Annotated in this window: 57 protein-coding genes (2 of these 57 cut by a window edge); 23 read left to right on the plus strand and 34 right to left on the minus strand. The window is 65.3% G+C overall.

The features are described from left to right. Window positions 1-91 carry the beginning of a LysR family transcriptional regulator gene (locus tag NDN01_RS00845; protein ID WP_272625251.1) on the minus strand. It extends 806 nt beyond the left edge of the window, so only the first 91 of its 897 coding nucleotides appear in the window; the start codon lies at window positions 89-91; the stop codon falls past the left edge of the window. 117 nt (window positions 92-208) lie between these two features. Between NDN01_RS00845 and NDN01_RS00850 the strand changes: the two genes are divergently transcribed. Further along, window positions 209-1,129, plus strand: a complete 921-nt coding sequence (locus NDN01_RS00850) for an alpha/beta fold hydrolase (RefSeq protein WP_272625252.1) — start codon at window positions 209-211, stop codon at window positions 1,127-1,129. Further along, a complete protein-coding gene (locus NDN01_RS00855) occupies window positions 1,126-1,611 on the plus strand; it encodes a cupin domain-containing protein (protein ID WP_272625253.1) in 486 nt (161 codons plus the stop codon). Before NDN01_RS00850 ends, NDN01_RS00855 begins: the two co-directional genes overlap by 4 nt. Before the next feature lie 15 nt (window positions 1,612-1,626). Here the strand turns inward: NDN01_RS00855 and NDN01_RS00860 are convergent, their stop codons facing one another. After that, window positions 1,627-3,036, minus strand: coding sequence for a hypothetical protein (locus NDN01_RS00860; RefSeq protein WP_272625254.1), 1,410 nt, complete (start codon window positions 3,034-3,036; stop codon window positions 1,627-1,629). Beyond that, window positions 3,033-3,353 (minus strand): hypothetical protein, encoded by a 321-nt coding sequence (locus tag NDN01_RS00865; RefSeq protein WP_272625255.1) that lies wholly within the window; start codon window positions 3,351-3,353, stop codon window positions 3,033-3,035. The genes NDN01_RS00860 and NDN01_RS00865 overlap by 4 nt, the downstream gene beginning before the upstream one ends. 227 nt (window positions 3,354-3,580) lie before the next feature. Between NDN01_RS00865 and uvrA the strand changes: the two genes are divergently transcribed. Continuing rightward, window positions 3,581-6,631 carry an excinuclease ABC subunit UvrA gene (uvrA, locus tag NDN01_RS00870; protein WP_272625256.1) on the plus strand — a complete coding sequence of 1,017 codons (3,051 nt, stop codon included), beginning with the start codon at window positions 3,581-3,583 and terminating at the stop codon, window positions 6,629-6,631. A gap of 105 nt (window positions 6,632-6,736) precedes the next feature. On the opposite strand, the gene NDN01_RS00875 is transcribed toward uvrA, so the two are convergent. Next, window positions 6,737-7,786, minus strand: coding sequence for an NACHT domain-containing protein (locus tag NDN01_RS00875; protein ID WP_272625257.1), 1,050 nt, complete (start codon window positions 7,784-7,786; stop codon window positions 6,737-6,739). Between the two features lie 66 nt (window positions 7,787-7,852). Between NDN01_RS00875 and NDN01_RS00880 the strand changes: the two genes are divergently transcribed. After that, window positions 7,853-7,999, plus strand: coding sequence for a DUF6429 family protein (locus NDN01_RS00880; RefSeq protein ID WP_272625258.1), 147 nt, complete (start codon window positions 7,853-7,855; stop codon window positions 7,997-7,999). A gap of 109 nt (window positions 8,000-8,108) precedes the next feature. After that, window positions 8,109-8,717 (plus strand): hypothetical protein, encoded by a 609-nt coding sequence (locus NDN01_RS00885; RefSeq protein WP_272625259.1) that lies wholly within the window; start codon window positions 8,109-8,111, stop codon window positions 8,715-8,717. 213 nt (window positions 8,718-8,930) lie between these two features. On the opposite strand, the gene NDN01_RS00890 is transcribed toward NDN01_RS00885, so the two are convergent. After that, entirely contained in the window at window positions 8,931-9,683 is a 753-nt protein-coding gene (locus tag NDN01_RS00890; protein WP_272625260.1) for a sterol desaturase family protein, read from the minus strand. A gap of 367 nt (window positions 9,684-10,050) precedes the next feature. Between NDN01_RS00890 and NDN01_RS00895 the strand changes: the two genes are divergently transcribed. From NDN01_RS00895 to NDN01_RS00905, 3 genes are all read left to right on the plus strand, one after another. Continuing rightward, a complete protein-coding gene (locus NDN01_RS00895; RefSeq protein WP_272625261.1) occupies window positions 10,051-10,896 on the plus strand; it encodes an NYN domain-containing protein in 846 nt (281 codons plus the stop codon). A 524-nt stretch (window positions 10,897-11,420) separates the two neighbouring features. After that, the gene (locus NDN01_RS00900; RefSeq protein ID WP_272625262.1) at window positions 11,421-11,546 is read left to right on the plus strand and encodes a hypothetical protein; all 126 of its coding nucleotides are present in this window, start codon (window positions 11,421-11,423) and stop codon (window positions 11,544-11,546) included. A 335-nt stretch (window positions 11,547-11,881) separates the two neighbouring features. Then, a complete protein-coding gene (locus NDN01_RS00905; protein WP_272625263.1) occupies window positions 11,882-12,469 on the plus strand; it encodes a hypothetical protein in 588 nt (195 codons plus the stop codon). Window positions 12,470-12,540: 71 nt separating this feature from the next. On the opposite strand, the gene NDN01_RS00910 is transcribed toward NDN01_RS00905, so the two are convergent. The 8 genes from NDN01_RS00910 to yghU all read right to left on the minus strand — a co-directional run bounded on the left by NDN01_RS00910 (window position 12,541) and on the right by yghU (window position 17,723). Continuing rightward, on the minus strand, window positions 12,541-13,047 hold the full coding sequence (locus NDN01_RS00910; protein ID WP_272625264.1) for a hypothetical protein: 507 nt from the start codon (window positions 13,045-13,047) through the stop codon (window positions 12,541-12,543). 101 nt (window positions 13,048-13,148) lie between these two features. After that, window positions 13,149-14,513: an aminotransferase-like domain-containing protein gene (locus tag NDN01_RS00915; RefSeq protein ID WP_272625265.1), complete on the minus strand. Its 1,365-nt coding sequence runs from the start codon at window positions 14,511-14,513 to the stop codon at window positions 13,149-13,151. Continuing rightward, on the minus strand, window positions 14,506-14,946 hold the full coding sequence (locus NDN01_RS00920; protein WP_272625266.1) for a DUF983 domain-containing protein: 441 nt from the start codon (window positions 14,944-14,946) through the stop codon (window positions 14,506-14,508). Before NDN01_RS00920 ends, NDN01_RS00915 begins: the two co-directional genes overlap by 8 nt. An 87-nt stretch (window positions 14,947-15,033) precedes the next feature. After that, a complete protein-coding gene (locus NDN01_RS00925) occupies window positions 15,034-16,113 on the minus strand; it encodes a phosphatidylinositol-specific phospholipase C1-like protein (protein ID WP_272625267.1) in 1,080 nt (359 codons plus the stop codon). A 114-nt stretch (window positions 16,114-16,227) separates the two neighbouring features. Further along, a complete protein-coding gene (locus NDN01_RS00930; protein ID WP_272625268.1) occupies window positions 16,228-16,401 on the minus strand; it encodes a DUF5615 family PIN-like protein in 174 nt (57 codons plus the stop codon). Continuing rightward, on the minus strand, window positions 16,398-16,550 hold the full coding sequence (locus tag NDN01_RS00935) for a DUF5615 family PIN-like protein (protein ID WP_272625269.1): 153 nt from the start codon (window positions 16,548-16,550) through the stop codon (window positions 16,398-16,400). The genes NDN01_RS00930 and NDN01_RS00935 overlap by 4 nt, the downstream gene beginning before the upstream one ends. After that, window positions 16,547-16,780: a DUF433 domain-containing protein gene (locus NDN01_RS00940; RefSeq protein ID WP_272625270.1), complete on the minus strand. Its 234-nt coding sequence runs from the start codon at window positions 16,778-16,780 to the stop codon at window positions 16,547-16,549. Before NDN01_RS00940 ends, NDN01_RS00935 begins: the two co-directional genes overlap by 4 nt. A 67-nt stretch (window positions 16,781-16,847) precedes the next feature. Further along, on the minus strand, window positions 16,848-17,723 hold the full coding sequence (gene yghU / locus NDN01_RS00945; protein ID WP_272625271.1) for a glutathione-dependent disulfide-bond oxidoreductase: 876 nt from the start codon (window positions 17,721-17,723) through the stop codon (window positions 16,848-16,850). Between the two features lie 155 nt (window positions 17,724-17,878). Between yghU and NDN01_RS00950 the strand changes: the two genes are divergently transcribed. Next, window positions 17,879-18,364 (plus strand): cysteine hydrolase family protein, encoded by a 486-nt coding sequence (locus NDN01_RS00950; RefSeq protein ID WP_272625272.1) that lies wholly within the window; start codon window positions 17,879-17,881, stop codon window positions 18,362-18,364. Here the strand turns inward: NDN01_RS00950 and NDN01_RS00955 are convergent. Both NDN01_RS00955 and NDN01_RS00960 read right to left on the minus strand, forming a co-directional pair. After that, window positions 18,355-18,777 (minus strand): hypothetical protein, encoded by a 423-nt coding sequence (locus NDN01_RS00955; RefSeq protein WP_272625273.1) that lies wholly within the window; start codon window positions 18,775-18,777, stop codon window positions 18,355-18,357. The two genes, NDN01_RS00950 and NDN01_RS00955, sit on opposite strands and share 10 nt — an antisense overlap. A gap of 63 nt (window positions 18,778-18,840) precedes the next feature. Then, window positions 18,841-19,452, minus strand: a complete 612-nt coding sequence (locus NDN01_RS00960) for a DUF4126 domain-containing protein (protein ID WP_272628440.1) — start codon at window positions 19,450-19,452, stop codon at window positions 18,841-18,843. A gap of 140 nt (window positions 19,453-19,592) precedes the next feature. Here NDN01_RS00960 and NDN01_RS00965 point away from each other — a divergent pair, with 140 nt between their 5' ends. Continuing rightward, window positions 19,593-20,015: a hypothetical protein gene (locus NDN01_RS00965; protein ID WP_272625274.1), complete on the plus strand. Its 423-nt coding sequence runs from the start codon at window positions 19,593-19,595 to the stop codon at window positions 20,013-20,015. A gap of 65 nt (window positions 20,016-20,080) precedes the next feature. Here the strand turns inward: NDN01_RS00965 and NDN01_RS00970 are convergent, their stop codons facing one another. Continuing rightward, window positions 20,081-20,725 (minus strand): TMEM175 family protein, encoded by a 645-nt coding sequence (locus NDN01_RS00970; RefSeq protein ID WP_272625275.1) that lies wholly within the window; start codon window positions 20,723-20,725, stop codon window positions 20,081-20,083. A 108-nt stretch (window positions 20,726-20,833) separates the two neighbouring features. Here NDN01_RS00970 and hslV point away from each other — a divergent pair, with 108 nt between their 5' ends. Further along, window positions 20,834-21,388: an ATP-dependent protease subunit HslV gene (gene hslV / locus NDN01_RS00975; protein WP_272625276.1), complete on the plus strand. Its 555-nt coding sequence runs from the start codon at window positions 20,834-20,836 to the stop codon at window positions 21,386-21,388. A gap of 125 nt (window positions 21,389-21,513) precedes the next feature. Further along, the gene (gene hslU, locus NDN01_RS00980) at window positions 21,514-22,812 is read left to right on the plus strand and encodes an ATP-dependent protease ATPase subunit HslU (protein WP_272625277.1); all 1,299 of its coding nucleotides are present in this window, start codon (window positions 21,514-21,516) and stop codon (window positions 22,810-22,812) included. Between the two features lie 105 nt (window positions 22,813-22,917). Here hslU and NDN01_RS00985 read toward each other — a convergent pair whose 3' ends face one another. The 6 genes from NDN01_RS00985 to NDN01_RS01010 form a co-directional block, all read right to left on the minus strand. Beyond that, window positions 22,918-23,304, minus strand: a complete 387-nt coding sequence (locus NDN01_RS00985) for a hypothetical protein (protein ID WP_272625278.1) — start codon at window positions 23,302-23,304, stop codon at window positions 22,918-22,920. Between the two features lie 47 nt (window positions 23,305-23,351). Then, complete coding sequence (gene gloB / locus NDN01_RS00990) at window positions 23,352-24,086, minus strand: hydroxyacylglutathione hydrolase (RefSeq protein ID WP_272625279.1); 735 nt, start codon at window positions 24,084-24,086, stop codon at window positions 23,352-23,354. Further along, window positions 24,086-25,141 carry an NAD(P)H-dependent flavin oxidoreductase gene (locus NDN01_RS00995; protein ID WP_272625280.1) on the minus strand — a complete coding sequence of 352 codons (1,056 nt, stop codon included), beginning with the start codon at window positions 25,139-25,141 and terminating at the stop codon, window positions 24,086-24,088. The genes gloB and NDN01_RS00995 overlap by 1 nt, the downstream gene beginning before the upstream one ends. Before the next feature lies 1 nt (window position 25,142). Beyond that, window positions 25,143-25,559 carry a VOC family protein gene (locus NDN01_RS01000; RefSeq protein ID WP_272625281.1) on the minus strand — a complete coding sequence of 139 codons (417 nt, stop codon included), beginning with the start codon at window positions 25,557-25,559 and terminating at the stop codon, window positions 25,143-25,145. A 100-nt stretch (window positions 25,560-25,659) separates the two neighbouring features. Continuing rightward, a complete protein-coding gene (locus tag NDN01_RS01005) occupies window positions 25,660-26,451 on the minus strand; it encodes a tetratricopeptide repeat protein (RefSeq protein ID WP_272625282.1) in 792 nt (263 codons plus the stop codon). Further along, window positions 26,448-27,176, minus strand: a complete 729-nt coding sequence (locus NDN01_RS01010) for an alpha/beta hydrolase (protein WP_272625283.1) — start codon at window positions 27,174-27,176, stop codon at window positions 26,448-26,450. The genes NDN01_RS01005 and NDN01_RS01010 overlap by 4 nt, the downstream gene beginning before the upstream one ends. A 325-nt stretch (window positions 27,177-27,501) precedes the next feature. Between NDN01_RS01010 and NDN01_RS01015 the strand changes: the two genes are divergently transcribed. The 3 genes from NDN01_RS01015 to NDN01_RS01025 all read left to right on the plus strand — a co-directional run bounded on the left by NDN01_RS01015 (window position 27,502) and on the right by NDN01_RS01025 (window position 29,118). Then, window positions 27,502-27,882, plus strand: coding sequence for a nuclear transport factor 2 family protein (locus NDN01_RS01015; RefSeq protein WP_272625284.1), 381 nt, complete (start codon window positions 27,502-27,504; stop codon window positions 27,880-27,882). 187 nt (window positions 27,883-28,069) lie between these two features. Next, complete coding sequence (locus NDN01_RS01020; protein ID WP_272625285.1) at window positions 28,070-28,591, plus strand: GNAT family N-acetyltransferase; 522 nt, start codon at window positions 28,070-28,072, stop codon at window positions 28,589-28,591. Continuing rightward, window positions 28,585-29,118 (plus strand): GNAT family N-acetyltransferase, encoded by a 534-nt coding sequence (locus NDN01_RS01025; protein ID WP_272625286.1) that lies wholly within the window; start codon window positions 28,585-28,587, stop codon window positions 29,116-29,118. The genes NDN01_RS01020 and NDN01_RS01025 overlap by 7 nt, the downstream gene beginning before the upstream one ends. Before the next feature lie 40 nt (window positions 29,119-29,158). On the opposite strand, the gene NDN01_RS01030 is transcribed toward NDN01_RS01025, so the two are convergent. From NDN01_RS01030 to NDN01_RS01055, 6 genes are all read right to left on the minus strand, one after another. Continuing rightward, a complete protein-coding gene (locus tag NDN01_RS01030; RefSeq protein ID WP_272625287.1) occupies window positions 29,159-30,172 on the minus strand; it encodes a pyridoxamine 5'-phosphate oxidase family protein in 1,014 nt (337 codons plus the stop codon). Next, window positions 30,169-31,668, minus strand: coding sequence for a PepSY-associated TM helix domain-containing protein (locus NDN01_RS01035; RefSeq protein WP_272625288.1), 1,500 nt, complete (start codon window positions 31,666-31,668; stop codon window positions 30,169-30,171). Before NDN01_RS01035 ends, NDN01_RS01030 begins: the two co-directional genes overlap by 4 nt. Beyond that, the gene (locus tag NDN01_RS01040; protein ID WP_272625289.1) at window positions 31,665-32,243 is read right to left on the minus strand and encodes a hypothetical protein; all 579 of its coding nucleotides are present in this window, start codon (window positions 32,241-32,243) and stop codon (window positions 31,665-31,667) included. The genes NDN01_RS01035 and NDN01_RS01040 overlap by 4 nt, the downstream gene beginning before the upstream one ends. Further along, entirely contained in the window at window positions 32,237-34,507 is a 2,271-nt protein-coding gene (locus tag NDN01_RS01045; protein ID WP_272625290.1) for a TonB-dependent receptor, read from the minus strand. The genes NDN01_RS01040 and NDN01_RS01045 overlap by 7 nt, the downstream gene beginning before the upstream one ends. A 190-nt stretch (window positions 34,508-34,697) precedes the next feature. Then, window positions 34,698-34,952 carry a DUF6356 family protein gene (locus tag NDN01_RS01050; protein WP_272625291.1) on the minus strand — a complete coding sequence of 85 codons (255 nt, stop codon included), beginning with the start codon at window positions 34,950-34,952 and terminating at the stop codon, window positions 34,698-34,700. 35 nt (window positions 34,953-34,987) lie between these two features. After that, window positions 34,988-36,409 carry a UDP-N-acetylmuramate--L-alanine ligase gene (locus NDN01_RS01055; RefSeq protein WP_272625292.1) on the minus strand — a complete coding sequence of 474 codons (1,422 nt, stop codon included), beginning with the start codon at window positions 36,407-36,409 and terminating at the stop codon, window positions 34,988-34,990. A gap of 51 nt (window positions 36,410-36,460) precedes the next feature. On the opposite strand from NDN01_RS01055, the gene NDN01_RS01060 reads away from it, so the two are divergent. Then, complete coding sequence (locus tag NDN01_RS01060; protein WP_272625293.1) at window positions 36,461-37,279, plus strand: LD-carboxypeptidase; 819 nt, start codon at window positions 36,461-36,463, stop codon at window positions 37,277-37,279. A gap of 1,150 nt (window positions 37,280-38,429) precedes the next feature. On the opposite strand, the gene NDN01_RS01065 is transcribed toward NDN01_RS01060, so the two are convergent. Then, entirely contained in the window at window positions 38,430-38,750 is a 321-nt protein-coding gene (locus NDN01_RS01065; RefSeq protein WP_272625294.1) for a hypothetical protein, read from the minus strand. After that, a complete protein-coding gene (locus NDN01_RS01070) occupies window positions 38,747-39,115 on the minus strand; it encodes a VOC family protein (protein ID WP_272625295.1) in 369 nt (122 codons plus the stop codon). Before NDN01_RS01070 ends, NDN01_RS01065 begins: the two co-directional genes overlap by 4 nt. Window positions 39,116-39,157: 42 nt before the next feature. Here NDN01_RS01070 and NDN01_RS01075 point away from each other — a divergent pair, with 42 nt between their 5' ends. The 4 genes from NDN01_RS01075 to NDN01_RS01090 all read left to right on the plus strand — a co-directional run bounded on the left by NDN01_RS01075 (window position 39,158) and on the right by NDN01_RS01090 (window position 45,319). Then, complete coding sequence (locus NDN01_RS01075) at window positions 39,158-39,601, plus strand: MarR family winged helix-turn-helix transcriptional regulator (RefSeq protein WP_272625296.1); 444 nt, start codon at window positions 39,158-39,160, stop codon at window positions 39,599-39,601. A 70-nt stretch (window positions 39,602-39,671) separates the two neighbouring features. Then, complete coding sequence (gene thrS, locus NDN01_RS01080; RefSeq protein ID WP_272625297.1) at window positions 39,672-41,666, plus strand: threonine--tRNA ligase; 1,995 nt, start codon at window positions 39,672-39,674, stop codon at window positions 41,664-41,666. 111 nt (window positions 41,667-41,777) lie between these two features. Then, window positions 41,778-42,314 (plus strand): translation initiation factor IF-3, encoded by a 537-nt coding sequence (gene infC, locus NDN01_RS01085; protein ID WP_272625298.1) that lies wholly within the window; start codon window positions 41,778-41,780, stop codon window positions 42,312-42,314. A 254-nt stretch (window positions 42,315-42,568) separates the two neighbouring features. Further along, window positions 42,569-45,319 (plus strand): TonB-dependent receptor, encoded by a 2,751-nt coding sequence (locus tag NDN01_RS01090; RefSeq protein WP_272625299.1) that lies wholly within the window; start codon window positions 42,569-42,571, stop codon window positions 45,317-45,319. A 90-nt stretch (window positions 45,320-45,409) separates the two neighbouring features. Here NDN01_RS01090 and NDN01_RS01095 read toward each other — a convergent pair whose 3' ends face one another. The 3 genes from NDN01_RS01095 to mutS all read right to left on the minus strand — a co-directional run bounded on the left by NDN01_RS01095 (window position 45,410) and on the right by mutS (window position 51,430). After that, window positions 45,410-45,790: a VOC family protein gene (locus NDN01_RS01095; RefSeq protein WP_272625300.1), complete on the minus strand. Its 381-nt coding sequence runs from the start codon at window positions 45,788-45,790 to the stop codon at window positions 45,410-45,412. Between the two features lie 19 nt (window positions 45,791-45,809). Then, entirely contained in the window at window positions 45,810-48,557 is a 2,748-nt protein-coding gene (locus NDN01_RS01100; RefSeq protein ID WP_272625301.1) for a [protein-PII] uridylyltransferase, read from the minus strand. A gap of 293 nt (window positions 48,558-48,850) precedes the next feature. Next, the gene (gene mutS, locus NDN01_RS01105; protein WP_272628441.1) at window positions 48,851-51,430 is read right to left on the minus strand and encodes a DNA mismatch repair protein MutS; all 2,580 of its coding nucleotides are present in this window, start codon (window positions 51,428-51,430) and stop codon (window positions 48,851-48,853) included. A gap of 569 nt (window positions 51,431-51,999) precedes the next feature. Between mutS and NDN01_RS01110 the strand changes: the two genes are divergently transcribed. The 3 genes from NDN01_RS01110 (at window position 52,000) to NDN01_RS01120 (ending at window position 54,240) form a co-directional block, all read left to right on the plus strand. Next, on the plus strand, window positions 52,000-53,091 hold the full coding sequence (locus NDN01_RS01110; protein WP_272625302.1) for an agmatine deiminase family protein: 1,092 nt from the start codon (window positions 52,000-52,002) through the stop codon (window positions 53,089-53,091). A gap of 112 nt (window positions 53,092-53,203) precedes the next feature. Next, entirely contained in the window at window positions 53,204-53,503 is a 300-nt protein-coding gene (locus NDN01_RS01115; RefSeq protein WP_272625303.1) for a hypothetical protein, read from the plus strand. Window positions 53,504-53,691: 188 nt separating this feature from the next. Continuing rightward, a complete protein-coding gene (locus NDN01_RS01120) occupies window positions 53,692-54,240 on the plus strand; it encodes a hypothetical protein (RefSeq protein ID WP_272625304.1) in 549 nt (182 codons plus the stop codon). Window positions 54,241-54,255: 15 nt separating this feature from the next. Here NDN01_RS01120 and NDN01_RS01125 read toward each other — a convergent pair whose 3' ends face one another. Then, window positions 54,256-54,586, minus strand: the 3' portion of a protein-coding gene (locus NDN01_RS01125; protein WP_272625305.1) for a MarR family winged helix-turn-helix transcriptional regulator. It continues 131 nt past the right edge of the window; 331 of the gene's 462 nt are visible here — the last part of the coding sequence; its start codon lies off the right edge, out of view; its stop codon occupies window positions 54,256-54,258.

Raw genomic sequence — 54,586 nt, forward strand, 5'->3', positions numbered from 1 at the left:
ACTTGGCGAAACCAAGCCGCCGGGCGGCCCCGCTGATCGATCCTGCCTCGGTGATGGCGGTGAAGGCCGCAAGCCCGTCCATTTTGATCATTGTTCGGTTATTCCGGACACAAGTTTCAGAATAATCCTACTAGTCCGAACGGTGCATTACGATCATTTTCGATGGGCGGAGGGCGCCTGGGGGCACCTCGCAACTGGGGAAATATCCATGCTTCGTTCGTTGATGCTTGCCGGTGCCGCCCTGATGATGGCCGCGCCCGCCGCGGCGCAGGTGCCGCCTTATCCGGCCGCTTTTCACACGGAGGAGATCGCGACGAACGGCGCGACCATCCATGTCCGCGTCGGGGGCAAGGGGCCCGCGGTCGTCCTGCTCCATGGTTATGGCGAGACCGGCGACATGTGGGCGCCGATGGCGGCCGACCTGATGCGCGACCACACGGTGATCGTTCCCGATCTGCGTGGCCTCGGCCTCTCTTCAAAGCCAGCGGGCGGCTTTGACAAGAAAACCCAGGCCGGCGACGTGCTGGGCGTGCTCGACCGGCTGAAGATCGGCAAGGCCGACCTGGTCACCCATGATATCGGCAACATGGTCGGCTTCGCCTTCGCGGCGAATCATCCCGATCGGGTCAACCGTTTCGTGCTGATCGACGCGCCTATCCCGGGGGTAGGCCCGTGGGACGAGATCCTCAAAAGCCCGCTGCTCTGGCATTTCCGCTTCGGCGGGCCGGACATGGAGCGGCTGGTCGCCGGCCGGGAGCGAATCTATCTCGATCGCTTCTGGAACGAGTTTTCGGCTGACCCGAAGCATTTCAGCGAAGCCTCGCGGGAGCATTATGCGAAGCTCTACGCGATGCCCGGCGCGATGCATTCCGGCTTCGCCCAGTTCGCCGCCTTCGATCAGGACGTGATCGACGACCGCGCGGTGCTGGCGGCGAACGGCAAGCTCAAGATGCCGGTCCTCGCCCTCGGCGGCGAGAAGAGCTTCGGCCCGATGATGGCGGTGGTGATGCGCGCCGCGGCCGACAATGTCACCGAAGGCGTTGTCCCCGGTTCCGGCCACTGGATCATGGAGGAAAATCCGGACGCGACCGTGAAGATGGTCCGCGCTTTCCTGGTGCCCGCGCAATGAGCCGGCGCCTCTGGCTGGCGGCGGCCCTCCTGCCGCTCGCCGCGACAAGCGCGGCGCAGACGGGCGAGGGCGGTCGTCTCCGCCTTGCCCCGGCTGACGTCGCGGCGGTGCCGGCGCTCGGTGCGGGCGCCGGCACCTCTGGCGTCGCGGGTATCCGAACCCGAATCCTGTCGGGCGACCCGACCAGGGCCGGTCTCTACACCATCGCGCTCACCGTCCCCGCCAACACCCGTATCGCCGCCCATCGCCATCGTGACGATCGCACCGCGACCGTCGTCTCCGGCACCTGGTATTTCGGCTATGGCGACAAGGCGGCCGACGCGGCGTTCAAGGCACTGCCGCCCGGCAGCTTCTATGCGGAGCCGGCCGACGTCGCCCATTTCGCCCGGACCGGCGCCACGCCCGTGACGGTGTACATCACCGGCGTCGGGCCGACCGACACGCGCTACGTCGACGCGGCGGCCGATCCCGGCGGGCGGTGAGCAGGGGGCTTCACCTCAGTAGATGATACCAAGGCCGAATGTGAGTTTGTTCTCGTGCTCGAACGAGAGCTCGTTGGTCCCGTTGGCATAGGTGAAGCCGACGTCGATTCCGACATTGTAACTGGTCCAGAAACGCTGCTTGATCTGCGCCTCGAGGCGTTCGATCTTGTCGGGCGCGCCGTGAAGGACCGGAAGATACCGGTATTTGACGTTGCCGAGCAGTTCCGTCTTGTCGCTCATCGGCAGGAATGCCTCGAATTCGCCTCGGGCGCCCGCGGCAAGGAAGGTGTCGAACGATCCCAATTTGGTGGTGCCCCGTTTCGTCACCTCCGCTGCCTGGATCTCAAGCTGCACGCGGCACCGTGTCTTCAGGCCGATCTGCGGGATCAGCATGGTGGCCCGCTCGAAGTCGCAAAGGCCGATGCCGGTGCCCGGCGCGACGGGCCTCAGCAGGCCGCTCAGCTTCACGCGGCTGGCATCGTTGGCGAAGTCGAAGATCGCGCCGGCCTGCGTGTCGAGGAACAGTTTGAAATCGCTCGTCTCTCCGGTGAGCTGCGTGTGAAGCAGGATGCCGGTCTCAAGCGCATCCGTATCCCCGTCGCTCTGGGATGCGCCCGGGGCGAGCGCCGGCGCTGGGTGGGTGCGCGCATGGCTGAGGTCGTATCGGCCATAGAGATAGGAAATGCTTCTCGCCGATGTCGGCGACGTCAGCCGGATTCCGAGCGTGCCGCTGATCGCCAGGTTGGTGTCGGTCTTGCGGCTGCCGTCGTCCAGGGTCGAACGAGTCCGGTCGAAGGCGAGCGACACCGCGCCCGCGTCCCGCCTTTCATCGCCGAGCATCCCGAGTTCCTCGGGTGTCGCCCGCAGTGAAATGGCCGCCGGCGCGGTGAAATCCTCCCACCCGCTGATGAATGTGGTTCCGGATTGATCAGCCTTGCAGGCGAAGACCGCGCCGGAAAATGCCGGCTGGAACAGAAACGGCCTGGCGGCCGGCACTCCGCCCTCCAGGGTCAGCGATGAACCATCCCCCGGCCTGGCGCGCCGGATCTGCCCTTCGAGGCGATCCATCGTCGCTTGCAGGATATAGGCATCGCCGGCTGGCTCGGCCTCGGTCCCCGCCTGGATGGCGCCCAGCCGGCGCACCATGCGCGCATAGGTCTCGGCGAGCGTCAGCGAGAGGTCCGGTCCTTCTGGCGCCGGCCGTTCGACCGCCCAGTCGGTCGGGCTCTTGCCCGTCTCGGTCAGCACCGCCTTGGCCAGATCGACCTGGCCGATCTTCCCGCCGGCATGGCCGGCGCAGGCGCGGTCGAACACCGTCGAGGCAGAGGGGGTATCCCTTGCCTCGGCCTTTCCCGCCATGATGGCGACGGCCGCGGCCACCGCGAGGGCCGAGGCCCGCAGGCGCAGTCTGGCGGGGCCGGTCATGCCCGCATCTCCATCGGCCGGATGGTTGCCCTTGCGCCTGCCTCGTCGGCCTTGGCGGCCAGGTAGCGCTGGAACTCGATCAGCGGCTTGCTCAGGGCATTGCGCTTCGCCTGGACGGGTACCCTGATCTTGCCGCCGTCGGGCAGGCTGTCGTTGAACAGGTTGACGATCGCCGTCGCCGCGGCTTCCCACCCTTCCGACGTATAGCCGAGATCCGTGTCCGGAATCAGCTCCTGCCAGGCGTCGCTGCTGTCGCTGTGGTGCTCGGCGATAAAAGCCTCGATCGCATCATAGGCGCGCTGATAGTTGCTCGTCATCGCCTTCCTCCTCTATTGGTGGAGGAAATGATGCGCCCACCGGCTTTCCGGGGCGCGTGACGGCCGTCACGCCGCCGCAACGATTCCGCCGGCTTGCCCCGGCGCCGGTTCGACACCACATCGACGCTTCACGCGTTGACCTGCCGCGCGGCCTTCTTTATCTCAAGAACAAATCTGGAACAGAGTGGCTTTATGCTGACCCATATTCTGAAGCATCGGTGTTGCGCATGCTGACTCACATAAGCGTCCGCGGCGCGCGCGAGCACAACCTCAAGGACGTCTCGATCGACATCCCGCGTGACACGCTCACGGTGATCACCGGCCTGTCGGGATCGGGCAAGTCGAGCCTCGCCTTCGACACCATCTATGCCGAGGGGCAGCGGCGCTATGTCGAGTCGCTCTCGGCCTATGCGCGCCAGTTCCTCGAGCTGATGCAGAAGCCCGATGTGGATCATATCGAGGGCCTGAGCCCCGCCATCTCGATCGAGCAGAAGACCACCAGCCGCAACCCGCGCTCGACGGTCGCCACCGTCACTGAGGTCTATGATTATATGCGCCTGCTCTGGGCGCGCGTCGGCATCCCCTATTCGCCCGAGACCGGCCTGCCGATCGCGGCGCAGACCGTCAGCCAGATGGTCGACCGCGTCATGGCCCTGCCCGAGGGCACGCGCCTCTACCTGCTCGCCCCCGTCGTGCGCGGCCGCAAGGGCGAATATCGCAAGGAAATGGCCGAATGGCAGAAGGCCGGCTTCACCCGAGTCCGCATCGACGGCGAACTGTACGAGATCGACGAGGCCCCGGCGCTCGACAAGAAATACAAGCATGACATCGAAGTGGTGGTCGACCGCATGGTCGTCGGCCCGGACATGGCGACTCGCCTCGCCGACAGCTTCGAGACGGCGCTGAAGCTGGCCGAGGGACTGGCCTATATCGACTTGGTCGACACGACGGTGGCTCAGCTAAGCCCCTCCCCTTCAGGGGAGGGGTTGGGGTGGGGCAGTGCCTCAAACAACGTCGCGGATGGGGTAGAGTCCCCCACCCCCAACCCCTCCCCTGAAGGGGAGGGGCTTAAGAAGTCGCGCGTCAAGGAAATGCCTCAGACCTTCGTCCCAGAAGGAAAGATGAAGAACACCGGCATCCCCGCCAACCGAATCGTCTTCTCGGAAAAATTCGCCTGCCCCGTCTCCGGCTTCACCATCGCCGAGATCGAGCCGCGCCTCTTCTCCTTCAACGCGCCGCAGGGTGCGTGCCCGGCCTGCGACGGCCTTGGCGAGAAGCTGTTGTTCGACGAGGAACTGGTCGTCCCGAACCATGCGCTCAGCATCAAGAAGGGCGCCGTCGTCCCCTGGGCGAAGTCCAACCCGCCAAGTCCCTATTACATGCAGGTACTGGGCAGCCTCGCGCGCGAATTCGGCTTCAGCCTGGAAACCCCGTGGGAAGATCTGCCGGGCGAGGTGAAGCTGATCATCCTGCACGGCACCGGCGGAAAGCCGGTCACGCTTACCTTCGTCGACGGCAAGAAGTCGTATGACGTGAAGAAGCCGTTCGAGGGCGTCATCGGCAACCTCAACCGCCGCATGCTCCAGACCGAAAGCGCCTGGATGCGCGAGGAACTGAGCAAGTACCAGAGCAGTGCCGCGTGCGAGGTCTGCCATGGCGCCCGGCTCAAGCCAGAGGCGCTGGCGGTCAAGGTCGGCATGCGCGACATCTCCTCGGTCACCCGCCTGTCGGTGGTGGATTCGCTCGCCTGGTTCACCGCGATCCCGGCCGAGCTGACCGACCAGCAGAACGCCATCGCCGAGCGAATCCTGAAGGAGATCCTCGAACGGCTCGGCTTCCTCAACAATGTTGGGCTCGATTATCTCAACCTGGATCGCACCTCCGGCACGCTGTCGGGCGGCGAGAGCCAGCGCATTCGCCTCGCCTCGCAGATCGGCTCAGGATTATCAGGTGTCCTCTACGTGCTGGACGAGCCGAGCATCGGCCTTCACCAGCGCGACAACGACATGCTGCTCAAGACGCTGCGGCGGCTCCGCGATCTCGGCAACACCGTGCTGGTGGTCGAGCATGACGAGGATGCGATCCGCACCGCCGATTACGTCATCGACATGGGCCCCGGCGCCGGCGTGCATGGCGGGGAGATCGTCGCGCACGGCACGCTCGATCAGGTGCTGGCGAGCGAGGACAGCATCACCGCCGACTATCTCTCCGGCCGGCGCGAAGTGGCTGTCCCGGAAACGCGTCGCAAGGGCAACGGCAAGAAGATCACCGTCCACAACGCCACCGCCAACAACCTGCGCGGCATCACGGCCAGCCTGCCGCTCGGCACCTTCACCTGCATCACCGGGGTGTCGGGATCGGGCAAGTCGAGCTTCACCATCGACACGCTCTATGCCGCCGCCGCGCGCGCGCTCAACGGCGCGCGCGTGATCGCCGGCAAGCATGAGAAGATCAGCGGCCTGCAATATCTCGACAAGGTGATCGACATCGATCAGTCGCCGATCGGCCGCACCCCGCGCTCCAACCCGGCGACTTATACCGGCGCCTTCACCCAGATCCGCGACTGGTTCGCCGGCCTGCCGGAGGCGCAGGCGCGCGGCTACAAGCCCGGCCGGTTCAGCTTCAACGTGAAGGGCGGCCGGTGCGAGGCATGCCAGGGCGACGGCCTGCTCAAGATCGAAATGCACTTCCTGCCCGACGTCTATGTGACGTGCGACGTGTGCCACGGCGCCCGCTACAACCGCGAGACGCTCGAGGTGAAGTTCAAGGGCAAGAGCATCGCCGACGTGCTCGACATGACGGTCGAGGACGCGGTCGAGTTCTTCAAGGCAGTCCCCCCGATCCGCGACAAGATGGCGATGCTGGCTGAGGTCGGCCTCGGCTATGTCAAGGTCGGCCAGCAGGCGACGACCCTGTCGGGCGGCGAAGCGCAACGCGTGAAGCTGGCCAAGGAACTGTCACGCCGCGCGACCGGCCAGACGCTCTACATCCTCGACGAACCCACCACCGGCCTGCATTTCGAGGACGTGCGTAAACTGCTCGAAGTGCTCCACGCGCTGGTCGACCAGGGCAACACGGTGGTGGTGATCGAGCACAACCTCGACGTCATCAAGACCGCCGACTGGGTGCTGGACCTTGGCCCCGAGGGCGGCGTGAAGGGCGGCGAGATCGTCGCCGAGGGCACGCCGGAAAAGGTGGCGAAGGTGAAGGGGTCGTTCACCGGGCAATATCTGGCCCCGCTCCTCGAACGTGGGCGGCAGAGCGTAGCAGCGGAGTAATTTTCCCTCTCCCCTTGTGGGAGAGGGAGGGAGCCGCGAAGTAATTTAAGCGCAATTAAAACGTAATTTTGATTGTTGGCAATCGAGTTTGTACCATAGTTCTGTCTATGATAGAATGTCTATGCTCTCTCTTTCGGAGACGCGAGTTGAAATGTCGGCATTTAATTTCGATATCTCAAATCTTAGCTTCGGGATAACTGTAGATATTGAAGTTGTTTCGAGCCAGTCTTTCACTCCGTCGTCGCTTAAATTAACATTCCAAACGACTATTCGATGCTGGGTCATCGACTTCCTCTCACGATTTGCCTGATTCATTGCTTTTTCTTCATTTTCAAGCTGCTTTTTGAGAGAGTCTGGTGCGTATCTATCATTTCGTACAAAGTCACGGAAGTCTTGATAGTTGCTTGGAAAGGCTTTAATCCCATGGAAGCTCAGTTCGTCGATAGAAAATCGATCATTGCTATACAGTGTAGATAGGGCCGAGGTTCTGGATGATATGATTTGTTCCTTTCCTCGCACTGTTCCTATAAATTCTCCAGTAGAATCTTGTATCTGTATTCCTGACGCGATCCCTAAAATTGTATCTATAGGTGAGGATGCTTCATCAATTTGCTTTATCAGCGAATCAAGTGTCGGCAATACCCAGGCCTTTTCAATAAGCTGGTTGTTTAAGTCTTTCAGTAGAGATGGCACTCGCGATGCCAGAATGTCCGATAAAAGTTTATCAAATATCATAAACTGATTTGGACCGCGATAGTTAGCCAAAAAATTTGCTGCGAAAAACTCTTGGAAAGATCGATGGATAAAATGAACTTTTCCACCGTCTCTTTGCAGTAGGCATACGCTTTCTAGGCAATCTCTAATGAGCTCATCTATTTCAACATCTATTTCTTCGAGCTCGGCGGATCGTTTCAAATGATTATATAAATCGATATTATCAAATGATACAAGGTGTTCGGCCAGTGTTCTGAAGCAAAATAGTGAAAATGCGCGTTTAAATTGGTCCTTATGTAGGCCGCTTCGATGAATCCTTCTGAATGGGCCCTTTGAAGTGTCATGTCTGCTGTACAGCGTGTCAAAGGCTTGATCGTAGAAAAGTGCTGCGCGGGTGGGAATTTCGCCTGCATCAGCGTATGAATTACGGTGACAGTGCATTTTATTCGCGTACCAATTCCCGCATCAGCCCATTGGCCGGAGCCGCGATCCTGGTTTCAATCCCTCATGCCGATCGACCACGACAAGATCGATGAAGCCACGCTCGCGCTGCTCTATCTCGGGCTGCACGACGATTGTCGCGCCTGGAAGAGCTTCGACTGGGAAACCACCGAGCGGCTCCACGCGAGGGGAATTACGGTGCCAGTTTACTAATTAGCCCTGCATCGGCCACCCAGCGAGCATACTGCGCCGTACATCCCATTTCGGTGCCTTAGTGCTTCCTAAACGCTTCCTCTCGCATGCTCCGTCCATCGGAGGCCCCATGCGCATCATCATCCTCGCCGCGTCGGTTGCTGTCGCCACGGCATCTCCCGCCCAGATATCCTCCACCCCGGACCGGTCGCTCGTTCAGGCGGTCGTGGAGCTGAGCAGCACCACCTGCTACGGCATCCAGTCAGGCACCATCGCCCTGCCGGCGGACGGCGACCCGGACGCCCTCGGCAAGACCATGGCGGCCGTGAAGGCGATGGGCCTGAACTACGGCGTCGACAATCGCGTCTTCAAGGATCTCGGACGCGCCGGTACCGCGATGATCTCCCGCGCGACGATCGGTTCGCGGACGCTCCCGGCGGGCGACCTTGTCATCACCTTCGGCGGGCCGCAGCCGCTCTGCCGCGTGATTCTGCTCACCGCGCCGACCCCCGGCCTGACCGACGCGGTTGCCGCGCGCATCGTCGCGCAGGGATGGAAGGCGGCATCGGTGACTCAAGCGAGTCCGGCCGTCGAACGTCGCGCCTTCGTCCGCCGCGACGCCGCGGGTAATCCCTATCTGATGAACCTGATCGCCGCCGTTGACACGACCTCTCGGCTGCGCCTGTTCACCACCGTGGTCCGCATCCCGCCGGGTGTCGCGCTTCCGCCGGGTTTGTGATTGGCATTCCGGAATTGTGGCGCCACGCAACAGAGCTGGATGAAAGCGCACCGATCGCCGGTTCCGTCCGCGAAACGCGGCGAGGTTACGGGTGCGCCAGTGCGCCAACTAAGACGCGCACGCCGCAGGGCCGGCTCTCGAACCGAAGCGCAAAGCATACCGCAAGGCTGGAACTGCTACCCCCACACATCGCTCGGCGCCGGGAGCGGTGGTTCAGCGCACCAGCACGGCCTCGACCGTCCCATTCCGACGGTCGCGTCGAAATCGTACCGGCAAGTCGATCCAGTCCCGCAAACTCCGCGGCTGGTCGATCTCCGCCAGTCCGGTGTCGGGCCACTCGTTCCTGGCGGGGAACCAGGCCGTTCCGAACAGGCGATCCCACAGCGTGGTGAAGGCCCCGAAATTCTTGTCGAAATGCTTTTCTTCAAGCGAGTGGTGGATTCGATGAAATCTGTTGTCGCAGAAAAACAGGCGCAACGGTCCGAGATTGAGGCGGGTCGGCGAGTGAATGAAGGACGCCTGAAGGTGGATAATGATCAGCATCGCCGGAACAACAGGGCCGGTGTCGGTCACGATCAGGCTTACCGGCAGCAGCAGGAACACCGCCTGGAAGACCGGCTCGCTGACATGGTGGTAGGAACTGACAGCATTCAGTTCCCTGATCGAGTGATGCACCGCATGAAACCGCCAGGCGAAGGCATGCTGGGCACGGTGAAACCAGTAGAAGAAAAAATCATAGATCAGCGCTGCCGCGATCGGCGCCATGACAATCGCCGCGATTCCGGCCCAGTCGAAGGACAGCGGCATCGTTATCAGGGGCCTGATGCCGATCGATACCCACAGGGCATGGAACAGTTTGAAGATCACCATGCTGACAGGCACGTAGAGCGCCCATATCCCAAGCCCGGTCAATCTCTGGTGCAGTGACTGCTTTTCGCGCGGCAGCAGAAGCTCGACCGCCGTCATCAGCGAGAGGCTGAAAGCGCTCACGATAGCGACCGGCCCTGCTTCGGCCCATAGTTCAGCGAACACCGTCATCCGACCGCCTTATGCTGCCGCCGATACCAATCGGTTAATCGGCCCGCGCAACGGCTCCATCCGGCATTGCGGTTGTGAGTGGGGCATTCTCTGAACTTTGGGATGCTGACGTTCGTTTGCCCTATGCAATCTGGTACCTGCAGTCGCCGTAGCAACCGTGTCCGCCTGCTTTATGCTACCATCATCCTGGCCACGGCGGCTCAATCCACCGACGCCACACCCATCGCAACCAGCGCTGCTGTATCGATGCGCGGCGCATCGCAATCCGGGCCCGTCCCGTCAAGAAAGACCAACCATGGAAGACTACCAACCCGCAGCCCCGGCCCCAGATCGCCGCATCGCGCTGCTGATCGACGCCGACAATGTCTCGCACAGCAAGATCGCGCTGATCCTCGCCGAACTCTCCAAATATGGCACCGCCAATATCCGTCGTGCCTATGGCGACTGGGGCAGCGCCGGCCTGAAGGGCTGGCGGGAGAAACTGCACGCCTTCGCCATCCGCCCGATCCAGCAGTTCAGCTATTCCGCCGGCAAGAACGCGACTGACATCGCGCTCGTCATCGACGCGATGGAACTGCTCTACACCCAGAAGCTCGACGGCTTCTGCATCGCGTCGAGCGATGCTGATTTCACGCCGCTGGTCATGCAGCTCAAGGCCAATGGCCACGACGTCTATGGCTTTGGCGAGCGCAAGACGCCTGATCCGTTCGTCAACGCCTGCACGACCTTCCTCTATCTCGACAGCTTCGATGATCCTGCGGCGCCGGCTCCCGCCGCGCCGCCGACCGAAAAGCGCAAGAGCGAAGGCAAGGCGGCCGCCACCGGCGCGAAGGCGAAGACCAAGGCCGAGGCGTCCCCGCCGAAATCCCCGGGCAAGGTCCTTGCCCAGGACGCGACCCTCGTCACGATCCTGCGCGGCGCGGTCGAGGCGGCGGCCTGGGACGATGGCTGGGCCTCGATGCCGGCGGCGGGCAGCGCGGCGAAGCGCCAGGCCTCGATCGACCCGCGCAACTACGGCGTGCGCAACTTCCCCGACCTGTTCGAGGCGATCGGCCTGTTCGACATCTACAAGGGCGAGAACGGCCACAGCTTCGTCGCCGACAAGCGCAACAAGGACAAGGCGGCGCGCCCGTCGCGGTGATGGGCGATGCCGGCAATCCGGTTAACTGCCATAGCCGACGCTAAGCTGATCGCCTCTTCTCCCATGGTGGCTTTCGTGGAAGCGGGCCTATTTCCAGGGTGTTTGAATTGCCCTGCAGATTTTGGTGCCAGTACACTCAACCGCGCCGCCGACGACCCAATCGGTTGACGGCCCAGTTGACCAAAAGTCCAAAGGCAATAGCGATGGCTGCGGTAGGGAAAGCGACATGCATCCAAAAGCCCTTGCTACAGCGTGTATCGGGCGCGCAGTCGCCCAGGGCATCCACGATCGTCAACAGCATGAAGACTGGTGCGCCGAGCATGGCGGCTGCAGCACAGCCCCATTTGCTCCCCCGGGTGCTGCTGCCTTTGTAACCGCTATCGTCCATCGGGAGAGGCTACAGCTTTCGTCGTGAATGTTTAACGGCTTAAATGTTCGCATGGTTTCCCCAGGCAACGGCGTGAGCCTGGCCGGCATGATCGACCGGATGGTCAAAGACAATGTTGGCCCGTTGTGATGTGGAGATGAAGAAGGTCGTGGACGCGCGCCAGGAAAAGGCGTGCAGCTGTTATGTCCACGCAAGCCTGAAGGACGAGCCGAATGTCCGCACGATCGAGAAGCGCCGCTGGCGGGAGAAAGCGGGACCATGATGACGCCTTCGCCCTTCGGCGACACGAGTATTCACAATAAGTAATTGATAATATTTATTATAATAAATTGTGATGCCCGTGGAAATGTCAGTAACCCTCATGACATTTCCAACGCCACGGCCCGCGACCGGCAAGGCCCCGCGCTGGAAAGCCCTTGATTCAATCCGCCATCGGCTGCGGCTATGCCAACACCGTCCCAGCGCTCTTTGACATGGCCGGTGAAAGAAACAGTCGTTCCCGGCGGAGCGATCGGCGCAGGTGGTCATGTGCCGGATCGCATGACATTGGCGCCCGCCCGCCCTAAACGGTCGCGACCCCGCCATCGGAGACAGGCCATGATGACATCCGCCACCGCCGCCTTTCGGGCCATGACCCGGGCACTCCCGGGCGGACTCGCCGCGCTGGCCGCGGTGGTGATCGCGCACCCGGCCCTTGCCGCGACGCAGGAGCCGGAGCACGCGGCGCCCGACTTCTTCGATGCCGCCCTGTGCAAGCCGCCCTACACCTTCGCCTCGGCGCAGGCGCTGTACGAAGCGGCCGAGAAGGTCGCCAAGCCCGACATGTCGAAGCTGGGGGCGGCCATCTACGATCTGCCCGGGCCGATCGGGAAGGACGGGTTCGCCAGCAACCAGGTCGTCTTCGCCAATTCGACGGTTGGCGTGCTGGTCCAGGGGGCCGTCGCGACTGAGCTGGCTGCCCGCTACCAGCTTGCGCCGGAGACCTCGAACCTGCTCGGCGCTTCGTCAAAGGGCTATGCCCGCGCCCTGCCGAAGGATCAGCAGTCCATGCCCGACATGGGGGTGGTCTCCATCATCGCGCGCGAATCCCCCGGCTTGCCGGGCAAGACGCTCCTGGCCTGCGAATTCGCCTCGAACGAGGATATCCAGGCACTCAAGCGATTCGAGGCTGAGTCAAAGCCCTGACGGGCGTTTGATGCCGACGGTTCGCGTAGGAGGGCGCTCCTGTTTCCCGAGCCAGCCCGTGCGGCGCGCGCTTATCCGCGGCAGCCCCGAGCCTGCTGCAATCCGCGCAGGAAACCGCGCCGGGCGATGCCGGCATCGATCGCCGCGTTGAGCCGCCGCTCGGCCGGGGCGGCGCCGCTCACTTCGCGGACAAGGCCGCGGAACGGGATGAGCGAGTTCACCACCGCCGCGCCGCCCGCCTTGGCGACGTTGCGCTTATTCTTGGTCGGGGAGCTCGTATAGTCGGGGCCGAGATCCTTGTTGAGCGCGGCGATCGACGCGCCGATCTGGCGGCAGGTGCCCGTGCCGGCCGTGCCATAGGGGTCGTGGCTCACCTCTTCCAGCAGGGGCGGGATCTTGGTCTTTTCGATCCCGACATCGCGGACCGGCTGCGACACGATCTGCCCCGCTTCCTGCGTGGTCGATTTGGGCTTTTCCTGGCCCGCGCCGTTCTCCGCCGTCGCGGGCGCGGCGCCCGCCACTGCCATTACGGCCAGGGCGGCGGTCAGGGTCAATCGTGATCGGATCGTGATTGTCATGCTTGTTCCCCAGGGTCGCCGCCGCAAGAGAAGCAGGCCGGCAGTCTGAAGGTCAAACGAGCATCCACCGTTACGGTTCCGGAGCGGTCCGGCGGCCGCGATCAGATCAAGGGCGTCGCCTTGCCCACTGGCTGGGTCACATAGCCGTGCAGCACGCGAAGCACGCGGCCAAGCCGCTCGCGGTCGACCAGCCCGCCCAGCGACACCCGCACCGCCTGCAGGTCGTCGCGCGCTGCCGCGAAGCTGCCGGCGGCGATCACCGATAGGCCGTGTTGCCGCATCACCCCGGCCAGATCGTCGGCGGAGAGCGGGGCGGGCAAGGGCAGCCACAGATGATAGCCCTCGGGCGAGCGCTGGCGCTCCACCTCTCCCAGCACGCTGTCGGCCAGCGCCTGCCGCACGCCGATCTCGGTGCGCATCGCCGCGACGAGCCGGGCGAGCGTCCCGTCGCCGATCCAGCGGCTGGCCATCGCCGCGTTCAGCGGCGGCGCCATGATCGCCGTCTCATGGACGTCGGCGGCGAGGCGCAGCGCGCTGCCGACGCTCGGCGCGCGGACATAGGCGACGCGCAGCGCTGGCGTGACGATCTTGGACAGGCTCGCCACATACCAGCAATGTTCTGGGGCGAAGGCGGCGATCGGCCTGAGCGGGTCGCTGGCGAGCAGGCCATAGGCATCGTCCTCGATCACCTGCAGTTCGTGGCGCCGCGCGACAGCCGCGATCGCCTCGCGTTCAGCCTCGGTGATGGTCGCGGCGGTCGGATTGTCGTTGGTCGGCACGACATAGAGCGCGCGGACATTTTCCCTGCGGCATGCTGCGCCGAGCGCAGCAGCGTTCAACACCGGCAAGGCGAGCAGCCGAACGCCAAGCCTCGCCGTCAGCGCCTTCAGTCCCGGATAGACGAACCGGCCGCACGCGATCGTATCGCCCGCCTGCAGGGTGGAGGCCAGGATCGCGTGCAGCGCATTCTGCCCGCCCGCGGTGACGATCACCTGCTCTTCGGTCGAGGGCAGTCCGCGCCCGGACAACAGCCTGGCGCCAGCCGCACGGTCCTGTGGCGCGCCGCCAGCCGGCGCATATTGCAGCCACGCCATTTCCGATCCAGCGAGCAGCGCGGCGGACGTCTCGACGATCGCGCGACTCAGCAGGCCGCCCGGAATCTCCGGGGGCATGTTCATGCCGGTATCGACCGAGGGTGGCGGGGCGATCGGCGCGCGCGGCGTCGCCGTCACGAAACTGCCGGCGCGGCCCCGCGCCTCGATCAGCCCGCGCAGCCGGGCCGAGTCATAGGCTTTGGTCACCGTGGTCAGGTCGACCCCAAGTTTCGCCGCCACCTCGCGCTGCGGCGGAAGCCGGTCCCCCCTGCGCAATTGCCCGCGCGCGATCGCCGCATCGAGTGCGTCGGCGATCGCCTGGTATTTGCTGCCCGCGCTGGTCGCGAGATCGGGAAGCCAGGCATCAGTCATCGAAATTGCTGGCTCCCTCCTCCGGCGGCCGCTCGTGGAGCTTTGCCCACAGCTTGCCGGTCCCTGCTTCCTGCGCCCTGTTCACATATTGCGAGGCGACCAGCCATCCCTTGATCGGCCGCAACGGCAGCAGGCACCCCAGGATCATGATCGGAAAGGACGTGACCAGATGGATCCAGAGTGGCGGATTGTAGGCCACTTCGATCCATACAAGCAGGAAGGTCAGGGGGAAGGCGACGATGCACAGCGAGAAGAAAGCCGGCCCGTCGTCCGGCGCGGCGAAGCGATAGTCGAGCCCACAGACCTCGCACGTCTTCGTCACCTTCAGCCAGGAGGTGAACATATGTCCCTTGCCGCAGCGCGGGCAAAGACCCTTCCATCCCGCTTTCAGTATCCAGCGGAATTTCTCGCCGTCATTCTCCGGGCTGATCATCGTGCATGCCTTATGTATCCGTACAATAAGCCATACATAGTTTGCCGGGGCGCAGGAATCCAGTGGGAGAATCGGCCGTGAGTCGCGTCAGCGCCTGTCCAGGTCCGCGCGGGGGCAGTCCGCCCCGCGCCGCACCGGATTGCACCGCGCGACCGCCCCGCCAGGCAAGCGCACCTGATAGCCGCCCTGAAACCGCGCATCGGGCCACAGATAGTCGGTCGAGACATATTGCGCGCCGCTGGCGAGCGCCGCCTCGCGCCGTTTCGTATCATTGGCGCGCGCTTCCTCCGTATCGGCATCGGCCCGTGTCCGCACGATATACCCCGCCGCGACGTCGCGGCGGATGCGCGCGCCTTCCGCGATCGGATCGTTGAGCGTTAGATAGGCGGCGGCAGGCGAATCCTCGTCGGTGTTGATGAAGAATACCCGGCCCTCGAGCGACCGCCGCGCCCCGCGATACCCCGCCACTTTCTCCGGCCCCTCGTCGAGCGCGAAGAGGAAGCGCCCGCGCGCCTTCTCCAGTGTCGGCCAGTTGCCGGCACGCACCGCGTCGCGCAGCGTCGGGTAGCTGCCCTGCACCTCGTCCGGCACGATCAGCTTCTTCGCTGGCATCACCGACCTGATCTCGGCGTCAAGCGCATCCCAGGCCGCCGCATCGAACGGCAGCGCGTCGATCCCGCCGCGCCACGCGTTCTTCTCGTCCTTGGCGTTGAACATCAGCATGATCGGCACATGCCCGGGGTGCCGGTCCGACCAGCGCAGGATGAGGCGCAGGCACTCGGTCAGCAGCACGCAGCTGCTCGAATTGTCGATGCCCGGAATGTGCAACACCTTGAACCCGGGCCGCAACAGCGTGGGATCGTTCGATCCCTTCGCGTAATGGCCGCCCTTCGGGTCGTAGTTGACGTCGATCTCGATCTGCCGCGCGCCGGCATCGAGTTGTTCGGTCAGCGGCCGGTGCGCATAGTCGAGCATGTCAGCAATCGCCGGGCTGGCCGCACGGACCTTGGCCATCGTCTCGGCCGGCATCGCCAGCTTGTAGCTGTTGTGCGTGCCGACCACGCTGATGTCGTTCGACCGCAACGGGACTGGGGCCGGGGCCGGTTCGGCCGCGGCGGAGACCAATGCGATCAGCGGCAGGAACTTCAGGATGCGTTTGTCCGCCATTGTCGTTCTTTCCCCAATTCGTCGGTAGCCGTGCGGAGCTGCCCGCATCATTGCTCAGCCTCTTCGTGAATGTTGGCGTCATTCCGGTGACAGGGCGATGTGACGGTGCCGGCCTTACCGCACCTCGATGAAAGGTTCGCCTTTCGCGAAGAGGGCGCCAACCTCATCCCAGCGTTGGTCGAGCCACGCCGACAACGCCTGGTTCGTCGCGTTGCCGCAACGCAGCCAGATCAGGATGAAGCGATCGGGCAGGCGAAGGACGACGAAGTCTTCATCCTTGCTGATCATGCCATGCCATGCGTTTCGGCATAGGCTGCGATCGTTGCGTCGCTGGCGGCGACCAGCCCGATATCGGCGACGTGGACAGCCTGCTGCCCACGCGCGTCCAGCCACCGGCACAGGGCCGGCGGAAGCTGCGCGTCGACCAGAAATTTCATTCGGCGGCGAAGACGATCGGGTGGTCCGCGGCCGCCGCGGCATAGGAAAGGGCGGCTCGCACATCTTCAACGGACAGATAGGGAAAATCGGCGGCGATTTCCGCCGTGCTCGCTCCACCCGCCAGCATCGCCAATATGTCGGTCACACGCACCCGCGTACCGGCAACCACCGGGCGACCGCCACATATGGCCGGATCAACCGCGATGCGAGGGAAGCCCGATAGCGTCATTGCGCCAAAATGTAGGATCGCCCCGCCCTGGTCAAGCCGAGGCGCCTTGCAGCCACATCCGGCTCGATCACGTAGCCGGCACAAGCTTGTCCTGTGTCTTCGTCGCGAAATCGCTCGCATCATGGCGCTCGTGGAGCTGGCTCGCCGGATCGCCCATCACGCGATTGACCATCCGTCCGCGTGCCACGGCTGGCCGAGCCGCGATCATGTCGGTCCAGCGCTGGAGGTTCTTATACTCCTGCACCTGCAGGAACTCGCCCGCGTCATAGGCCAGGCCCTTGGCCAGCGCGCCGTACCAAGGCCAGGTCGCGATATCGGCGATGGTATAGGTGTCGCCCGCCAGATACTCGCTCTCCGCCAGGCGTCGGTCGAGCACGTCCAGTTGCCGCTTCACCTCCATCGCATAACGATCGATCGCGTATTCGATCTTGAAGGGCGCGTAGGCGTAGAAATGGCCGAAGCCGCCGCCGAGGAAGGGCGCGCTGCCCATCTGCCAGAACAGCCATGACAGGCATCCGGCACGGGCCGCCGTCTCAGTCGGCAGGAACGCCCCGAACTTCTCCGCCAGGTGCATCAGGATCGCGCCGGATTCGAAGATCCGGATCGGTTCAGGCCCGCTGCGATCGAGCAGCGCCGGGATCTTCGAATTCGGGTTCACCTCGACAAAGCCGCTGCCGAACTGGTCGCCCTGATTGATGCGGATCAGCCAGGCGTCATATTCCGCGCCCGCGTGGCTGAGCTCGAGCAACTCCTCGAGCATCACGGTCACCTTCACGCCATTGGGCGTGCCCAGTGAATAAAGCTGCAGGGGGTGCTTGCCGACCGGCAGTTCCTTGTCGTGAGTCGCCCCGGCGATCGGGCGGTTGATGTTCGCGAACTGGCCGCCATTGTCCTTGTTCCAGGTCCAGACTTTGGGCGGGACGTAGTCGGTCGTGTCGGTCATGGGGTGGCTCCAGCAGCGCGGTGATGGACGCGATGTAAGGAGCCGGGGGGCAACACCAAGGGCCGCGGCCGACCCGGCGACAAAAACAATCGCGCGTTGCGGCTCGCCCAACGAACGCGCCTTGCATTTGGCTGCTATGTCGGGTGCAAGCGGCCATGCGCCAGGCTTTGCTCGTGGTTGATGTCCAGCCCTGTTTCGATCCGCCGTCCTGGCTGATCGAGGAGGTCGGACAGCTCGCGGCCGCCATGCCTTCCGTCGCGACGGTCGAACGCCATGACGAGGCGATCACGCCGTTCGAGCGTCAGCTCGGCTGGAAGCCGGCGCCTGACGATGCGAGCCTCGTGCGGACCGATGCCCTGTTCGTGAAGCACGGCTATCTGCCGCCGCCCGAGGCGATCCGTCATCTTCGCGGCATCGGTGTCGACCGGGTGCTCGTCTGCGGCATTCAGGCCGATACGTGCGTCCTCGCGGCCGGTTTCGCGCTGTTCGACGCAGGGCTTCATCCGACCCTGTTGCGCTGGCTGACGGTCGGGTCGTCGCTCGACCGGTCAGGCGCGCTTGGCGAGCGATTGTGGCGCCATCATTTCGGCGCGGTTATCGGGTCGCGGAAGGAGCTGATGGCCGGGCCGGCTCACCAGTAATTCGCCGGATCGGGCGTCGGCGCATTACAGGCGCGGGTGCTGCCGTGCTTGCAGGCATAGACCTGGCGCCGCCAGTCGGCCATCGCGTCTGCGTAGGCGCGTTCCTTGTGCTCGGCGATCCGGGCGTCGAGCGCGACCTCGCGGTGATGCGCGCGAAGCGCGGCGCGATACGCATCCAGGTCGGCGGCATATTGGGCATCGGCTCCGGCCTGCGCCCCGGCATTGGCGTCGGTGACCGCGTTCTGCCGCGCAGCCGCCTGGGCCTCGACATCCCGGTTGGCGGCCGCCACGTCGGGGCTGTTCACATCGTTCTCCGAACCGGATGTCGCCGGGGCAGGCGGCGTGGTTTGGGCGGTTACAGTTGCCGTGCTGCCCAACAGGGTAAGCGCCAGCGCGATGCTCGTCATCTTCATGATCGCAACTCCATTCAGGAGTTCTGCCAACGAATGCACCCGGCCGCTGTTCCGTGCGATATCCTAGTCCGCACGCGGCCGCGCTGCGTTCCGGTCCCGTCGCATCGCCCAGCGAAGCAGGCGGCGCAGCGCCAGCAGCGCGGTGATGGCGCCCGCGAGCAGCAGGACCGCGACGCCGATCGCGATGAACGGATTGGCGAGCGCGAGCAGCAAGAGCCCGCCGGTCGCCACATCCTCCGTCGTGGAAACCAGCACGTTGCTGACTGGTTCGGGGCTGGCGTTCACCAGGGCGCGCGTGCCCGCCTTGGCGCTGTGAGTCAGCAGCGACGCCCCGCCGCCCAGGATCAGCGCGATCACCTGCCAGGCCGGATCGTTCGGATCGACGATCGCCAGCGCCAGCAGCGCACCGCCGACCGGCCGGATCAGCGTGTGGACCGCATCCCAGTCACTGTCGATCCACATTACCTTGTCGGCCAGGAACTCGGCCAGCGCCGCCACGCCGGCTACCCCGATCACCCACGGATTGGCCAATATGTCGAGCTGGTGGAAGTGAGCGGGAAGGGCGATCCAGCCTGTATGCATCGCGATGCCGGTGGCGAACACGCAGAGATAGAGTCGCCAGCCCGAAAGCAGGCTAACGCTCGCCGCCACGCCCAGGATCTCGGCCGCGCCCATGCCCCGAGGATCACACGGACCGAGCCAGCGCGCAACCTTGGGCGGCCCGCTGGTTACCAGTGGCGACATGCCACCACGTCGGTTGCAACCATATCGGTCCCGGCCGCGTTACGCAGGCACAACGAACGGGAGAGGATGACATGCGTACCATGACTCTCGGCCTGCTGGCCGTGGCAACCCTTGGAGCCGGTCTCGTCAGCGGGTGCAGTGATTATGGCGACGGCGGGATGGACCCGCGCTACCGTAACTATAGCCGGTACGATTATAACCGCCCGGATCCGCAATATAACGGCTATTATGCCGACCATTATTATCGCGATTCACCGCGCTATCGGGAACGCCGCCTGTCACGCAACGACCGGGTCTATCGTGGCCAGGACGGCCGCTATTATTGCCGCCGCTCGGACGGCACGACTGGCCTGCTTGTAGGCGCGGCGATCGGCGGCTTGCTCGGCAACATCATCGCACCGGGCGATTCCAAGACGTTCGGGACCTTGCTCGGCGGCGTCGCCGGAGGAGCCGCCGGCGCCTCGATCGACGCCAACAACACCCGCTGCCGCTGATCGCGGCCCCGGGCGCGGTATCCGCGCCCGGGAGCTCGGTGTGGCGTCACGGCGATCGGCGGCGCTTATGCGGCGGGGAAGCGCCGCCGTGTCCGGCGCTGGAGCAGGATGCGCCATAATGGAATGGTGATCAGCGCAACCTGGCTGTAGTGCGAATCGACGAAACCTATCGCAAGCGCACAGGCAGCGCCGAGCGTTACCGACCAGCCGCGCACCCTCGTCAGCGCGATCGTGAGCGGATCGGCCTGCTCGCTGACCACTGGCGGGCTGGTGACCATCCGGTTGAGCCGAAGATGGAGCAGCCCGCACACGATCAGCGTCAGATCGTAAAGGGCCTGTGGCACCAGCATGCCGGTATTGGCCGCCATGAAAGCGGTTGCAAAGGGGATGAAGACGATCCCGCAAAGAACGGCGAGATTGGGGGTGAGCAGCGAGTCGCGATAATGCGCCGCGAGGGAAAAGGCGCGGTGATGCACGGTCCAGAAGGCACCGATCACCCAGAAGCTGACGAAGAATCCGAAGAAGCTGGGGATCAAATGGGCGAGCGCGACGAAATAGTCTTGATTGGTCGAGCCGGGTGGTAGCCGAGGCACGTGAATCTCGATGACCAGCAACGTAATCGCAATCGCGAAGACCGCGTCGGAGAAGAAAACGAGCCGCTCAAGCGCGTGCTCCGGCCCCGAATGCTTCCCCGAATGCTCCGTTGCCATCGCTGCCCCCACGATCAGTAGCCGCTTTATCGGCAAGCCTGCCCTTGCATGCAATCGGGAAAAGATGCCCGGATTGCACACCCGCACATCCCATCCCATATGCGCCCCATGAGTGGGAACGACACAACGTGGCACGGCACGACAATTCTCTCCGTGCGCAAGAATGGACGAGTCATCGTCGCCGGAGACGGCCAGGTGACTCAGGGCCAGACCGTCATGAAGCCGAATGCGAAGAAGGTCCGCCGCCTCGGTGACGGGTCGGTGATCGGCGGCTTCGCCGGCGCGACGGCTGATGCTTTCACCCTGTTCGAACGGCTTGAGCGAAAGCTTGAGCAGCATCATGGACAGCTGCTGCGCGCGGCGGTCGAACTGGCCAAGGACTGGCGCACCGACAAATATCTCCGCAACCTGGAGGCGATGATGATCGTCGCGGACAAGGAGGTGACCCTGATCCTCACCGGCAATGGCGACGTGCTTGAGCCGGAGGCCGGAATCGCCGCGATCGGGTCGGGCGGCAATTATGCCCTCGCCGCCGCCAGGGCGCTGGTCGATTACGAGGAAGATGCCGAGAAGATCTGCCGTAAGGCGATGGCGATCGCGGCTGAAGTCTGCGTGTACACCAATGACCGGCTGACCGTGGAAGGCCTCGACAGCGCTTCTTAACTCCCCTCCCGCTTGCGGGAGGGGCCGGGGGTGGGCACCAGACCTCCATTTACGCCAACGCAGGTGGTGAGCGTGAGCCCACCCCCAGCCCCTCCCGCAAGCGGGAGGGGAGACAGAAGAGAAGAATGAACGACGCACTCACCCCCAAAGCCATCGTCGCTGCGCTCGACGAGCACATCATCGGCCAGCATGACGCGAAGAAGGCGGTCGCTGTCGCGATGCGCAACCGCTGGCGCCGCCAGCAGCTCGGCAGCGACCTGCGCGACGAGGTCACGCCAAAGAACATCCTGATGATCGGCCCGACCGGTTGCGGCAAGACCGAGATCAGCCGGCGACTGGCCAGGCTGGCCGACGCTCCCTTCGTGAAGGTCGAGGCGACCAAGTTCACCGAGGTCGGCTATGTCGGCCGCGACGTTGAGCAGATCGCCCGCGATCTGGTCGAGGAAGCGATCCGGCTGGAAAAGGAACGCCGCCGCGTGGCGGTGAAGGACAAGGCCGAAGAGGCAGCGCTTGCGCGCCTGCTCGACGCCCTGACCGGCAAGAGCGCGAGCGAGGCGACCCGCGAGGCGTTCCGCCAGCGTTTCCGCGAGGGCCATCTCGACCATACCGAGATCGAGATCGAGCTTGAGGCGCATGCCCAGATGCCATTCGAGATTCCCGGCGGCGGCGCGCAGATGATCAATCTCGGCGAGATGATGGGCAAGGCGTTCGGCGGGGGCGGACAGCTCAAGCGCCGCAAGCTGACCGTGCCAGCCGCCTGGGAGAAACTGGTTGAGGAAGAGGCCGACAAGCGCCTCGACCAGGATGAGGTCAGCCGCATCGCGCTTGCCGATGCTGAGGCGAACGGGATCGTCTTCCTCGACGAGATCGACAAGATCGCGGTCTCCGACGTGCGCGGCGGATCGGTCAGCCGCGAAGGCGTGCAGCGCGACCTGCTGCCGCTGATCGAGGGAACCACGGTGGCCACGAAATACGGGCCGATGAAGACCGACCATATCCTCTTCATTGCGTCGGGCGCGTTCCATGTGGCGAAGCCGAGCGACCTGCTGCCCGAGCTTCAGGGCCGCCTGCCGATCCGCGTCGAGCTAAAGGCGCTGACCGAGGATGATTTCGTCGCGATTCTGTCCGACACCAAGGCCTCGCTGACCCAGCAATATGTCGCGCTGATCGGCACCGAGGGCGTGACGGTCGAGTTCACCGCTGACGGCATCCGCGCGGTCGCGAAGATCGCGGCCGAGGTGAATGGCGAGATCGAGAATATCGGCGCTCGCCGCCTGCAGACGGTGATGGAAAAGCTGCTTGAGGAAGTCAGCTTCGACGCAGAGGATCGAGCCGGCCAGACGCTCGTGGTCGACGGCGCCTATGTCGACAAGCAACTCGCCGTGATCGCGCGCAACACCGATCTGTCGCGGTTCGTGCTGTAGTCTGAGCGTCTGTATCGACGGGCAGGTGTGACGCGTCCTACCTGCGCTTCGGTGCGGCGTCGCCTGCTCGATCGCTACTCGGCACGAACGGCTCCCGATTTCCGGTCAGCCCTTCGGCTTCCTGTAGGGCGTGAACCTGCCCAGCCGGCAGATCGGGCCGGGAATCACTGAACCGAGCTCCGCCGCGCGGAACATGTCATCGCGGCACATCTGGGTGCCGTGGGCCTCGATAATCAGGATCGAGGTCGGCCGCAGCGACGGGCATTGTGCCTCAAGGTCGTTGCGCCACACCTGCCGGCCGGATTGGTAGAGCAGGGTGCTGCCATCGATGATCTGCGGTCCGCTGGCAGAATTCCGGTCGATGCAATCCACCGGCGCGCCCGGCGTGCGTCCGGCAAGCGCCTTGTCCAGATCGCGGGTGGCGCCCTGCGTATCGCCGGTCGTCGCGCATCCGGACATCAACACGGCGAGCATGGGCAACAGGGCACGCATGGACAGGTCCTCCGTTCGACGCCGCAGCTTATCATGTCATAGCCTAATCAGCCGCGAAATTCATCCTTGGCCTTGCGCCGTTCGGCGAGCTGCGCCGCGGAGGTCGCCCGGAGGAACGGGTTGGTCGCCAGTTCGTCGGCGATGCTCGTCGGCACGGTCGGCTCGCCACGGGCTCGCACTGCATCGACTGTTGCCATGCGCTTGCTGGTGGCGGCGTTGTCCGGCTCGGCCGCCAGCGCGAAGCGACCGTTGGACTGGGTATATTCGTGCGCGCAATAAACGATCGTCTCGGGCGGCAGGGTGGCGAGGCGCTGCATGTTGGCGAACATCTGCGTGGCATCGCCTTCAAACAGCCGGCCGCAGCCCATCGCGAACAGCGTGTCGCCGGTGAAGACCACCGCGTCGCCGGGCAGGTGGAAAACGATATGCCCGGCGGTGTGGCCAGGCGTCTCACATACCGTCGCGACATGATCGCCAAGGCGGACGGTATCGCCTTCCGACAGTTCGACATCGAGCGTCGGGATACGCGCCGCCTCGGCCGCCGGACCTGAGACGACCGCGCCGGTCGCTTCCTTGATCGCCGCGTTGCCGCCGGTATGGTCGGGGTGCCAATGGGTGTTCCAGATCTGTCCGATCTTCCAGCCGCGCCTGTCGGCCTCGGCCAGCACCGGCGCTGCTTCGGCCGGGTCGACCACCATCGTCTCGTCCGACACGGGATCATGGACCAGCCAGATATAATTGTCGCTGAGTGCCGGGATTCGGACGATCTGGAGGTCGGTCATCAAAGGCTCCCGGAAGAGAGGGCGGCGTTGCCCAGGCGGTCGGTCAACGCGGCGGCGGAGTCGGCACTGGCGAGCGCCACGCCCTGGCCGCTCCACAAGGGCGAATAGTCCCCGCGCCCCTCGCTTTCAGCATGCGCGCGGAGCGGCGCCAGCGCGGCGCTGGCATAGGGAAAGGGCGGGGCGGTGTCGTTCACCGCGCCGAGTGTATCGGTCGCCCGGTTGCGCAGGCCGCGTGCGAGGCCCCCGCTGAACAGGTTGGTGAAGACGCTGTCGTCGGCCGTCGCTGTCTCCATCCGGTGGCGCAGCGCAGCGCTTGGCCTGGCCTCGGGTGTACGGAGATAGGCGGTGCCGACCTGCACGGCCGCGGCGCCGAGCGCCATTGCCGCGGCCACGCCACGCGCATCGGCGATGCCGCCGGCCGCGATCACCGGCACATGGACAGCGTCGACGATCTGCGGGACGAGGGCGATCAGCCCGACCGGCCTATGGCCCGCCAGGAAATAGCCAGCATGGCCGCCTGCCTCGAACCCCTGGGCGATCACGGCGTCGCAGCCGCGTTCGGCCAACCAGCGCGCCTCGGCGACATTGGTTGCGCAGCCGAAGACAAGCGCGCCGGTTGCCTTGACCCGCACGAGCAGATCCTCGTCAGGCAAGCCGAAATGAAAGCTGACGACCTCGGGCCGGACCGCTTCCACCACATCGCCCATTGCCGCGTCGAATGGACGGCGGAGCGGCGGGGCGTCGGTCGGCGCGGCAACGCCTTCATCGGCATAGAAGGGTGACAGTGTCGTGCGCCATGCCGTCTCGTCGGGCGCGGGACCAAGCTTGTGGCAGAAGAAGTTGAGGTTGAGCGGACCTTTCACGGCGGCGCGCACCGCCGCCACCTGCGTGACCACGACCCCCGCGTCGAGGACCGCACAAGGCAGCGAGCCGACGGCGCCTGCGCCCATCGCGGCGATGGCCAGATCCGTTCCGGCGAAATTGGCCATCGGCGCCTGTACCAAGGGCAGGCGCGCGCCGGTCATCGCCAGAAAGGCGCGGGTTGCCGCGCCCATCTTACCAGACGCCCGTGTTCGGCATCGATGCCCAGGGTTCGGCCGGTGGGAGGTGCCCGTCCTGCAGCAGCTCGATCGAGATATTGTCGGGGGTGCGCACGAACGCCATGTGGCCGTCGCGCGGGGGGCGGTTGATCGTCACGCCGGCATCCATCAGCCGCTGGCAGGTCTCGTAGATATTGTCGACGCGGTAAGCCAGGTGCCCGAAATTGCGGCCGCCCGAATAGTCCTCCGGGTCCCAATTATGGGTCAGCTCGACCTCGGCGATGCCTTCTTCGCCGGGGGCGGCAAGGAAAATCAGGGTGAAACGGCCCTGCTGGCTCTCCATCCGCCGCACTTCCTTCAGCCCGAGCAGGGTGAAGAAACGGATCGTCGCGTCAGGGTCGGTGACACGGATCATGGTGTGCAGATATTTCATCGGCGGGGCTCCTTGCTTGCGCGCGAGATAGGCGCGCGCGGCCAGGCTTGCCAGTGCCGAAGAGTGCAATTCCCCTCTTCCGCTGAGAGGGGAAGAAGGCTCAGGGCTTCGCCGGAACCGGCGGCGCTGCCGCCGCGGGCGTGGCGGCCGGCGCGTCGAACTGCTTCAGCGCGTTGCGGGCATTGCGGGCCGGCTCGCTCTCCGGCCTCTGCCTCACCGCCATATTCCATGCGGCCTTGGCACCGGCCTCGTCGCCAGCAGCGGCCGCGATGTTGCCGGCTTCGAGCTGGACCGAAGGATCGTCGCCGGCAAGCTTGATCGCCTCGGCAATGTCCTTCTTCGCGCGTGGCAGGTCGTTCGTGCGCCGCGCCAGCGTGGCCGACAACAGCCAGGCGAGCGGATCGGCCGCGGCGTCGACAAGGGCCCGGTCGAGATCGGGACGCGCGCTGGCCAGGTCGCCGCCCGCGACGAAGGCGCGGGCACGATCGAGGTTCGCCTCGCCACGCTGCATGCCCTCGAGCGTGCCCGCGGCCAGCGCTGCATTGAGCGCGCCGCGCGCCTTCATCGCCTCGCCGCCTGCCAGCCAGGCATTACCGGCCTGCGCCCAATAATTCGCCGCGCGCTTGTCCCGCGCGATCTCCCCGCCGCGCGCCGCCGCCTCGAACTCTGCCGCCGCAGCGGTCCAGCGGCCCTGGTTGGCGTAGGAGATGCCGAGGCATTGATGCGACAGGAAACCGCCGCCGTCGCGCTGCCAGCGTCCAGCCTCGTCTTCAGCGGCGTGCGGATCGTTTTCGGCGAGACCCACGCAGCGGTCGAAGCGTTGCTCCACCGGGTCCGGCGGGCCGGCGACCGGGGCGGCTTGAGCGGCGAGCAGCAACAGGGGCAGGATCATAGGCGTTGGATCACATCCTCGACCGCCCGGATGAGCAGCGCGATATCGGCATCGCGCGACAGGCGGTGGTCGCCGTCCTTGACGAGCAGAGTCTGCACATCGGCTGAACGCAGCAGTTCGGCAAGCCGGACGGTGCGATGCCACGGCACGTCGAGATCGGCCTGGCCCTGCAGCAGCCGCACCGGGCCATTGAAGGCAATCTCCCCCGACATCAGCCGATTCGCCTCGCCCGATTGCCAGAAGCGTGACGTATAGACGGTCGGCTGGTCGGCATAGATCGACGGCCGTTCGATCCGACCATTCTGCAGCAGCGCCAGCTTCTCGTCGGTCGTGAAGCCCCAGTCGGTGAAATCGGGAGCCGGCGCGATGCCGACCAGCCCCGCCACCCGATCAGGCCGGTCGCGCGCGACGAGCAGCATGAGCCAGCCGCCCATCGACGATCCGACCAGGACGACGGGCCCGGCAACTGTCCGGTCGACCATTTCGAGCACGTCGTCGCGCCAGCCGGCCAGCGTCTGCTCCTCGAACGCACCCTCGCTCTGCCCGCATCCGGCATAGTCGAACCGCAGGAATGAGCGCCCGGTCGCCTTCGCCCATGCCTCGAGCGCGGTGGCCTTGCTGCCCGTCATGTCGGAGGCATAGCCGGGCAGGAACATGACCGTCGGGCCGGTACCCTCGGTGAGGTGATAGGCGAGGGCGGGGCGGGTGGGCACGGGGTCAGTCATGGGCGGCCCATTACATCACCCCTCCCGTTTCGGGGAGGGGCTTGAGCGATCAGAAGCTGAAGAGCTTGTTATTGTTGTCGAGCCACTCCAGCGCTTGTTCCACAGGTGATCGACAGGCCAAGGCGAGCGACACCAGCAAGCGTGCGCCACAGAATAGGACCAGCCGAACGCGAAGGCCTGCGCAGTCGATCCGAATATCGAGCGAACGCTGCGGTCATTTGATGTCAAAGACCGGAAAGCTGAAACCTGTCATTATCGGGTGTGTCTTTTAGCGCTCGCGTGCCTGGGTATCGGGGATATGTCGGAGCGCATATGGGAGATCGAGATGGACGATCGAGCAGCACGCTCGGCGCTGAAGCGCCATTGGGATGCGTCGGACGCCAGCGATTTCGAGGCCGAGCACGAAATCTACCACGAGGATGCCGTCCTCGATTATCCGCAGTCGGGCGAGCGAATTCGCGGACGACGCAACATTCAGGAGAGTCGATGCGCCCAGCCAAACAAGAAGCGCTTCGCGGTGCGACGAATAGTGGGCAGCGGCGATCTCTGGGTAACGGAGTTCGTCCTGACATATGACGGCAAGCCCTCATATGTCGTGAGCATCATGGAGTTCCGCGAAAGACTGGTAGCGCATGAGACTCAGTATTTCGCCGATCGATTTGAACCGGGGCCAACGCGCGCGCACCTCGTCGAGCAACTTCCCTGACCTTGGTAAAATTGAAGCTGCGGGCAGCTCCCGGCGATGAGTCTAACCGCCGTCGCCGCCCGGGCAGAGCGATCGGGTTGCCTTGGCGGTTCTATTTCGCATCTGTGAAGGCCGTGAGCGCGGCGGGCGCGAGGCGCCAGTGGCAGCGCCGGTTGACCTCGCGCGATCCGGCGGTTCATCTCGCGCGATGATCGAGACACCCAACCTGATTCTACGCCCGCACCGGCTTGAGGATTTCGAGCCGTGGTTCGCCATGTATGGCGACGAAGAGCTGTTTCGCTTCATTGGCGCGCCGAAGCCGTCGCGAGAGGACGCGTGGAACCGGCTGCTGCGCTATGCTGGCCATTGGTCGCTGCTCGGCTATGGCCTGTTCGCGGTGTTCGACCGGACGACCGGCGCGTTCCTGGGCGAGGTGGGACTGGCTGATTTCCATCGCGGGCTCGGTGACCAGTTCGATCCCTTCCCCGAAGGCGCCTGGATCATGGCGCGCGCGACGCACGGACGCGGGCTTGCGCTCGATGCGGTGACGGCGGCGCATGAATGGATCGACCGGGTCCGCGCACCCGCCCGCACCGTGTGCATCATCAATCCGGAAAATGCAGCCTCGCTGCGGCTGGCCAGCAAGCTCGGTTACCACGAGTTCGACCGCGCTTCCTACAAGGACAGGGTCTGCGTGATGCTGGCGCGCACCGCATCGGCGCCGTGCTGATCGAGACGGCGCGCCTGACGATCCGTCCCTGGCTGCCGCGCGACCTGCCCGGCTGGGCCGCGATCAACGCCGATCCGGAGGTACGGCAATTCTATTATCCGGCACTGCTGACGCGGGAGGAATCGGACGCTGAAATCGACCAGTGCCTGAAGCACCTGCACGATCATGGATTCGCCTTTCTCGCGATCGAGCGGCGTGACGATAAGGCGCTCGTCGGCGGTGCGGGTCTTTCCTGGGCTGATGGCTTCCCCGGTGGCCCCGCTGTCGAGGTCGGGTGGATTTTGGCACGCCGATTCTGGCGGCGGGGCTATGCCCGGGAAGCGAGTCAGGCATGGCTCGCGCACGCCTGGTCCATCGGGCTGGAGCGTGTGGTGGGCTATACCTCGACGATCAACCACCCGTCGCGCGCGCTCATGGAGGCGCTTGGCATGTCGCGGAACGCGGCGGATGATTTCGCCGATCCCACCGTGCCGCCAGGCGATCCGCTTTCTCCTCATGTGCTCTATCAGATCGACAGGCCGTCCTGAGACCGGACTGGCATCCGAGCCGCGCGGCATGCGGCAAAGGTCAGTAGAGATTGTCCTTATAGTCCTTCTCTAGCCCCTTCTTCAGCAGGCCGGCGACCCCGGGGACCGCCAGGGCGGCGACCGCCAGCCTCGCGCCGAGGCCGGCGTCGCGGTTGAGCTTGATATGGTCGAGGAACAGGGCCGCCGGATCGATCGCGGGGGGCTCGGCCGGGGCCGGCCACAGGCATGCTCGTGCCAGCACCGCGCTTGGGCGAAGATCGACCGTCATGTCGGATACGCCGATCGCGAGGAGCGGCGTCTTGCCCTGTACCGCGAACCGCGCGCGCGCCGCCGGATCGGTCGTCAGCGTCGCCTTACCGCGGACGGTGGCGACCATCGGCGATCCGGGGACGATCAACGCCAGCGCGACCCCGGGCTGGGCGACGATGTTGCGGAAGCTGTCGACCCGCCGGTTGCCCGGCCGGTCGGCGAACCAGAGCATGTCCTGATCGAGCTGCGCCATGCAGTTGGCCGGGTCGCCCTTCGGGCTCAGATCGGCATGTCGCTCGGCACTGATCGTTGCCAGCGCCATGAACCGGCTGGCAGCGATGAAGGCGGGGGCGTCCGGCGCGATGTCGACAGGGGCCGCCGACCAGAAATCGGACCGGATCAGCGCCTTGGCGCAGTGGCCATAGCATTCCTCGACGTCGATACGGACGTCGTCAGCTCCGACCGCCGCCACCCTGCCGTTGACGCGCAACGTCTCGCGGATGCCGGGAATGAGGAACAGCGCGCCGAACGGCGCACCGGCGTGCAATCCGGCCGCGTCATCGACAAAGCATAGCGGCACGCGCAGTTCGGCGGCGCTGCCGCTTGCGAACCCCGGGGCGCCGCCCGCCAGCGTGATGCCAACGGCTGAACGGTCGCCGAACCCGGCGAACATCAGCGGCGATGCGGCGATCCAGCGAAGCGCGCCATGGTCGAGATGGTCGATGACCTTCAGGTCCATCGTCGGCGGGGTCTTGCCGATGACATCCTCAAGCGTGGCGATGCTGTCGATGGTCGTTCCGCTCATGCCGTCCTCCGATCTCCCGCCAGGGCGCGCCAGCCGAGCGCGGCGGTCGTCAGCAACAGGCATGCATCGACCGCCCAGGCGACGGGATCGCTGCCGGGAAGCAGCACCGCATGGAGGATCGCGGCGAGCGCGGCGGCGATCCCGGCGATGAGCGCCAGTGCCTTCGCCAGCGGGCGGACAGCCGTCAATGCCGATGCGGCGAGCGCCAGCAGGGTGACGACGCACCAGACCCAGACCAAAGCTGTCACGCCGGGGTGGAGCGCGATGGCGGCCAGCGCCGCCACGGCGAGGGCCGCGGGCTGGCCCCAGATCACGCTCGTCCACACGCGTTCCCAGCCGGGCGCCGGGCGGCCCTTGTCGCGACGGCGCGCGAGCCAGATGGTGACGCCGCTCGCCGCCAGATAGGTGAGGCCGAGGCCAAGCAGCGCATAGCCGATCTTGACGATCCCGCCGCCGAACCAGCCGAAGTGAAGCGTCCCGATCGATGCCAGGATCTGCTCGCCCAGATTGTTCGCGGCCGCATGCTTGGCATGATAGAGCGTGCCGTCGCGGCGAAAGGCATAGGCATCGGTCTTCGACAGGTGCCCGCCGCCCCGGTCGACGTTGAACAGCGCGGCGCTGCCCCGTTCGGTCGGGTGCTCGATCAGGATCAGGTCGGTGCGCCCGCCCGGTGCCAGGCGCGAGACCTGGGCGAACATCGGCTGAAGGTCGATCACCGGGGCAGGGCGGGCATCTTCTTTCGGCTCGGCGGGGATGAACAGGGCATAGACCTTGCCGACATCGCCCTGGAACAGCGCCATGCCAAGCACCCCGACGATCAGCGTGGTGAGGCCGAGCACCGCGCCGGTCAGCGACACGGTGACATGGAAGGGGAGTGCCCAGACGCCGAGCCGGTTGTGCAGGTCGGCCTCCTGCAATCGTTTCGATCCACCCAGCCGAAGGTGGAACGCGTCGCGGAAGATGCGCGGATGCGCGAGCAGGCCGGAGATGAGCGAGGAGAGAAGCGCCACGCCGGTCAGTCCGACGAGGAAGATTCCCCAGGTCTTTGGCAGATGCAGGTTGATGTGGAGACGAGTCAGGAACTCGGTCCAGGGTGTCTTGCCTTCCGCCACCAGGCGCCCCTCGGCATCGGCGATCCAGGCCTGGGTGCCCCTGGCCGTATCGATGCTGACGAGCAATCGCGGCAGGTCCGGGCCGGGCATCTGGATATAGCCATGTTCGATGGCTGGTCCGGCGCGGCCCACCGCCGCGGTCAGCGCTGCCTGCACTGCTGCGGGCGAGGCTGAATCGATGCGCGGCGTGCCGGCATGCTCCCAGCGTTCGAATTCGTGCGCGAACACGGCGATGCTGCCGGTCAGGCAGACGAGATAGATGACTGCCGCGAAGGCGAGGCCAAGCGCGCTGTGCCCCTTCAGCACCGCACGTACGAAATCCGCCGGTACCTTGGGCCAGATCGGCTTGCGGGTGCCGGCCGGGGTAGTTCGCGTGTCGGTCATGCGAACCCCTTCAGGATCGACGCGCCGAAGCCGAACAGGGCGGTTCCGACCAGCACGGCGGTCGCCCGGAGGATGCGATTGTCAGCCAGTGTCCACGCCATCGCGCCGCCCCAGACGACGGGGACGAGGAGCCCGCCGATCAGCAGCCGGGTCTGCGGCGCGCCGGGTACCCAGACGGCATAGCAGATGCCCACCGCCAGCGCGGCCACCATCCCGATCGGGCCAGCAAGCAACCAGCGCAGCAAACCGCGCCAACGGGTCGAGGGGCGTTCGAGCGGCTCGGGCGCCAGGCTGTCGGACGCGGCGCGCCCGGCCCTTGCCGCGCGGACCGTGGCCCGGCTGGCGATCAGCGCCAGGACCGCGACTGAGGTGAGGGTGACCGCGATGAACGGCCCCCGCACTGGCCCGAGCAGCCATGCCGGCCATGCCATGGTGGCGAGGATGGCCGCCCATCCGCCCCAGAGATAGGGGCGGCGGGCCTCGATCCTCACCTGCCACGCGCGGCGCAACAGCCAGCCGCCGACCGCCGCGCCGGCGACGATCGGCGTGCCGGCGACGAGCGGATCGATCACCATTTGGTCTCGAGCGCGACGCCAACGACGCGCGGATTGCCCAGCACGGCGCGCGGCAGGTTCGCGACGCCATATTGGATGTAGCCCTTGTCGAAGATGTTGCTGGCGAAGACCGACAGGTTCCAGTGCTTGATCTCATAGCCGATCCGGCCATTGACCAGCGTGCGGCCGTCGATTCGAGTCCTGGATTGCGGCACGCTCGCCTCGGAGAAGACGGCGCTGCGATAGTTCGCGTTGAGGTTGGCGCTGAAACCGCCGCCGAAGCGCAGATTCGCGCCGCCCGACATTGTCCAGTGCGGGGCGTAGGCGAATTCAAGGCCCGACAGGTCGGTGAAGCTGCCGACATTGACGGTGAAGCTGTCGAACTTGGTGCGGGTATGGCCGGCGGACGCATACCAGTCGAAAGCCGGGCTGACCCGGTGCGCGGCTTCAAGCTCGAACCCGTAGAGGTGGGACTTGCCTGCATTGACCGTGTGGTAGTCATACAGGTTCAGGCCGAAATTGACCAACGTCTGCTGGTCCTTCCAGTCGACGGAGAAGGCATTGGCGTTGATCGTCAGCGCGCCGTTGAGCCAGGCCGAGCGCAGCGACAGCTCATAGTTCCAGGTGAATTCGGGGTTGTAGGCGAAGGTCCGCGAGCGTGCGGTGTTGGTGCTCGACCCGCCGGAGCGATAGCCGCGCTGCACGGTGAAGGCGGTCTTGATGTCGGGGGTCCAGGCCATTTCCACACCCAGCTTCGGCAGGAAGGCGTCGAACGTCCGGCGGGTCAGCGGCACCGATCCGCTCGCCTGGGCCACGATCTGCGCGACCCCTGCGTTGATGCCGGTAATGGCGAGATATAATGGGGAGCCGGCCGGGCCATAATTGGCGGGGTTCGGATAGACGCCCGCAAAGGTCGTTACCTGGTCGAGCGCGATCTGGTTCTTCTCATGATCGTAGCGGAAGCCGGCGACGATCGAGAGCTGGTCAGTGAGCTTGAAGCGGCCGTCGCCGAACAATGCCATCGTCTCTACCCTGGACGGCGAATAGGAGGCATAGTTCACTGGAATCTCCGGCAGCGCCGTCGCGTAGAGGCCGGCGATTGCGTTGGCGGTCGCCGGATCCAGCCCGTTGCCCTGCAGCAGCGCGGCGATGGTCGAGACTGGGGTCGGCACGCCGACACGGCTGGTCGAGCTGATGCGCTGGTTGCGGTTGTAGTAGAAGGCGCCGATCAGGCCGCTCAGCCGGTCGCTTTCGTAGTTCAGGCGCACTTCCTGCGAGAAGGTCCTGAAGCGGTTGCTCTGCTCGAACCCGCCTTCATGCGCGGCCGACATGTCGTTGTCGTAGCGATTGCGTTCGGAAACCTTGTTGTACGAGGAGACGCTGGTCAGCGAAAAGCCGCCGCCGATCTTGTAGCCGAGCTCAAGCGTCGCGATGTCGGTCTTCGAATCGCTGTCGTTCGGCAGGTCGGACGTGTTGATCCGGTTGTGATAGAAATCGGGCGTGCTGGTATCGGTATAACTGAACGCATAACCGCCATAGCGCTTGTAGTGCGTATAGCCGAGCCGCGCCTCCAAGCCGGGCAGCGCAGCGGGCGTCCACAGCAGCTTGCCCCGTATGGTGGTCGAATCGAGCGGATTCTCGTTGGTCTTGCGCGTCGGATTGTAAGTGAAACCGTCGGCATCGCGCTTTTCGGCGGAGACGCGGAACGCAAGCTCGCCCGGAATGATCGGGCCGCCGCCCGCGATCGCGAACTGCGATTCATTGGCGTCGCTGTACATCGCCCGTCCGCGGACTTCCCAGTCCATCGTCGGGTCGGCGGTGCGCACGATGACGGCGCCGGCAAGCGCGTTGAGCCCCTGCAACGTCGATTGCGGGCCGCGCAGGATCTCGACCTGGGCGACGTCCCACAAGTCGGTCGGGGCGGCCTGCAACAGCGACGCGGGCAGGGCTGCCCCGTCGACATAGACGGTCGCCAGCGCCGCATCGCCGCCACCCGTGACGCCGCGATTGGCGACGCCGCGGATGGTGAAACCGGATGCACCATAGGTCTCGGTGACGTTGGCGGTGCGCTGGTAGATTTCCTGAAGGCTCAGGATATTCTCCTGCTGCACCCGGCGCGGCGTCGTCACCGCGACGCTGGTGGTCGTATCCTGAAGCGAGCGATGGGCCTTTTCGCCGATAACGATGATATCGTCGCTGCCCGGCTCACCGATCTCCTGCGCCGTCGCATATCCGCTTGAACACAAGGCCCAGACACTCGCCGCCGTTAGTAGAGCTCCGCGCATTCTTGTTCCCCCGTTTGACCGGGCGGATAGTAATCCCGCTATTGCGAGTCAATCTCATTCTCAATAGTGACAGGCCGATTCAGGCGTACAGGCAGGTCGCCCAAGCGGCCTGTGTGATTGATCGATAACGTCGGGGATGCGGCTGTTCCGTCGTGAATCCGGAACAGCGGAGGACAGTCGAAGGCGGCCGTCAGATCACATATTCGACGGTGGTGATCTGTGTCTGCTCGGCACGGGCGGCGTTGCGCTTGGTGACCAGTTCGGCGTGGAGCGCGGTGATGGTGTCGCTGCCCGCGGTCTTGAACATGAAGGGCAACACTGCGTGGAGCGTGCAGCGCGCGCCGCCCCACATCATCTTCAGCCCAAAGTGCGATGCGACGCCGAAATGCTCCGTATAGCTTTCGCCGACCGATTTCGGATGATCCAGGAACAGACGGCGGAACATGGTGGGCCTCATTATTACGCTTCGATCGGAGATAATCACGCCTGCGGCCGCTTGCCAGCCTTGTTCGCGACGCTTGCCAGCATATCCGCGGCAAGCTGACTGAGCGTGTCGTCCCGGGCGCCCATCACCACGATCCGGTCGCCGGGCCGTGCCTCCGCGATGAGGTGCGCGGCGGCGGCATCGCGGGCGGGGATATGGAGTGCCGAGCGTCCGGTGGCGGCGACGTCGGCGACGATGTCGGCGCTGGTCACCTCGCGGTTCACCGTGCCGCCCATATAGACCGGATCGGGCAGGACAAGCACGTCTTCCGCGCTGAGTTTGTCCGCCAGCGTCGCGACCAGTTCGCCGCGCATCACCTTGAGCGGGCCATAGCCATGCGGCTGGAACAGGATGAGCAGCCGCCCCGGAAAGGCGTGAAGCGCGTCGAGCGTGGCGGCGATCTTGTCGGGGTTGTGCCCGAAATCGTCGATCACGGAGATGTCGTTGGCCTCTCCGACCAAATCCATCCGCCGCCGAAGCCCGGTAAAGCAGCTGATCGCCCGTACCGCCTCGGCCAGCGGCACACCCGCCGCGCGTACCGCGCCGATCGCGGCGAGCGCGTTCGACACATTATGACGGCCCGGCACCTTCAGCGACACCGCCACCGGCGCCGCGCCGCGTTCGGACAGGCTGAAATCGACGCCGAACGGGCGCTGCACCAGGCCGATCGCAACAAGGTCAGCCTCAAGCCCGATCGAGAAGGTCAGGCAGCGTTCCGGCGGCAGCGTCGTCGCCAGCGCCGCGCCGTCGGCATTATCCAGGTTGATCACCGTGGTTGTCGAACGCGCGATGAAATCGCCGAACAGCGTGCGCAACTCGTCGAGCGATTTGTGATCGAGGCTGACATTGTTGAGCACAGCGATCTTCGGCCAATAGAGCGCGATCGATCCGTCGCTCTCGTCGACCTCGCTGACGAACGCCTCGCCCCCGCCGACCAGCGCGCTCGCAAAGGGGGCATCCTCGCCCGCGAAATTCTTCATCACCGCGCCGTTCATCACGGTCGGGTCGCGGCCGGTGGCGTTCAGGATCCAGCCGATCATGCCGGTCACGGTCGACTTGCCTGATGTGCCCGCCACGCCGATCGGCAACGGAGCCGCGTTGAACAGCTTGGCGAGCAGTTCCGCGCGGCTCATCCGCTTCGCGCCGACCGCGTCCGCCGCGACGATATCCGCGACGGTCGATTCGACGGCGGCTGAAGCGACGACGATCTGGCTTGCCGAGGTGATGCCGCTGCCGTCCTGCGGGAACAGGGCGACGCCCTTGGCGCGCAGATCGGCGAACTTGGCGGGAAGCCGGTCCTGGTCGAGCGTCCGGTCCGATCCCGCGACGCGGGCGCCCTTGCCGGCCAGGATCATCGCCAGCGGCATCATGCCGCTGCCGCCGATCCCGACGAAGAAGTAGGATTTGCCGTCGTGCATGGCTGCGCGCTATCGCGGGATTCGCGGATCGGGGCAAGCGAGAGGGTGGTAATGCGGATCGGAATCGTCGCACCCGGAAGGCCGATCGACCAGGCGCTGGCCGACCGTGCGGTGGCGTTCGCGGCTGAACGCTTTCCTGAAGCCGAGCTCGTTTTCCATCCGCAATGCTTCCTGAGCGACGGTGGGCATTTCGCGGGCGCCGATGATGTGCGGGCGGGGGCGTTTCTGGATGTCGCCAACGACGCTGCGATCGGTGCGTTGTGGTTTGCGCGCGGCGGGTATGGCGCGAACCGCATCCTGCAGGCGGTGATGCCCGACCTTGGGCCCGCCGCCCGCACGAAAAGCTATTGCGGCTATTCCGACGCCGGCTTCCTGCTCGGGGCGCTCCATGCGCAGCGGATCGGCCGTTCGGTCCATGCCCCGCTGGTCGGCGATCTCCTGCGCGACCAGGGCGAGGCGGCGGTCGCGCGGACCCTCGGCTGGCTGATCCGGGGCGATCGTGCCGGGCTCGAGCCGAGCCTGGGCGCGGCGCCGGCCGTGGCCCTCAACCTCGCGATCCTGAACGCCCTGATCGGTACGCCATGGCTGCCCGACCTGACCGGCCATGTGCTGATGATCGAGGACCTGTCCGAGCCGCTCTACCGGATCGACCGGATGCTGTTCCATATGGCCCATGCGACCCAGCTAAGGGGCCTCGCGGGCGTGCGGTTGGGGCGGGTGAGCGATGTAGTCCCCAACGATCCGCCCTTCGCTGAAGGCGTGCTCCAGATGGTCGAGCGCTGGTGTGGAGAGATGGGGGTTCCGCTCTTGGGGGCGGCCGATATCGGTCACGACGCGGACAACAAGGTGGTGCCGTTCGGACGCGCCTGATTCCTGTTCCCGCTGGCGAAAACTCAAACTCATGCGCCGTACCGGGTTGTGCGTCTTGCGCCTGCTTAATCAGGTTCTCCGCTGGTCGCAGGAACACCGAGACGTATCGAATGTCCACTTGGCGCTGCTCTTGAGCAGTGAGGTGACGACGTGGGCAAGGCTGCTCGCCTCAATACGAGCGAACAGGCAATGCCGGCTCACTTCAGCGGCAACAAGTATTCGCATGGTAAGTGCGTGATAGATCTGAGGGTAGAGTTCGATGTCGCTCCATGCGACGGCAGTGGTGAACCTTATTTATGAAAATAATATTGCGCTGAAGCAAGCGCTCCGGTTTCGAAGCTGGCCTGGCATCAGTAGAGTTCCAAGCCTCCATAAATTGTAGTCTTGACTGGGCGGTGGATTCTGACACTGTCAAACGGCTCGCCCCCAGACAGGTAAGGGTCGCCGCAGGGAGCAGTGTCCACCATTGGGAGACGCTTTATGCTTCGTGATACCTCCACTGACTCGGATGCGTGCTGTTCCTCGCACGCAAGTCTTTCTGATGCATATGACGCGCAGCCGGTGCTCGTCACAGCATCGTCGTGTGACGTCCTTCATCAGTATAATGGTAACGAGTTTTGCAATTCGCGATGCACGTTGTCGTTTGCTCATGATGGAGACCATATTTGCGGGAATGGTCACCCATTCTGACCTTCAATTGATCGGGACAATTAAATCTTTGAGTATAAGGAACTAAAATGGCTTTTTGCACCGTTTGTGGAGGGCGGGGCGGCGGATATGACGACGCTGGCAATTGGTATAAATGTTATCGGTGTGATGGAACCGGTTTCGAGATCAGGTGTGATTCCCAATCTCGAAAAGCGGTGCCGGCACGATCGGCCCCAATTGCGAATATGGCGTGGCGCAGCGATCGCCGTGTAGAGGCGATGGTTCTTCGTCGTTCGACGGCCCTGGTGGCAGCAGTCCGCGATCCGAATAGAAACGGATACGCCTGACCGATTGGCCTGAAAGCCGGTCCAGATCGCCAATGTATACGACTTCGCTCCCATGGCGACTCGATTGCGGTCTCCACCAGATGGACGGTCAATCCACAAAATCGCTCGGCCGTTGGCGGCTTTTTGCGCTTCCGGACAGTCCGCTTTCGGGTGGCTCAATCGCGCGGCAATTCGCGGATCTCGACCGTGCCGCCGCATTCGAAGACGGGATTGCCCGCCAGCAGCGCGCGGGCCGACGCCAGATTCTCCGCCCGCACCCGAATATACCCGCCGAGATGGCGGCTCATGACCCCGGGCGCGCCCTGCTTGCGGAACGTGTCGCCGGTTCCGATCGAGCTGCCCCCGTCGAATATCCCCAGCGCGCGCAGGGCTGCCAGATAGGGAGGCCACATGTCTGGAGGCAGTGCGTCGACCGTGTCGTCGTGCATCAGCATGATGAAGTCGCGCATGCCCGGCCCCTCGGTCTCCATGCTCATGCCATCAACCGGCTTGGCCAGCCGATCCGCACCAGCGTCTCGTCGGGGTCGCTCAGCGCGAATTCGTACATGCCCCAGGGCTTGTGGGTGGGGCCGGTCTTTTCGAGGATCTCGCCAGGGAAACGCGCGGCGAAGGCGTCGACATCCTTGGTATAGAGATACAGGCCGAACGGGTTCTGTCCCTTGATCAGCCAGCCCTCGACCGCGTCCGTCAGGTGGATGTCGCCGCCGCGTCCATCGGAAAGCATGCGATACCCGTCATGTTCGTTCTTGCTCGCCTCCTCCTGGAAGAAACCGAGCCGGTTATAGAACGCCTCGGACGCATCGAGATCGTTGCAGGGCAGGATCGCCGTCAGCCTGGTCATCACGACTCCATCTTCCGGTTTGAATTGGTAAATTAATACGCTATGCGTATCATTATGTCGAGCCAGCTCCATCGCGATTCCGATATCGCCCTGATCGTCCGGGCGGTGTCCCGGCTGGGTCGCCGATTGCGGACCGAGGCGCCGCCCGGCGGACTCAGCGCCGGCATGATCGGCCTGCTGGCGGCATTGTATCGCGAGGGGCCGATGCCGGGCGTTGCGCTGGCCGAGGCGGAAGGACTGAAGCCGCAATCGCTGACCCGCCTGCTCGCTGCCATGGAGGAGAATGGCATGATCGAGCGTGCGCCCGACCGGGGGGACCGGCGCAATCTGGTGATCTCGATCACGGTGAAGGGGCGCAAGGCGTTGCGCGGGGCGATGCAGGAACGGCGGCGCTGGCTGGCCGACCGGATCGGCGAGCGGCTTTCCAGCGAAGAACGCAAGGCGTTGATTGATGCCGCCGAACTGATGCTAAGAATCGCCCTCTGACTTGCCTATATAGGTCACGCGTGCATAAGCCCGCGCTTCTTCCATCAGCACAGAAAGTACCGATTTCGTCATGTCCGAGATGTTCCGCATAACGCTGCCCGACGGTTCCGTCCGTGAGGTAGCCCCGGGGACTACCCCGGCGGACATCGCCGCGGCGATCGGTCCGGGCCTCGCCAAGGCGGCGATCGCCGCGCGCGTCGATGGCGATCTGCGCGACATCATGCGCCCGTTCGAGGGCGATTCGAACCTCGCGCTGGTGACCGGTCGTGACGAGGCGGACGCGCTTGAGCTTGCCCGCCACGATTTTGCGCATGTGCTGGCGGAGGCAGTGCAGGCGCTGTTCCCCGGGACGCAGATCACCTTCGGCCCTTCGACGGACGACGGCTTCTATTACGACTTCGCGCCGAAGGACCGGCCTTTCACCGAGGAGGATCTCCCGGCGATCGAGGCGGAGATGCGCAGGATCATCGCCGCCGACAAGCCGCTGCGCCGTGAGGTGTGGAGCCGTGAGCAGCTCATCCAGCGCTGGCGCGAGCAGGGCGAGAGCTTCAAGGCCGAATGGGCCGCCGAATTGCCCGAGCATGAGGAGCTGACGGTCTATTGGTCGGGTGGCGACTGGCTCGACATGTGCCGTGGCCCGCATCTCGCCTCGACCGGCAAGCTCGATCCCCAGGCGTTCAAGCTGACGCGCGTCTCGGGCGCCTATTGGCGCGGCGACCAGAACAACGCGATGCTCAGCCGGATCTACGGGACCGGCTGGCTCAACAAGAAGCAGCTCGACCAGCATCTCTTCCGCCTGGAGGAGGCGGCCAAGCGCGACCATCGCAAGATCGGCCAGGAGATGGACCTGTTCCACCTCCAGTCCGAGGCGCAGGGATCGGTGTTCTGGCATCCCAAGGGCTATATCCTGTGGCGCCAGCTCGAGGCCTATATGCGCCGCCGGCTCGACGCGGCTGGATATGCCGAGGTCAAGACGCCGCAATTGATGGACGCGCGCCAGTGGGAGCAGTCCGGGCACTGGGGCAAGTACCGCGAGAACATGTTCGTCGTGCCGGACGAGATTCCCTCGACTGATGACGAGGTGCCGATCCTGTCGGGCAAATCCGACCTGATGGCGCTGAAGCCGATGAATTGCCCGGCGCATGTCCTGATCTTCCGCCAGGGTATCAAGAGCTATCGCGATCTGCCGATCCGCATGGCCGAGTTCGGCTGCTGCCACCGCAACGAGCCGCACGGCGCGCTGCACGGCATCATGCGTGTGCGCCAGTTCACCCAAGACGACGCGCATATCTTCGTGCGCGAGGACCAACTGATCGAGGAAGTGCGCAATTTCTGCGAGTTGCTCGACAGCGTCTATCGCGATCTCGGCTTTGAGGATTATGCGGTGAAGCTCGCGCTTCGCCCGGATAAGCGCTTCGGCACCGACGAGATGTGGGATCGCGCCGAGGCGGAGCTGCGCCAGGCGGTCGTAGAGTCGACGCTGAGCGAGACGATCAAGGCGAAGTTCGAGGAGTTGCCCGGCGAGGGAGCCTTTTATGCGCCGAAGCTTGAGTTCCACCTGACCGACGCGATCGGCCGTACCTGGCAGGTCGGCACGATTCAGTCGGACCGCGTGCTGCCCGACCGACTCGACGCCAGCTATGTCGGCGAGGACGGCAATCGCCACCGCCCGGTGATGCTCCACCGCGCGATCCTCGGCACGTTCGAACGCTTCATCGGCATCCTGATCGAGCATCATGCCGGCCGCTTCCCGCTCTGGCTCGCGCCGGTGCAGGCGGTGGTCGCCACGATCGTGTCCGACGCTGACGATTATGCGAAGGAGGTCACGGCGAAGCTGGCGGCGGCGGGCCTGCGTGTCGAGACCGATCTGCGCAACGAGAAGATCAACTACAAGGTACGCGAGCACAGCCTCGCCAAGGTCCCCAACCTGCTCGTCGTCGGCAAGCGCGAGGCGGAGGAAGGGACGGTCGCGCTGCGCCAGCTCGGCAGTGACCGGCAGCAGATGTTGAGCCTCGATGAGGCGATCGTCATGCTGAAGAAGGGGGCGACCCCACCCGATCTCTAAGCCGATCTTCGAGCTGTTCCCGGCGAAAGCCGGGGGCATCTTCCCCAACACGCGAAAAATCACTATATCGCACTGTCCAACCACCAAGGAGCAGTACCTATCCGTCCTCCCATGATCCGGCGTCCCCAAGGGGCGCCCGTGCCGATGAACGGCCCGCGCTTCAACGAATTCATTGTCTCGCCCAAGGTCCGCGTGATCGATCAGGACGGCGAGAACCTCGGTGTCATGTACACCCGTGAAGCGATGGAGCAGGCGCAGAGTGTCGGGCTCGACCTTGTAGAAGTGTCGCCCAACGCGGATCCGCCCGTCGCGAAGTTCCTCGACGTCGGCAAGTTCAAGTACGAGGCGCAGAAAAAGGCGAACCTCGCGCGCAAGTCGCAGAAGACGCAGGAGATCAAGGAGATCAAGATGCGTCCGAACATCGACGATCACGACTACGACACCAAGATGAAGAAGGTGATCGAGTTCATCGGCGAAGGCGACAAGGTCAAGATCACCCTCCGGTTCCGTGGCCGCGAGCTCAGCCATGGGCAGCTCGGCATGGCATTGCTCCAGCGCGTCCAGGCCGATGTGGTCGAGACCGCCAAGGTCGAGGCCTATCCGCGCATGGAAGGCCGCCAGATGCTGATGGTCCTCGCGCCCAAGTAACATAGCAGAAACACGATTTTTTCCGCGGCGACGGCGTCGTCGCGGAATTCTCCGGGCGGCTTCGCCTAATCCAAGTATTCCGTAGCGTCAGGCTGCCGGTCAATGGGGCCGGTTCGGTCCCTTTGTTGCGTCTCAGCATCACAGCTATTCAAAAAACCCCGGCCACAGGCTTTCTGCCTATGGACGAATGGCTCGCTACGGCTATTCGAGAGGATACCCAATACTCAAAAAATAAAATCGGAGAGAATGTCATAATGCGTAAATCCGCGTATCTGTGGTCTGTAGCTGCCATTGCATTCACCGTACCCGCCTTTGCGCAGGACGCGCCGGCTCCTCAGCAGGAAGCCCAGTCCGCCTCGCACGATACCGCCGCCGCGGATGAAAGCGGCTCCGACATCATCGTCACTGCGACGCGTCGCGCCGAGCGCTTGTCCGAGGTGCCGATCGCCGTTTCCGCGGTCAGCCAGCAGGCGCTTCAGAATTCGGGCGCGACCGATATTCGCGCGCTGGCGCAGCTCACGCCATCGCTGCTGGTTTCCTCCACCGGCAGCGAGGCCAATGCGTCGGCTCGCGTCCGCGGCATTGGCACGGTCGGCGACAATCCCGGCCTGGAAAGCTCGGTCGCGGTGTTCATCGACGGCGTCTATCGCAGCCGCACCGGCTCGGGCCTCAACGATATCGGCGAGGTCGACCGGATCGAAGTGCTGCGCGGACCGCAGGGCACCCTGTTCGGCCGCAACGCGAGCGCCGGCCTGATCAACGTCATCACCAAGGCGCCGTCCTTCGATTTCGGCGGCTATGGCGAGGCGAGCTATGGCAACTACAACAATATCCGGGTCGCCGGCGCGGTCACCGGGCCGATCACCGGCACGCTCGCCTTCCGCCTCGACGGCGTCTACGGCAAGCGCGACGGCTTCTACTACGACACGGTTAACAAGACCGACTACAACAATCGCGACCGTTATTTCGTACGCGGCCAGCTGCTGTTCCAGCCGAGTTCCGACCTGTCGGTACGGCTGATCGGCGACTATACCTATCGCAACGAGAAGTGCTGCGGCGCTGTCTATGTCGACCTGCGCGAGAAGGTCGATCCGACCCCGGGTGTCCCGGGCGACTATGCCGTCTCGCCGACCAACCGCATCGTCGACATCATGAAGAGCATGGGTGCCGTCTTCCCGAGCGCCGATGATCCCTATAACCGCCGCATCGCGAACAGCCCCGGCCGCGCCTATAGCAACGTCACCAAGGATTATGGCGGGTCGGCGCAGATCGACTGGAATTTCGGTGGGGCCTCGCTGACCTCGATCACCGCGTATCGCGAGTACAAGGCGGGCGGCGCGTCGGACATCGACTATGGCAGCCTCGACATTGGCTACCGCCCGGCCGACGGCAACAATTATCGGCAGTTCCACACCTTCAGCCAGGAGCTGCGGCTCAACGGTTCGGCTTTCGGTGACAAGCTCGACTGGCTGATCGGCGGCTATTACAGCCGCGAGGACCTTCAGGTCGTCGACAACCTCAAATTCGGCACGCAGTACGGCGCTTTCGCTGCCTGCCGCGTCGTCTCTGGCATCAGCCCGTCCGCCGCGCTGCGCAATCCGGCTGCCCCGGGCTGCCTCAGCCCGATCGGGATCGCCGCGGTGAACGGGGCGCTCGGCGCCGCCGCGCCGCTGGTCATCGCCAACCTCAACCGTCTCAGCACGCTGAACGACCTGGGCACCACCCGCGACGTCTATAACCAGCGGAGCGAGAATTTCGCTGTCTTCACCCACAATATCTTCAAGCTCACCGACCGGTTGAGCATCACGGCCGGCCTGCGCTACACACATGAGAAGAAGGACTTCAACGCCACCTTCCAGAACAACAACACCATCTGCGGCGCGCTTCAGGCAGGCACGGCGCAGGGTGGCCTTGGCGGCCTGCTGGCCAACCCGGCGCTTGCCTCCACCGCGGCGGGCATCATCACGCTCGGCTGCACCGGCAACTCGACGGCGGCGCTGAGCGGCAAGACGATCAGCGACAGCCTGAGCGAGGGCGAGCTCACCGGCACCGGCGTGATCTCGTACAAGCCGGTCGACGGGCTGATGGTCTATGCGAGCTATTCGCGCGGCTACAAGGCGGGCGGCTACAACCTCGATCGTTCGGACCTCGGCCCGGCCTATCTGGCGTCGACTGCGGCGAACCCGAATGCTGCGCTGCTTCGCTTCGATCCGGAGACGGTCAATTCCTACGAGGTCGGTTTCAAGTACAGCTCGCGCAAGTTCACGCTGAACGTCGCGGGTTTCCGTCAGGAGTTCAGCAACTTCCAGCTCAATACCTTCAACGGCACCAACTACATCGTCCAGAATATCGGGTCGTGCAAAGCGAGCCTGAACGGGGCGGACGGGGACAACAGCGCCGCGACCGGGGCCTGCACCGCCGGCGTCAAGTACGGTGTACTGTCCCAAGGTATCGAGATCGAGGCGGGGCTGTATCCGGCGCGCAACTTCGCGGTGAACCTTGGCTATACGCTGGCCGACACCAAATATCGCCACAACCTGGTCGGCAGCGAAGCCGGCGAGGCGCTCGATCCGTTCCTCGCATTGCTGCCGGGTCAGCAGATGTCGAACGCGCCGCGCAACGTCGTGACGATGTCGACCAGCTGGACGCCGGATATCGGGACGAGCGGGCTGTCGGCCCTGTTCTATGTCGATGGCCGCCTGAGCTCCGACTACAACACCGGGTCCGACCTGTTCGTCGAGAAGGAACAGGACAGCTATTTCCTGATGAACGCCCGTGTCGGTCTTCGCGGGAAGGACCAGAACTGGAGCCTGGAATTCTGGGCGCAGAACCTGCTCAACACCAACTACACCCAGGTCGCGTTCAATGCTCCGTTCCAGGGCGCCGGATCGCAGTCCCAGGTTCAGAAGTTCGGCGCTCCGAGCTTCGCGGTGGGCAACCAGATCTTCTCCGCCTTCCTTGCCGAGCCGCGCACCTATGGCGTGACGTTGCGCAAGCGCTTCTGATCGGAGGCGCCCGATCCGATCCTTCGGGTCGGGCGCTGCCCTTCAGTTCGCGTGGAGCGGGTGAGTATAAGGATATGGCACCGGTTTGAATCAGGCCGGCGATTCCCACAACTCGATCGCATTGCCTTCGGGATCGTGGATCCGGGCGAACTGGCCGACCGACGGGTCGTTCCATTCAGGCTTGGTGATGATCTCGATGCCGGCTGCGTTGAGCTGTTCGAGCAGCGAATCGAGGTCGCTGACCCGCAGGTTGATCATCCATTGGCGGTCGGCGGCGAAATAATCGGTGTCGGCCTTGAACGGCGCGAAGATGACCGGGCCGCCGGTTGCCTTCCACGCCCATTCGTCGGGGGCGCCCTGATCGGGCGCGACGCAGCCGGCGCCGACGTTCAGATGCTCGCGATACCAGGCCGAAAGCGCGTCCGGATCGGTCGCGCGAAAGAACAGGCCGCCAATTCCCAATACCGGCATAAGACTCTCCTGTGTCAGATCATGCGGCTTCCTGCATCGGTGTGCCTGCCGCCGCTTCGAGCAGGCGTTTTTCGATTGCCTTGAGGCGAAGGCCGCCAGCGATCTTGTCGCCGGTCAGGTCGGTCAGGTAGAAAGTGTCGACCGCGCGCTCGCCATAGGTGGCGACATGCGCCGAGTGGATCGTCACCTTCGACTGGAACAGCGCATGGGCAAGCTGGTGCAGCAGCGCCGGCCGGTCGCGCGCGTTGACCTCGATCACGGTGAAGCGGTTCGAGGCGCGGTTGTCGATCAGCACGTTCGGCGCGATGTCGAACGCCTCGGCGCGGGTGCGCGGCAGCGGCTTGGCCATCAGCCGGTCGGCGAGCTTCGAGCGGTTGGCCAGCGCATCCTCGATCGCGCTCTTCAGCCGCCCGAGCTGGCCGATGTCGTCGAACGGTCGGCCGACCGGATCCTGCACGAGGAAATTGTCGAGCGCCATGCCGTCGCGCGTGGTGTGGATTCGCGCGTCGATGATGTTGCCGCCCGCCACGCTGATCGCGCCGGCGATGCGATAGAACAGGCCGGGATGGTCGGCGGCATAGACGGTGACGAGGGTCGCGCCGCGTTCCGGATAGACCTGCGCCGCGATGAAGAGCTGGGCCGAACCGGCTTCCTCGATCACGCGCGCATTGCGGACCAGCACATCCTCGGGCTCGGCGACCCAATAGGGTTCGGGCAGGCGCTTCACCAGCGCGGCGAAGCGGGCATCGTCCCAGCCGAGCGCTGCCTGCAACGTTTCCTGCTTGGCGGCGATGCGTTCGCTGCGGCCCTTCTGCTTGTGGCCGAGCCGGAGCACTTCCTCCGCCGATTCATAGAGGTCGGAAAGGAGCTGGCGCTTCCAGCCGTTCCACACGCCTGGACCGACCGCGCGGATGTCGACCACGGTCAGGGCCAGCAGGAGGCGAAGGCGTTCGGGACTCTGCACGATTTCGCAGAAATCCAGGATGGTCTTGAAGTCCGACAGGTCGCGCTTGAAGGCGGTGGCCGACATCAGCAGGTGCCAGCGCACCAGCCAGGCGACCGTCTCGGTTTCCGCGGCATTCAGGCCGAAGCGCGGGCAGAGCCGGTGCGCGACCTCCGCGCCAAGGATCGAATGATCGCCGCCGCGACCCTTGGCAATGTCGTGGAGCAGCACGGCGACATAGAGCACGCGGCGTGAGACGATCTGCTTCATGATCGCGGCGGAGAGCGGATGATCTTCGTTGAGCTCGCCGCGCTCGATCTTCGCGAGCAGGCCGATGGCGCGGATGGTATGCTCGTCGACTGTGTAATGGTGATACATGTCGAACTGCATCTGCGCCACGACCTTGCCGAAATCGGGCACGAAGCGGCCGAACACCCCGGCCTCGTTCATCCAGCGCAGCACTGTCTCCGGATCGCGCGGGGAGGTCAGCACGTCGAGGAACAGCGCATTGGCCTGCGGATCCCGCCGGATGTCGTCGGCAAGCTTCGCGTCGCGCGCGGCCGCGCGCATCGCCAGCGGGTGGATCTCCATGCCGTGCCTGTCGGCCAGCGCGAACATCTCGATCAGGCGGACCGGCTTCTTCTGGAGGAAGTCGTCGGAAGGCAAGGCGAGCCGGCCGCGGTCGATGGTGAAGCCGTTGAGCTTGCCCGGCGCGCGGCGGAGCGTCGGGAAGCCGAAACGGCGCCCGCGCGCGGCGAACTTCTCGTCGAGATGCGCCAGGAAGACGCCGGTCAGGTCGCCCACCGTCTTCGCCTGCAGGAAATAATACTGCATGAAACGCTCGACGCTCGACTTGCCCGGCCGGTCGGCGAAGCGCATCCGCTCGGCGATCTCGCGTTGCAGGTCGAAGGTCAGCCGGTCCTCGGCCCGGCCGGCGATGCTGTGGAGGTGGCAGCGCACCGCCCAGAGGAAATTCTCGGCGCGGTGGAACAACCGGTATTCCGCGCGGCTGAGCAGGTCGGCCTCGACAAGCTGCGCCGGCTCGCGAACATTATAGGCGTATTTGCCGATCCAGAAGAGTGTGTGGAGATCGCGCAGGCCTCCCTTCGCCTCCTTCACATTGGGCTCCACGACATAGCGCGTGTCACCCATCTTGCGGTGGCGCACCTCGCGCTCGGCAAGCTTTTCGGTGATGAAGGTTCGCGCGGTGCCGGCCTGAACCTCGGCGTGGAACTTCGCCGCCGCCTCGTCATAAAGCGCCATGTCGCCCCAAACATAGCGTGCCTCGAGCAGGGCGGTGCGGATCGTCACGTCGCTCTTGGACTGGCGGACCATTTCGTCGAGCGAGCGGCTGCTGTGGCCGACCTTCAGCCCGAGATCCCACAGCGCGTAGAGCATGGTCTCGATTACCTGCTCGGCCCAGCCGGTCTGCTTCCAGGGGGTGAGGAAACCGATATCGATGTCCGAATAAGGCGCCATCTCGCCGCGCCCATACCCACCGACGGCGATCAGGGTGAGGCGTTCGGCCGCGGTCGGGTTGCTCAGGCGGTAGAGGCGGGTGACGGTGAAGTCGTAGAGCAGGCGAAGAAGCTGGTCGGTGAGGAAGGCCTGGGCGGCGGCTGCCTCAAGTCCCCGCGAGGGATGCTCGATGAGGCGGCCGGCGATCTCGCCGCGACCTGCGTCGAGCGCTGTCTTGAGGATGTCGGTCGCGGCGCGGCGCAGCGCGAGCTTGTCCTCGCCCTCAAGCGCGGCAAGCGCATCGGCAAGCAAGCGGCGATCGATGATCGCGCGGCGGTGCGGGAGGGAGTCGAAGCGGCCTGTCATGATCGGGAGATAGGGGTTTCGAAGGGTGGCGTCACGCGCGTTGCGGCGCCTTCTTTCCTTCTCCCCCTGTGGGAGTTTTGACGAACACCGGGTCGAAACGCCCCCCGGGCGTTTCTAAAACATGCCGGGGGCATGTTTTACCCGATGGTCGACAAAACTGGTGGCGCGAAGCGCCGGATGAGGGGGAGTGAGGTTCGGGACACTAACGAGTGTCCCCCTCACCCTTCCCATCGCTATGCGATGGGCCCCTTCCCTCTCCCACAGGGGGAGAGGGAGGAAGAGGATCGCTTCGCTCACGACTCCTTCGCCAGCGCCTTCAGCCGATACAGCACGTCCAGGGCCTCTCGCGGCGTCAGTGCATCCACGTCGATCTTCTCCACCTCCGCCTTCAGCAGGTCGGTCTCTTCCTCCACCTCGGCCGTGACCGAGGCGAACAGGGGCAGGTCGTCCAGCCCGGCCGCGATGCCGCCGGTCTTGGCGCGGCCGGCCTCAAGCTTGGCGAGGACCGCCTTGGCCCGGGCGATCGTGACCGGGGACAGACCCGCCAGCCGCGCCACCGCGAGGCCGTAGCTGCGGTCCGCCGGGCCTTCGCTCACCTCGTGCAGCAGGACCAGATCGCCCTTCCATTCGCGCGCGCGGACATGGTGGAGGGTGAGCGCGTCGCAGCGTTCCGCCAGTCGGGTGAGCTCGTGATAGTGCGTGGCGAACAGGCAGCGGCAGCGATTGTCCTCATGGATTGCCTCGACCACCGCCCAGGCGATGGCGAGACCGTCATAGGTCGAGGTGCCGCGCCCGACCTCGTCGAGGATGACGAAGCTTCGCGGGGTCGCCTGCGCCAGGATCGCGGCGGTCTCGACCATCTCGACCATGAAGGTCGAGCGGCCTCTTGCGAGATTGTCCGAGGCGCCGACCCGGCTGAACAGGCGATCGACCAGGCCGAGCTTCGCTGATGTGGCGGGGACATAGGCACCGGCCTGGGCGAGCACCGCGATCAGCGCGTTCTGGCGCAGGAAGGTCGATTTGCCGCCCATGTTCGGGCCCGTCACCAGCCAGAGCCGGGAGTCCTCGGAGAGCCTGCAATCGTTCGCGACGAAGCGCTCGCCGCGCCCCGCGAGCGCGTTCTCGACCACCGGGTGGCGGCCGCCCTCGATCTCGAAACAGCTATGCTCGACCAGGGTCGGGCGGGTCCAGCCGCCCTCGGCGGCGCGCTCCGCGAGGCCGGCGGCGACGTCGAGCCGGGCAAGCGCGTCGGCGGTCGCGGCGATCGGTTCGCGGCGGTCGAGCGCGGCGGTGGTGAGGTCTTCGAGATGGGCGGCCTCGGCGGCAATGGCGTGGGCGCCGGCCTGAGTCACTTTCACCGCGACGTCGTGCAGCGCGGGGGCGTTGAAGCGGACCACGCCGGCGAGCGTCTGGCGGTGAGTGAAGCCGCTGTCGGCCTTCATCAGCGGATCGGCGGCGCGGGCCGGGACCTCGATATGATAGCCGAGCACGCCGTTATGGCGGATCTTGAGCGCCGAGACGCCGGTGGTGGTGCGGAATTCCGCCTCGAGCGCGGCGATGGCCCGCCTGCCGCCGGCGCCTGCATCGCGCAGGTCGTCGAGCGCGGTGTCATAACCCTCGGCGATATAGCCCCCGGCCGAGGCGTCGATCGGCGGCGAGGGGACGAGAGCGCGGGACAGCAGGTCGATCAGCCCGCCATGGCCGCGCAGTTGCGGGGCAAGCTCGGCGAGCAGGGCGGGGGGCTGGTCGATCCTGTCGAGCCGCTCGCCGAGTTTCCACGCGCCGTCGAGCCCGTCGCGAAGCTGGCCGAGATCGCGCGGAGAACCACGCCCGGCGGCGAGGCGGCCGAGCGCGCGGCCGACATCGGGCAGGCTGCGGAGCGTGGAACGAAGCGCCTCGCGCAGGCCGCTATCGTCATGGAGCAGCTGCACGAGATCGAGCCGGGCCTCGATGCGGGCGCGATCGACCAGGGGCGCGCCGATATCGGCCGCAAGCGCGCGGGCCCCGGCGCCGGTGACGGTGCGGTCGACCGAGTCGAGCAGGCTGCCCTTGCGCTGGCCGGCGGCGGTCGCGGTCAGCTCAAGGCTTTCGCGGGTGGCGCCGTCGATCGCCATCTGCTGCGCTGCCTGGAGCAGGCGCGGCGGGCGCAGGAAAGGGAGCGAGCCCTTCGCCGTGTGATCGAGATAGGCGACGAGCCCGCCGGCCGCGGCAAGACCAGCGCGGCTGAACTGGCCGAAGCCGTCAAGCGTGGCGACACCGAACAGCGCCTTCAGCCGCGCCTCGCCATTGGCGGTGTCGAACTCGCTGCGGGGGCGCAGCGTGGTCGCGGTTTCGCCATGGGCGCTGGTTTCGGACGCGATGGTTTCGGCGGGGGCGAGGCGGGCCAGTTCGGCACCCAGCCCTGCCGCATCGGTCTCGATCAGCTCGAACCGGCCGGTCGAGACGTCGGCGGCGGCGAGGGCGACGCCGCCCGCGACCTCGCCGATTGCGACGCACCAATTGGCGGTGCGGGCGTCGAGCAGAGCCTCCTCGGTGAGCGTGCCGGCCGTCACCACGCGGATGATCGCGCGGGAGACCAGCGCCTTGGAGCCCATCCGCGCCCTGGCCTCGGCCGGGCTTTCGGTCTGTTCGGCGATGGCGACGCGGTGGCCGGCCTTGATCAGTCGCGCGAGATAACCCTCCGCCGCATGGACCGGCACGCCGCACATCGGGATCGGCGCGCCATCATGCTCGCCGCGCGCGGTGAGGGCGATGTCGAGAACGGCGGCGGCGATCTTCGCGTCCTCGAAGAACATCTCGAAGAAATCGCCCATGCGGTAGAAGAGCAGGCAATCCGCGGCATCGGCTTTCAGCGCGAGATACTGCGCCATCATGGGAGTCGGGGCGGGGGAGGGGGCGTGCATCGGCGGTTGGGTAGCGGGAATTTCGCGAGCCGTCATGGGGGAGGTGGCGCGCGTGCCGGGACGGACGGGATTTTGCTGTGAGAAGGCCGGGCGGTGGCGGGCGCAGGGCCGGCCGGGGCGGTCGGATCGAGCTGGTTCGCCGCTGTTTTCCGGCGTTTCGGCGCTTTGGTTTTTTCTTCCGCTGTTATGTTGGATTTTCGGCCTCAAAAACGTGTGGCGGATCAAGGGCTTGGGTTCGATTTTCCCTGTTACCGCGGAACAGCGGTAAAATGCGCGGAAAATGGCGGAAAAATCGCGCCCGGCGGGGGCTGGTTTCCGCTGTCGCGCGGCTTGATTCAACGCGCCGGCGCGGGCCGATTTTCCGAAGGCGATGCTATTCATTGCCCGGGGCTGCCACGGATGGAACGAGAATAGAATCGAGCGTGCCGATCGAAAGCCGCCGCACCGGCGACCCGCCCTCCCGCCGATGCGGTGCCGGCAAAGGCTGAGATTGACTCGGCTGGCGGAGCAGCCAGTATCGCCTGATGGATCGACGGACGATGATCGGGGTCGGACTCAAGGCCGGGATAGCGATGGGCATTGGATTGCCGGGCGGCGGCTGCGCCGCCGCGGTGCGGGCTGGAGCGGCGCCGTACGAGATGCCGCTCGAAAGCGAACCGCATTTGCGGACGCTGATGCAATGGCCGGTGGCCCTCGCGACCTATGGCGCGCGCGACCTGGCGAGGGTGCAGGCGGCGATCGTCCGTGTCGCCAACGCGATCGCGGAGCATGAGCCGGTGGCGATGCTCGCCGCGCCCGATGCGATCGGCCTGAAGCGGCCGGCCTTTTCTGGCGGCGTCGAGTTCTGGGAGATCCCGACCGACGATTTGTGGTGCCGCGACAGCGGCCCGACTTTCGTTCGCGGCGCTGACGGCAAGCTGGCGGTCGCGCATATCCGCTTCAATGGCTGGGGCGGCAAGCAGCCCCATGCCAATGACGCGCTGGTCGCGCCCCGGGTCGCGTCCCGGCTCGGCCTGACGCTGGTCGACAGCGGCGTGGTCGGCGAGCAGGGTGGCGTCGAGCATGATGGCGACGGCACGATGCTGGCGCATGCCAGTTGCTGGGTGAACGACAATCGCAACCCGGGGCTCTCCGCCGACCGCATCGCAGCGCGGCTCGGCGTGGCGCTGGGCGCGCGCAAGATGATCTGGGCGCCGGGCATCAAGGGCGCCGACATCACCGACGATCATATCGACGGGCTGGCGCGGTTCGTCGGGCCGGGCCGGGTGGTGATCCAGATCGACGACGAACTCGACCCCGGGGATCCGGGGTCGCTGTCGGCGCACCGGACGCTGGCCATCCTCGAACGGGCGACCGACGCGCGCGGGCGTCGGCTGTCCATCGTCCGCCTGCCCGAACCGGAGGATATCCGCTCGCGGCGCGAGGACTTCGTCGCCAGCTATGTCAATTATTATGTCTGCAACGGTGCGGTCATCGCGCCGCAGTTCGGCGACCAGCGTGCCGACGATGAGGCACGCGAGACACTGGCGACGCTTTATCCGGGCCGGGCGGTGGTGATGCTCGATATCGACGCGATCGGTGAATCGGGCGGCGGCATCCATTGCGCGACGCAGCAGCAACCACGCGGATAGCGCGTCGGCCCGCGCCACCTGTACGCCAGATTACCGCTCCATTCAGCATCCCGATTCGGTTTCGAGCGTAGTCTTTTTCATGTCCGATTCGACGGACAGGAAGGACCAGACGATGAAAATCTCACACGTCTTTGCCGCAACCGGGCTGGCGGTTGCCTCACTCACTATCAGTACCAGCGCCGATGCCCAGCGATGGGGTGGTCACGGTGGCGGTGGCTGGCATGATCACGGCGGCCGCGGCGACTATGGCCGAGGTGGCGGCCGCGGCTGGGACCGTGGCTGGCACGGCTATCGTGGCGGCTGGGACGGGCCCCGCTACCGGCCTTATCGTTGGCGCGGCGGCTATGGCTGGTACGGGCCGCGGTGCTGGACCGAGTGGCGGTACGGGTATCGGGTGCGCATCTGCCGCTGACGCGCTGACCGGCGGGACGAGCGGGGCCCGCCTGCCGGCAGCCCGTGCGGAAATGAAAGCGGGGCCTATTCGATCGCGCTGATGGCGAGACGGAGTACAGCCCAGGCTGACCCTGCTGCATCGATCGCGGCTCGTCTTTGGTGGCGCGTGCATGCTATCGGTCGGCGGATGCGAACGCGGAGGAAATATTGAGCAGCTTGCGGCCGACCGGCGGGCTTGCCGCCATGCTGATGCTGGCGGCCTGCGGGTCCGCGCCCGAGCGAGAGGAAGCGCCGGCCGGGCCGCCACCCAAGCCGAGTTTCGACCAGACGATCCCGGGCGTTCAGGCGACGATCGCCGGGCTCGGTGCGCCCTGGGCCAAGCCGGCCCGTAACGACATGGTGCCGGATGCCGCCACGGGCGGGACGATCATCTCGACCAGCGGGGACCGGGGCGAGGCGAAGCTGTACCGGTTGCCGGACGGCTGGATACGGCAGGTCGGCCTTGCCTCCGGGGTGGGCAAGACCTGCGGCGATCCAGCCGATGTCGAGCGAGCGATCCCGTTGCTGCTGACCGGACTCGCGACCAAGGTGACGCTGACGCCTGCGCAGGCGCAGCGGCTCAAGGTAAGCGTGGCAGACGGGCCGCCCGTGACGGTCGAGCTGCGCGGGGTGCGGGTGACCGCGCAAGGCGGCTGCGTTCAGCAGCTGACCGTGACCGCGATCGAGCGGCCGCCATCGCCGCCGACCCGCCTCTGATCCCGCCCGGCGGGGTCACGCGCCGGGGTGTGTCGCGTCGAGCAGATTGTCGCGCAGCCTGCCCACCGCCTTTCGCAGGATCGGGAATTCCTCCGCGGTGAGGCCCGTGGCTTCGACCAAGTTCACGCACAGGCTCCTTTCGTGCAGGTCGCGCCCGGCCGCGGTGAGGCTGAGCAGCACCTGGCGTTCGTCAGCCGGGTCACGCCGGCGGCTCAGATAACCAAGCGCCTCGAGCTTCTTGAGGATCGGGGTGAGCGTGTTGGATTCGAGGAACAGCTTCTCGCCCAGGCGGCCGACCGTCTGGCCATCCTCCTCCGACAGCGCCACGATCACGATATATTGAGTG

Origin of the sequence: Sphingomonas sp. QA11 (assembly GCF_028473665.1) — a bacterium.
Classification (GTDB): Bacteria; Pseudomonadota; Alphaproteobacteria; order Sphingomonadales; family Sphingomonadaceae; genus Sphingomonas; species Sphingomonas phytovorans.

Bases quoted from the DNA above. Each gene is read 5' to 3' on its own strand.
- NDN01_RS01000 (WP_272625281.1), bottom strand. From the start codon at position 25,559: ATGAAATATCTGCACACCATGATCCGTGTCACCGACCCTGACGCGACG.
- NDN01_RS01090 (WP_272625299.1), top strand. From the start codon at position 42,569: ATGCGTAAATCCGCGTATCTGTGGTCTGTAGCTGCCATTGCATTCACC.
- NDN01_RS00935 (WP_272625269.1), bottom strand. From the start codon at position 16,550: ATGAAATTTCTGGTCGACGCGCAGCTTCCGCCGGCCCTGTGCCGGTGG.
- NDN01_RS00965 (WP_272625274.1), top strand. From the start codon at position 19,593: ATGCGTACCATGACTCTCGGCCTGCTGGCCGTGGCAACCCTTGGAGCC.
- NDN01_RS00940 (WP_272625270.1), bottom strand. From the start codon at position 16,780: ATGACGCTATCGGGCTTCCCTCGCATCGCGGTTGATCCGGCCATATGT.
- NDN01_RS01095 (WP_272625300.1), bottom strand. From the start codon at position 45,790: ATGCCGGTATTGGGAATTGGCGGCCTGTTCTTTCGCGCGACCGATCCG.
- uvrA (WP_272625256.1), top strand. From the start codon at position 3,581: ATGCTGACTCACATAAGCGTCCGCGGCGCGCGCGAGCACAACCTCAAG.
- NDN01_RS00920 (WP_272625266.1), bottom strand. From the start codon at position 14,946: ATGATCAGCCCGGAGAATGACGGCGAGAAATTCCGCTGGATACTGAAA.
- NDN01_RS01115 (WP_272625303.1), top strand. From the start codon at position 53,204: ATGAAAATCTCACACGTCTTTGCCGCAACCGGGCTGGCGGTTGCCTCA.
- NDN01_RS00910 (WP_272625264.1), bottom strand. From the start codon at position 13,047: ATGACAATCACGATCCGATCACGATTGACCCTGACCGCCGCCCTGGCC.
- NDN01_RS00900 (WP_272625262.1), top strand. From the start codon at position 11,421: ATGAAGAAGGTCGTGGACGCGCGCCAGGAAAAGGCGTGCAGCTGTTAT.
- NDN01_RS01075 (WP_272625296.1), top strand. From the start codon at position 39,158: ATGCGTATCATTATGTCGAGCCAGCTCCATCGCGATTCCGATATCGCC.
- NDN01_RS00970 (WP_272625275.1), bottom strand. From the start codon at position 20,725: ATGGCAACGGAGCATTCGGGGAAGCATTCGGGGCCGGAGCACGCGCTT.
- NDN01_RS00950 (WP_272625272.1), top strand. From the start codon at position 17,879: ATGCGCCAGGCTTTGCTCGTGGTTGATGTCCAGCCCTGTTTCGATCCG.
- NDN01_RS00915 (WP_272625265.1), bottom strand. From the start codon at position 14,513: ATGACTGATGCCTGGCTTCCCGATCTCGCGACCAGCGCGGGCAGCAAA.
- NDN01_RS01005 (WP_272625282.1), bottom strand. From the start codon at position 26,451: ATGATCCTGCCCCTGTTGCTGCTCGCCGCTCAAGCCGCCCCGGTCGCC.
- NDN01_RS00860 (WP_272625254.1), bottom strand. From the start codon at position 3,036: ATGACCGGCCCCGCCAGACTGCGCCTGCGGGCCTCGGCCCTCGCGGTG.
- mutS (WP_272628441.1), bottom strand. From the start codon at position 51,430: ATGATGGCGCAGTATCTCGCGCTGAAAGCCGATGCCGCGGATTGCCTG.
- NDN01_RS00865 (WP_272625255.1), bottom strand. From the start codon at position 3,353: ATGACGAGCAACTATCAGCGCGCCTATGATGCGATCGAGGCTTTTATC.
- hslU (WP_272625277.1), top strand. From the start codon at position 21,514: ATGAACGACGCACTCACCCCCAAAGCCATCGTCGCTGCGCTCGACGAG.
- NDN01_RS00905 (WP_272625263.1), top strand. From the start codon at position 11,882: ATGATGACATCCGCCACCGCCGCCTTTCGGGCCATGACCCGGGCACTC.
- NDN01_RS01110 (WP_272625302.1), top strand. From the start codon at position 52,000: ATGATCGGGGTCGGACTCAAGGCCGGGATAGCGATGGGCATTGGATTG.
- NDN01_RS00960 (WP_272628440.1), bottom strand. From the start codon at position 19,452: ATGGGCGCGGCCGAGATCCTGGGCGTGGCGGCGAGCGTTAGCCTGCTT.
- NDN01_RS00880 (WP_272625258.1), top strand. From the start codon at position 7,853: ATGCCGATCGACCACGACAAGATCGATGAAGCCACGCTCGCGCTGCTC.
- NDN01_RS00875 (WP_272625257.1), bottom strand. From the start codon at position 7,786: ATGCACTGTCACCGTAATTCATACGCTGATGCAGGCGAAATTCCCACC.
- NDN01_RS01100 (WP_272625301.1), bottom strand. From the start codon at position 48,557: ATGACAGGCCGCTTCGACTCCCTCCCGCACCGCCGCGCGATCATCGAT.
- NDN01_RS01035 (WP_272625288.1), bottom strand. From the start codon at position 31,668: ATGACCGACACGCGAACTACCCCGGCCGGCACCCGCAAGCCGATCTGG.
- gloB (WP_272625279.1), bottom strand. From the start codon at position 24,086: ATGACCGACCTCCAGATCGTCCGAATCCCGGCACTCAGCGACAATTAT.
- thrS (WP_272625297.1), top strand. From the start codon at position 39,672: ATGTCCGAGATGTTCCGCATAACGCTGCCCGACGGTTCCGTCCGTGAG.
- NDN01_RS00955 (WP_272625273.1), bottom strand. From the start codon at position 18,777: ATGAAGATGACGAGCATCGCGCTGGCGCTTACCCTGTTGGGCAGCACG.
- infC (WP_272625298.1), top strand. From the start codon at position 41,778: ATGATCCGGCGTCCCCAAGGGGCGCCCGTGCCGATGAACGGCCCGCGC.
- NDN01_RS01050 (WP_272625291.1), bottom strand. From the start codon at position 34,952: ATGTTCCGCCGTCTGTTCCTGGATCATCCGAAATCGGTCGGCGAAAGC.
- NDN01_RS01015 (WP_272625284.1), top strand. From the start codon at position 27,502: ATGGACGATCGAGCAGCACGCTCGGCGCTGAAGCGCCATTGGGATGCG.
- NDN01_RS00850 (WP_272625252.1), top strand. From the start codon at position 209: ATGCTTCGTTCGTTGATGCTTGCCGGTGCCGCCCTGATGATGGCCGCG.
- hslV (WP_272625276.1), top strand. From the start codon at position 20,834: ATGAGTGGGAACGACACAACGTGGCACGGCACGACAATTCTCTCCGTG.
- NDN01_RS01070 (WP_272625295.1), bottom strand. From the start codon at position 39,115: ATGACCAGGCTGACGGCGATCCTGCCCTGCAACGATCTCGATGCGTCC.
- NDN01_RS01020 (WP_272625285.1), top strand. From the start codon at position 28,070: ATGATCGAGACACCCAACCTGATTCTACGCCCGCACCGGCTTGAGGAT.
- NDN01_RS00930 (WP_272625268.1), bottom strand. From the start codon at position 16,401: ATGATCAGCAAGGATGAAGACTTCGTCGTCCTTCGCCTGCCCGATCGC.
- NDN01_RS00890 (WP_272625260.1), bottom strand. From the start codon at position 9,683: ATGACGGCGGTCGAGCTTCTGCTGCCGCGCGAAAAGCAGTCACTGCAC.
- NDN01_RS00925 (WP_272625267.1), bottom strand. From the start codon at position 16,113: ATGGCGGACAAACGCATCCTGAAGTTCCTGCCGCTGATCGCATTGGTC.
- NDN01_RS01040 (WP_272625289.1), bottom strand. From the start codon at position 32,243: ATGGTGATCGATCCGCTCGTCGCCGGCACGCCGATCGTCGCCGGCGCG.
- NDN01_RS01055 (WP_272625292.1), bottom strand. From the start codon at position 36,409: ATGCACGACGGCAAATCCTACTTCTTCGTCGGGATCGGCGGCAGCGGC.
- NDN01_RS01060 (WP_272625293.1), top strand. From the start codon at position 36,461: ATGCGGATCGGAATCGTCGCACCCGGAAGGCCGATCGACCAGGCGCTG.
- NDN01_RS00985 (WP_272625278.1), bottom strand. From the start codon at position 23,304: ATGCGTGCCCTGTTGCCCATGCTCGCCGTGTTGATGTCCGGATGCGCG.
- NDN01_RS01045 (WP_272625290.1), bottom strand. From the start codon at position 34,507: ATGCGCGGAGCTCTACTAACGGCGGCGAGTGTCTGGGCCTTGTGTTCA.
- yghU (WP_272625271.1), bottom strand. From the start codon at position 17,723: ATGACCGACACGACCGACTACGTCCCGCCCAAAGTCTGGACCTGGAAC.
- NDN01_RS01030 (WP_272625287.1), bottom strand. From the start codon at position 30,172: ATGAGCGGAACGACCATCGACAGCATCGCCACGCTTGAGGATGTCATC.
- NDN01_RS00885 (WP_272625259.1), top strand. From the start codon at position 8,109: ATGCGCATCATCATCCTCGCCGCGTCGGTTGCTGTCGCCACGGCATCT.
- NDN01_RS00995 (WP_272625280.1), bottom strand. From the start codon at position 25,141: ATGGGCGCGGCAACCCGCGCCTTTCTGGCGATGACCGGCGCGCGCCTG.
- NDN01_RS00855 (WP_272625253.1), top strand. From the start codon at position 1,126: ATGAGCCGGCGCCTCTGGCTGGCGGCGGCCCTCCTGCCGCTCGCCGCG.
- NDN01_RS00895 (WP_272625261.1), top strand. From the start codon at position 10,051: ATGGAAGACTACCAACCCGCAGCCCCGGCCCCAGATCGCCGCATCGCG.
- NDN01_RS01065 (WP_272625294.1), bottom strand. From the start codon at position 38,750: ATGAGCATGGAGACCGAGGGGCCGGGCATGCGCGACTTCATCATGCTG.
- NDN01_RS01010 (WP_272625283.1), bottom strand. From the start codon at position 27,176: ATGACTGACCCCGTGCCCACCCGCCCCGCCCTCGCCTATCACCTCACC.